The organism is Cupriavidus sp. Met-2 (genome assembly GCF_049843575.1).
Classification (GTDB): Bacteria; Pseudomonadota; Gammaproteobacteria; order Burkholderiales; family Burkholderiaceae; genus Cupriavidus; species Cupriavidus metallidurans.
The window spans coordinates 56,742-114,412 of the sequence record NZ_JBBHZL010000003.1 but is presented as its reverse complement, the minus strand read 5'-3'; the positions used below and the strand labels follow the sequence as shown (position 1 = coordinate 114,412).

At 64.3% G+C, this 57,671-nt stretch carries 51 protein-coding genes and 2 pseudogenes (2 of these 53 cut by a window edge); 12 read left to right on the top strand and 41 right to left on the bottom strand.

Translation table 11 applies throughout. From position 1 onward, the window contains the following. Both WD006_RS08975 and WD006_RS08970 read right to left on the bottom strand, forming a co-directional pair. Nucleotides 1–1,080, bottom strand: partial view of a nucleobase:cation symporter-2 family protein gene (locus tag WD006_RS08975; RefSeq protein WP_011518245.1) — the 5' portion only. It extends 258 nt beyond the left edge of the window; 1,080 of the gene's 1,338 nt are visible here — the first part of the coding sequence; it begins with the start codon at nt 1,078–1,080; its stop codon lies off the left edge, out of view. A gap of 56 nt (nt 1,081–1,136) precedes the next feature. Next, complete coding sequence (locus WD006_RS08970) at nt 1,137–2,666, bottom strand: EAL domain-containing protein (protein ID WP_227874020.1); 1,530 nt, start codon at nt 2,664–2,666, stop codon at nt 1,137–1,139. A gap of 343 nt (nt 2,667–3,009) precedes the next feature. Here WD006_RS08970 and WD006_RS08965 point away from each other — a divergent pair, with 343 nt between their 5' ends. Next, a complete protein-coding gene (locus tag WD006_RS08965; protein WP_011518243.1) occupies nt 3,010–4,896 on the top strand; it encodes a methyl-accepting chemotaxis protein in 1,887 nt (628 codons plus the stop codon). Here WD006_RS08965 and WD006_RS08960 read toward each other — a convergent pair whose 3' ends face one another. Continuing rightward, complete coding sequence (locus tag WD006_RS08960) at nt 4,897–5,367, bottom strand: nucleoside deaminase (protein ID WP_011518242.1); 471 nt, start codon at nt 5,365–5,367, stop codon at nt 4,897–4,899. Between the two features lie 237 nt (nt 5,368–5,604). Here WD006_RS08960 and WD006_RS08955 point away from each other — a divergent pair, with 237 nt between their 5' ends. Next, nucleotides 5,605–6,591 carry a Bug family tripartite tricarboxylate transporter substrate binding protein gene (locus tag WD006_RS08955; protein ID WP_008641121.1) on the top strand — a complete coding sequence of 329 codons (987 nt, stop codon included), beginning with the start codon at nt 5,605–5,607 and terminating at the stop codon, nt 6,589–6,591. A 102-nt stretch (nt 6,592–6,693) separates the two neighbouring features. On the opposite strand, the gene WD006_RS08950 is transcribed toward WD006_RS08955, so the two are convergent. Further along, on the bottom strand, nt 6,694–8,454 hold the full coding sequence (locus WD006_RS08950) for a SulP family inorganic anion transporter (RefSeq protein WP_011518239.1): 1,761 nt from the start codon (nt 8,452–8,454) through the stop codon (nt 6,694–6,696). A gap of 83 nt (nt 8,455–8,537) precedes the next feature. Continuing rightward, nucleotides 8,538–9,446, bottom strand: coding sequence for a LysR family transcriptional regulator (locus WD006_RS08945; RefSeq protein WP_029306944.1), 909 nt, complete (start codon nt 9,444–9,446; stop codon nt 8,538–8,540). Nucleotides 9,447–9,579: 133 nt separating this feature from the next. Here WD006_RS08945 and WD006_RS08940 point away from each other — a divergent pair, with 133 nt between their 5' ends. Both WD006_RS08940 and nfsB read left to right on the top strand, forming a co-directional pair. Continuing rightward, nucleotides 9,580–10,044, top strand: a complete 465-nt coding sequence (locus WD006_RS08940; RefSeq protein WP_011518237.1) for a hypothetical protein — start codon at nt 9,580–9,582, stop codon at nt 10,042–10,044. 81 nt (nt 10,045–10,125) lie between these two features. Beyond that, entirely contained in the window at nt 10,126–10,779 is a 654-nt protein-coding gene (gene nfsB / locus WD006_RS08935) for an oxygen-insensitive NAD(P)H nitroreductase (protein WP_029306943.1), read from the top strand. Nucleotides 10,780–10,879: 100 nt separating this feature from the next. Here the strand turns inward: nfsB and WD006_RS08930 are convergent, their stop codons facing one another. Further along, nucleotides 10,880–11,410 (bottom strand): flavodoxin family protein, encoded by a 531-nt coding sequence (locus tag WD006_RS08930; protein WP_017512007.1) that lies wholly within the window; start codon nt 11,408–11,410, stop codon nt 10,880–10,882. Between the two features lie 154 nt (nt 11,411–11,564). Here WD006_RS08930 and WD006_RS08925 point away from each other — a divergent pair, with 154 nt between their 5' ends. Beyond that, the gene (locus tag WD006_RS08925) at nt 11,565–11,882 is read left to right on the top strand and encodes a hypothetical protein (RefSeq protein ID WP_029306942.1); all 318 of its coding nucleotides are present in this window, start codon (nt 11,565–11,567) and stop codon (nt 11,880–11,882) included. Between the two features lie 53 nt (nt 11,883–11,935). After that, nucleotides 11,936–12,136, top strand: a complete 201-nt coding sequence (locus tag WD006_RS08920; protein WP_029306941.1) for a YgaP family membrane protein — start codon at nt 11,936–11,938, stop codon at nt 12,134–12,136. Here WD006_RS08920 and WD006_RS08915 read toward each other — a convergent pair. Next, nucleotides 12,117–13,079, bottom strand: coding sequence for a LysR family transcriptional regulator (locus WD006_RS08915; protein ID WP_011518233.1), 963 nt, complete (start codon nt 13,077–13,079; stop codon nt 12,117–12,119). The two genes, WD006_RS08920 and WD006_RS08915, sit on opposite strands and share 20 nt — an antisense overlap. Before the next feature lie 322 nt (nt 13,080–13,401). Between WD006_RS08915 and WD006_RS08910 the strand changes: the two genes are divergently transcribed. After that, on the top strand, nt 13,402–13,878 hold the full coding sequence (locus tag WD006_RS08910) for an aromatic-ring-hydroxylating dioxygenase subunit beta (protein ID WP_011518232.1): 477 nt from the start codon (nt 13,402–13,404) through the stop codon (nt 13,876–13,878). Nucleotides 13,879–13,912: 34 nt separating this feature from the next. On the opposite strand, the gene WD006_RS08905 is transcribed toward WD006_RS08910, so the two are convergent. The 5 genes from WD006_RS08905 to WD006_RS08885 all read right to left on the bottom strand — a co-directional run bounded on the left by WD006_RS08905 (nt 13,913) and on the right by WD006_RS08885 (nt 19,328). Further along, a complete protein-coding gene (locus WD006_RS08905) occupies nt 13,913–14,500 on the bottom strand; it encodes a GNAT family N-acetyltransferase (protein WP_011518231.1) in 588 nt (195 codons plus the stop codon). Nucleotides 14,501–14,789: 289 nt separating this feature from the next. Then, the gene (locus WD006_RS08900; protein ID WP_080711365.1) at nt 14,790–15,221 is read right to left on the bottom strand and encodes a rubredoxin; all 432 of its coding nucleotides are present in this window, start codon (nt 15,219–15,221) and stop codon (nt 14,790–14,792) included. An 89-nt stretch (nt 15,222–15,310) separates the two neighbouring features. Next, nucleotides 15,311–16,603, bottom strand: coding sequence for a gallate dioxygenase (locus WD006_RS08895; protein WP_029306938.1), 1,293 nt, complete (start codon nt 16,601–16,603; stop codon nt 15,311–15,313). Nucleotides 16,604–16,612: 9 nt separating this feature from the next. Continuing rightward, nucleotides 16,613–17,938 carry an MFS transporter gene (locus WD006_RS08890; RefSeq protein WP_029306937.1) on the bottom strand — a complete coding sequence of 442 codons (1,326 nt, stop codon included), beginning with the start codon at nt 17,936–17,938 and terminating at the stop codon, nt 16,613–16,615. 169 nt (nt 17,939–18,107) lie between these two features. Further along, complete coding sequence (locus WD006_RS08885; protein WP_011518227.1) at nt 18,108–19,328, bottom strand: LysR family transcriptional regulator; 1,221 nt, start codon at nt 19,326–19,328, stop codon at nt 18,108–18,110. Between the two features lie 171 nt (nt 19,329–19,499). On the opposite strand from WD006_RS08885, the gene WD006_RS08880 reads away from it, so the two are divergent. The 3 genes and pseudogenes from WD006_RS08880 (at nt 19,500) to WD006_RS08870 (ending at nt 22,826) form a co-directional block, all read left to right on the top strand. Continuing rightward, nucleotides 19,500–20,648 carry a 4-oxalomesaconate tautomerase gene (locus tag WD006_RS08880; protein ID WP_029306936.1) on the top strand — a complete coding sequence of 383 codons (1,149 nt, stop codon included), beginning with the start codon at nt 19,500–19,502 and terminating at the stop codon, nt 20,646–20,648. Continuing rightward, a pseudogene (locus WD006_RS08875) lies at nt 20,645–21,664 on the top strand (amidohydrolase family protein); the annotation flags it as partial. The gene WD006_RS08880 and the pseudogene WD006_RS08875, both read left to right, overlap by 4 nt. A 69-nt stretch (nt 21,665–21,733) precedes the next feature. Then, nucleotides 21,734–22,826, top strand: a pseudogene (locus WD006_RS08870) (porin). Between the two features lie 185 nt (nt 22,827–23,011). Here the strand turns inward: WD006_RS08870 and WD006_RS08865 are convergent. The 26 genes from WD006_RS08865 to WD006_RS08740 form a co-directional block, all read right to left on the bottom strand. Continuing rightward, nucleotides 23,012–23,458 (bottom strand): flagellar protein FlhE, encoded by a 447-nt coding sequence (locus WD006_RS08865; RefSeq protein ID WP_029306935.1) that lies wholly within the window; start codon nt 23,456–23,458, stop codon nt 23,012–23,014. Beyond that, nucleotides 23,458–24,174 carry an RNA polymerase sigma factor FliA gene (locus tag WD006_RS08860; protein WP_008641079.1) on the bottom strand — a complete coding sequence of 239 codons (717 nt, stop codon included), beginning with the start codon at nt 24,172–24,174 and terminating at the stop codon, nt 23,458–23,460. Before WD006_RS08860 ends, WD006_RS08865 begins: the two co-directional genes overlap by 1 nt. A gap of 107 nt (nt 24,175–24,281) precedes the next feature. Continuing rightward, entirely contained in the window at nt 24,282–25,097 is an 816-nt protein-coding gene (locus tag WD006_RS08855; protein ID WP_029306934.1) for a MinD/ParA family ATP-binding protein, read from the bottom strand. Between the two features lie 12 nt (nt 25,098–25,109). Continuing rightward, the gene (gene flhF, locus WD006_RS08850) at nt 25,110–27,587 is read right to left on the bottom strand and encodes a flagellar biosynthesis protein FlhF (RefSeq protein ID WP_029306933.1); all 2,478 of its coding nucleotides are present in this window, start codon (nt 27,585–27,587) and stop codon (nt 25,110–25,112) included. A gap of 9 nt (nt 27,588–27,596) precedes the next feature. Further along, the gene (flhA, locus tag WD006_RS08845) at nt 27,597–29,684 is read right to left on the bottom strand and encodes a flagellar biosynthesis protein FlhA (RefSeq protein WP_011518220.1); all 2,088 of its coding nucleotides are present in this window, start codon (nt 29,682–29,684) and stop codon (nt 27,597–27,599) included. Then, on the bottom strand, nt 29,681–30,823 hold the full coding sequence (gene flhB, locus WD006_RS08840; RefSeq protein WP_029306932.1) for a flagellar biosynthesis protein FlhB: 1,143 nt from the start codon (nt 30,821–30,823) through the stop codon (nt 29,681–29,683). Before flhB ends, flhA begins: the two co-directional genes overlap by 4 nt. Nucleotides 30,824–31,100: 277 nt before the next feature. Further along, a complete protein-coding gene (locus tag WD006_RS08835) occupies nt 31,101–31,841 on the bottom strand; it encodes a YceH family protein (protein ID WP_375198934.1) in 741 nt (246 codons plus the stop codon). A 115-nt stretch (nt 31,842–31,956) separates the two neighbouring features. Next, the gene (locus tag WD006_RS08830) at nt 31,957–33,303 is read right to left on the bottom strand and encodes a M20/M25/M40 family metallo-hydrolase (protein WP_035832296.1); all 1,347 of its coding nucleotides are present in this window, start codon (nt 33,301–33,303) and stop codon (nt 31,957–31,959) included. Between the two features lie 129 nt (nt 33,304–33,432). Further along, nucleotides 33,433–34,068 (bottom strand): protein phosphatase CheZ, encoded by a 636-nt coding sequence (cheZ, locus tag WD006_RS08825; RefSeq protein WP_011518216.1) that lies wholly within the window; start codon nt 34,066–34,068, stop codon nt 33,433–33,435. Between the two features lie 12 nt (nt 34,069–34,080). Then, nucleotides 34,081–34,467, bottom strand: a complete 387-nt coding sequence (gene cheY / locus WD006_RS08820; protein ID WP_008641058.1) for a chemotaxis response regulator CheY — start codon at nt 34,465–34,467, stop codon at nt 34,081–34,083. A 72-nt stretch (nt 34,468–34,539) separates the two neighbouring features. After that, nucleotides 34,540–35,613: a protein-glutamate methylesterase/protein-glutamine glutaminase gene (locus WD006_RS08815; protein ID WP_011518214.1), complete on the bottom strand. Its 1,074-nt coding sequence runs from the start codon at nt 35,611–35,613 to the stop codon at nt 34,540–34,542. 67 nt (nt 35,614–35,680) lie between these two features. Beyond that, nucleotides 35,681–36,343, bottom strand: coding sequence for a chemoreceptor glutamine deamidase CheD (cheD, locus tag WD006_RS08810; protein WP_011518213.1), 663 nt, complete (start codon nt 36,341–36,343; stop codon nt 35,681–35,683). Further along, entirely contained in the window at nt 36,340–37,251 is a 912-nt protein-coding gene (locus WD006_RS08805; RefSeq protein WP_029306928.1) for a CheR family methyltransferase, read from the bottom strand. The genes cheD and WD006_RS08805 overlap by 4 nt, the downstream gene beginning before the upstream one ends. 63 nt (nt 37,252–37,314) lie before the next feature. Then, the gene (locus tag WD006_RS08800; protein WP_008641041.1) at nt 37,315–37,809 is read right to left on the bottom strand and encodes a chemotaxis protein CheW; all 495 of its coding nucleotides are present in this window, start codon (nt 37,807–37,809) and stop codon (nt 37,315–37,317) included. 24 nt (nt 37,810–37,833) lie between these two features. Then, on the bottom strand, nt 37,834–39,849 hold the full coding sequence (cheA, locus tag WD006_RS08795; RefSeq protein ID WP_029306927.1) for a chemotaxis protein CheA: 2,016 nt from the start codon (nt 39,847–39,849) through the stop codon (nt 37,834–37,836). Nucleotides 39,850–39,909: 60 nt separating this feature from the next. Further along, nucleotides 39,910–40,887, bottom strand: coding sequence for a flagellar motor protein MotB (gene motB, locus WD006_RS08790; RefSeq protein ID WP_011518210.1), 978 nt, complete (start codon nt 40,885–40,887; stop codon nt 39,910–39,912). 13 nt (nt 40,888–40,900) lie between these two features. Further along, entirely contained in the window at nt 40,901–41,764 is an 864-nt protein-coding gene (gene motA, locus WD006_RS08785; RefSeq protein ID WP_008647547.1) for a flagellar motor stator protein MotA, read from the bottom strand. A gap of 122 nt (nt 41,765–41,886) precedes the next feature. Then, complete coding sequence (flhC, locus tag WD006_RS08780) at nt 41,887–42,492, bottom strand: flagellar transcriptional regulator FlhC (protein ID WP_011518208.1); 606 nt, start codon at nt 42,490–42,492, stop codon at nt 41,887–41,889. After that, nucleotides 42,489–42,806, bottom strand: coding sequence for a flagellar transcriptional regulator FlhD (gene flhD / locus WD006_RS08775; protein WP_008647543.1), 318 nt, complete (start codon nt 42,804–42,806; stop codon nt 42,489–42,491). The genes flhC and flhD overlap by 4 nt, the downstream gene beginning before the upstream one ends. Nucleotides 42,807–43,204: 398 nt before the next feature. Further along, nucleotides 43,205–43,957 (bottom strand): DUF4088 domain-containing protein, encoded by a 753-nt coding sequence (locus WD006_RS08770; protein ID WP_011518207.1) that lies wholly within the window; start codon nt 43,955–43,957, stop codon nt 43,205–43,207. A 108-nt stretch (nt 43,958–44,065) separates the two neighbouring features. Beyond that, nucleotides 44,066–45,907, bottom strand: coding sequence for a methyl-accepting chemotaxis protein (locus tag WD006_RS08765; RefSeq protein ID WP_029306926.1), 1,842 nt, complete (start codon nt 45,905–45,907; stop codon nt 44,066–44,068). 38 nt (nt 45,908–45,945) lie between these two features. Further along, nucleotides 45,946–47,604 (bottom strand): methyl-accepting chemotaxis protein, encoded by a 1,659-nt coding sequence (locus WD006_RS08760; RefSeq protein WP_060784770.1) that lies wholly within the window; start codon nt 47,602–47,604, stop codon nt 45,946–45,948. Between the two features lie 100 nt (nt 47,605–47,704). Further along, the gene (locus tag WD006_RS08755; protein ID WP_017513142.1) at nt 47,705–48,193 is read right to left on the bottom strand and encodes a chemotaxis protein CheW; all 489 of its coding nucleotides are present in this window, start codon (nt 48,191–48,193) and stop codon (nt 47,705–47,707) included. A 150-nt stretch (nt 48,194–48,343) separates the two neighbouring features. After that, a complete protein-coding gene (locus tag WD006_RS08750) occupies nt 48,344–48,727 on the bottom strand; it encodes a response regulator (protein WP_029306923.1) in 384 nt (127 codons plus the stop codon). Nucleotides 48,728–48,886: 159 nt separating this feature from the next. Further along, nucleotides 48,887–50,869: a putative bifunctional diguanylate cyclase/phosphodiesterase gene (locus WD006_RS08745; protein WP_029306922.1), complete on the bottom strand. Its 1,983-nt coding sequence runs from the start codon at nt 50,867–50,869 to the stop codon at nt 48,887–48,889. A gap of 136 nt (nt 50,870–51,005) precedes the next feature. Next, the gene (locus tag WD006_RS08740; protein WP_029306921.1) at nt 51,006–52,823 is read right to left on the bottom strand and encodes a methyl-accepting chemotaxis protein; all 1,818 of its coding nucleotides are present in this window, start codon (nt 52,821–52,823) and stop codon (nt 51,006–51,008) included. A gap of 551 nt (nt 52,824–53,374) precedes the next feature. On the opposite strand from WD006_RS08740, the gene WD006_RS08735 reads away from it, so the two are divergent. Next, on the top strand, nt 53,375–53,683 hold the full coding sequence (locus WD006_RS08735; RefSeq protein ID WP_011518200.1) for an H-NS family nucleoid-associated regulatory protein: 309 nt from the start codon (nt 53,375–53,377) through the stop codon (nt 53,681–53,683). Between the two features lie 201 nt (nt 53,684–53,884). On the opposite strand, the gene galE is transcribed toward WD006_RS08735, so the two are convergent. Then, nucleotides 53,885–54,904 carry a UDP-glucose 4-epimerase GalE gene (galE, locus tag WD006_RS08730; RefSeq protein ID WP_029306920.1) on the bottom strand — a complete coding sequence of 340 codons (1,020 nt, stop codon included), beginning with the start codon at nt 54,902–54,904 and terminating at the stop codon, nt 53,885–53,887. Between the two features lie 92 nt (nt 54,905–54,996). After that, nucleotides 54,997–56,073, bottom strand: coding sequence for a tyrosine-type recombinase/integrase (locus tag WD006_RS08725; protein ID WP_011518198.1), 1,077 nt, complete (start codon nt 56,071–56,073; stop codon nt 54,997–54,999). Between the two features lie 180 nt (nt 56,074–56,253). On the opposite strand from WD006_RS08725, the gene WD006_RS08720 reads away from it, so the two are divergent. Next, a complete protein-coding gene (locus WD006_RS08720; RefSeq protein WP_008645355.1) occupies nt 56,254–57,243 on the top strand; it encodes an NAD(P)H-dependent flavin oxidoreductase in 990 nt (329 codons plus the stop codon). 33 nt (nt 57,244–57,276) lie between these two features. On the opposite strand, the gene WD006_RS08715 is transcribed toward WD006_RS08720, so the two are convergent. Further along, a protein-coding gene (locus WD006_RS08715) for a PadR family transcriptional regulator (protein ID WP_011518197.1) crosses the window boundary here: on the bottom strand, nt 57,277–57,671 show its 3' portion. Its footprint extends 175 nt past the window's final position; only the last 395 of its 570 coding nucleotides appear in the window; its start codon lies beyond the right edge, outside the window — the gene reads right to left on this strand; its stop codon occupies nt 57,277–57,279.

The following is a 57,671-nucleotide window of genomic DNA, read 5'->3' as shown; positions in this document are numbered from 1 at the left end:
GCCGGCCGACACGATCATCGCGAACATCATCAGGCCCGCGCCACCAAGCACGGGCTGCGGAATCGTCACCACCAGCGCGCCGAGCACCGGGAACAGCCCCGCAAGCACCAGCATCCCGCCCGTCAACGCCACCACATGGCGGCTGGCGACACCGGTCAGCGAGACCACGCCCACGTTCTGCGCGAACGTCGAGACGGGGGGGCTAGACAGCAGCGCCGCGAAAGCGGAGCCGACACCATCGCAAAGAATGCCGCGCGCCAGCGTCTTGCCAGGCATCGGCGTGCGCGTCGCCGAACCTAGCGCCATGAACGTGCCGGTCGTTTCAACGATGGTGACCAGGAACGCCAGGGACATCGCGGCGATACCGGAAATCGGGAACTTCATGCCGAAGCTCGCGGGCTGCGGCAGCGCGAAGACCGGCGCATCATGAAGCTGCGAGAAGTCCACCATGCCAAGCGCCAGGCAGATGAGGTAGCCGATCATGATGCCGAGCACCACGGCCGACGCCGACACGATGCCCTTGCCCCATTGCACGAAGCCGATCACGAGCAACAGCACGATGCCTGCAATCGCCAGTGAGCCGGGCGCCGCGTAGTTGGCGCTACCCGCGCCACCCGCTGCCCAATCGATTGCAACCGGTGTCAACGACAGACCGATCATTGTGACGACGACACCTGTCACCGTGTGCGGAAACAGCTTGCGAATTGTCGGCATGAAGAAGCTGCCCACAATCATCACCAACGATCCGGCCAGCGATGCGCCGAGAATGCCTGGCACACCATGCTCGAGGCCAACACTGATGCCGGCGCCAACAAACGTGAAGCTGGTGCCCATGACGCAGGGCAGTCGAATGCCGACGGGACCGACACCCTTGCACTGGATGATCGTGACGATGCCGGAGCCAAGCAACGCGGCATTCACAAGCGCGACGATCTGATCTGGGGGAAGTTTGAGCGCGCCGCCCAGAACGAGCGGTACGGCGATGATGCCGCCAAGCGCGGCGAGCAGATGTTGTGCGGCAAGCAGCACGGTCGTCAGGATCGGTGGACGATCCTCGACCTTATAAAGCAACGTCTCCATGCTTCAGGGTCTCCTCGGTTGATCCGGTCATAGCCGAATTTGTCCTCGGGTTTTTATCACAGAACCTGTCGCTTTTGCATACAATTTTTGTAATACAAATTATGCATCCTAATAGCGGAAACGAAATCCTGCATCGGCATCGCCTTGCCAAACAACCACCCTTGCGCGTATCGCACGCCGCGCGCCATGAGATAGTCCGCCTGTTCCTGGGTCTCCACACCTTCGGCAATCACCGCGACGCCGACGTCCTTCGCCATGTCGATGATGTGCGCCACGACATGCCCCCTGACCGAGTTCGTGCCGATGGCCGACACGAACGATTTGTCGATCTTGATGTAGTCCACGTCCAGTGAGCCAAGGTACGAGAGTGACGAGTAGCCCGTGCCGAAATCATCGATCGCCACGCGGATGCCAAGCTTGCGTAACCGCTCGATGTTCGGGATGACGCGGCTGGCTTCGAGCAGCACACCTTCGGTGGCTTCGACCATCACGCCGTCAACGCCACACGCTTGCCTGACATCGGCAACGCGTTGCGCGATCGCGCAAGCGGCCAGATCCTCCGCAGACAGATTGACCGAGAAGTACATCGCACGGGCAAGGTCCCGCGGTAACGCCTGTGCGTCGGCGACGAGCAGATCGAGCATTCTGTTCGTGAGCTTCCTGATGCGGTGATGCCGCTCCGCCAGCGGGATGAACTTGTCGGGCGCGATCCACTGCCCGTCGTGGCACCAGCGCATCAACGCTTCGGCGCCGATCCATTTCCCGCTTTCCAGTTCGACAATCGGCATGTACGCGAGGGACAGTTCATCGTCACGTAGTGCGCGATCAAGCTGCCGCAGCAACCCATGCCGCCGACGCAGCCCCAGGCGCGCGAGCACCACGAGCGCACCGCCGAGCAACGCGCCGAACGGTACCAGCCACGTCGCGACATTCCGCCAGTTGGTGTGGAGCGCGCTGGCCGGGGACATCACGACAGCTGCATAGTCACGCGAGGGAGAGAGGCTGACCGACCCCGTGGCGCCACGGTGCTGCCACGTGATTGTGCCGCGTTCCCGAATCAGTGGCGGCATGCCGCCAAGGTCTATCGGGTCGCGTTGCACGACGATCTGTCTGTTGGAAATGGCGACCAGCGCGATCGCGAAGCCGCGACCGCCGCCGCCGGTGTCGAGAAGCATGTCCGGCAGCGCCAAGCTCGAATAGCCGGTGACCGAGTCAGTCAGCGCAATGTATCGCCGGCTCTCATCGAACGGCAACTTCACGGACGTCCGCACCCAATTGCCAAGACGGCTTCGGTAGGCTGGCGGACCGATCGGGATACCCGCGTCCCCGTCTCCGTACCCGTAGGACGAGCATTGCAGCACGTTGCCTTCGACATAGCCCACCACCTGCAGATAGCTTGCGCCGACGGCGAGGTTGCGCATCAGCGCAAGGTTGTCCGGGGAACATGGAGATGTGGCGCCATGCCGCCTCAGGGCCGCATTGATACGCAAGTTCTGCTCGCTGAAGACGTGGACCCGGTACAGGACCTCCGCAGCAAGGATGCCGGTGTGCAGCTGCTGCTCGCTCAGCGCGAGGCGGTAACTCATCCAGACAGAGGCACAGACGGGAAGCATGAAGGCTAGTGCAAGCGCCGCATAGGTCACGATCCTTGTTATCAGCCCCCTCATCCGCACCTCGATTCGTTTTTTTTGAGCCGATCAATCTATGCACTACGGCGGTTCGACGCTTAACCACTGGGGACAATAGCTTGACGGCTCGGGACATGACACCGCTGCATTTGAGAAATGACATATTGATGCTCAATAAAGTCCGCCCGGCATCCGTTAGCGCTTCGGATCGGGATATGGGGCGTTCCCCCGGGGCTGCTTCTTCGCCCGCTCCCGACAGTCAATGACAACAATCGAAGACCACACAGGAGGACCACAATTCATGCGCCTGCTTCGCGGTATGACAATTCAACGCAAGCTCATCCTGAGCACAATCACCTGCCTCCTGCTCGTTGTGACAATGACCGCGATGCTCATCCTGTGGCAGATCAGCAAGGGGCTGCAGGAGCGCGTGGTCGATCTGGAATTGCCGGCGATCGTCGGCGAGATTCGCAATGACATGCTGCATCAGATCGCACGCCCGTTGGCCGCCGCGCAGGCAATGGCCGGCAACACGATGCTGCGTGACTGGGAGAGCAACGGACTCGCGGACGACTACGTGCCGACGTGGCGTCGCTACGCTGCGGAGATCAAGTCACGCAATCAGGCGGACGCGGTCTTCTGGGTATCGGCCAGCCAGGGCAAGTACCTCACGGAGAAAGGCGTGGACCGCACCGTGCAGGCGGATTCCGCCGGGGACAAATGGCTCTTCGACTTTCTCTCACGCGGCAAACCCTACGAGCTGTCGCTGGACAAGGATCGCAATTCGGACAGCTACATGCTGTTCATCAATGCGCGCGCGGAAGCCGGTAATGGCAAGCTCGCCGTGGCGGGTCTGGGGCTTTCCATCAATCATCTGGCCGAGACGATCAACGGATATCGCCTGGGCAGGACCGGCTCGATCTTCCTGGCTCGCGCCGATGGCAACGTACTGATGCATCGCGATGCGAGACTGGCGGAGGCCGGCACGCCGCTGGCGGACCTGCCAGGCTTCACCACTGATGCCGCGCGGACGCTGCTCGCGCGGCAGCCGTTCGCGCACACGGAGGTTGATGCCCCGGAAGGCAAGCGAATCGTTGCGGCATCCTATGTGCCCGAGCTGGACTTGTACGTGGTAGCGCAGGTGCCCAAGTCCGAGGTTCTCGAAGAGATTCGCCACTCGTCGATCATCGCGGCCGTGACCGCGGGCCTGTCGGGCAGCCTGCTCGGCGTCATCGTGCTCTATTTCGTGATCCGTGCGCTGGTGGCGCCGATCGGTCGCGTGGCCAGCGCGCTCGACGCGATCGCCACGGGCAACGGTGACCTGACCCAGCGGCTGCCGGTGGACTCGCAGGATGAGGTTGGCCGGCTTGCGGATGCCTTCAACCGCTTCGTCGCATCACTGAATCGCACGATCGGAGATGTTCGACAAGGCGTGGTGGCCATCGCGGATGCGACACGCGAAATCGCGCAGGGCAATCACGACCTGTCCACCCGCACGGAGAATCAGGCGGCGGGCGTGGAGGAAACCGCCTCCGCCACCGAACAGCTCACGGCCACCGTGGCCACCAACGCGGACACCGCGCGCCGCGCGAGCGCGCTGGCAGCCTCGGTATCCATGGACGTGCGCCGCAGCGGCGAGATGATGACCAACGCGGTATCGACCATGGAAACGATCACGCATAGCGCGGGCCAGATGTCGAGCATCATCGACGCCATCGAGGGCATCGCATTCCAGACGAACATCCTGGCGCTCAATGCAGCCGTGGAGGCCGCGCGTGCCGGCGAGCATGGTCGCGGCTTTGCCGTGGTGGCGGGAGAAGTACGGGGACTGGCACAGCGCTCGGCAAACGCCGCCAAGGACATCAAGACGCTGATCGTCGGCACCGAGGAAGCCGTTCGTACCGGACGCTCGCTCGTCAATGAAGCCGGCGATGCCATGCAGCAGATCGTGCCGGCGATGCAGCAGGTCAGCACGCTGGTGGAAGAGATCGCGGAGGCCAGCGGCGAACAGAGCCGCGGCCTGGGCGAAATCAATCTTGCGATTACCGAGATGGACAGCACCAACCAGCAGAATGCCTCGCTGGTGGAGCAGGCGGCCGCCGCCGCGAAATCGCTCGAGGATCAGGCGACCGTGCTCAATCGCGTGGTCGCCGTGTTCAAGCTGGACGAACGCCTGCTGCAGGCCTGATCAGCCGGCCCTGCGCTTCCATTCCGCGTAAAGATCCGGGCACGATGCCGGCCGCACCGGCATGTACCGGATCTTCATCGACTGCTCGGCGAACGGCTTCGCCAGGTCAGCATAGATGGCCGCGGTGGAAAGACCGTATGGCTCGCCATCGTCGTTCGAATAGGCGTAGGTCACTTCCTTCACGCCCGCCATCCGCATCGCCGCCATGCACATTGGGCAAGGATGTCCGCTGGCATACACGGCACAGCCATCCAGGCTGGGGCTGCCGAGCTTCTGGCTGGCGGCGCGGATGGCCGTCAGTTCCGCATGAGCGGTGGGGTCGTTGGTGCTCAGGATCTGATTGACGCCGGTGGCGATCACTTCACCGTCCTTCACGATGACGGCCCCGAACGGCCGGCCGCCCTGTTCCAGGTTGGTGCGAGCCAGCTCAATGGCTTCGCCCAGATATCGTTCCGCGTGATTCGTGTTCATGTTGCTTCCTGCTCTTTATGGATTGCCGCTCTGGCGGCGGGCCAATGGTAACCGCGGACGACGCATCCTCGCTTCGTTCGCTTATCGCACATTTGCATTGCAGCGCATCCGTTTTTGACCGTCGTTGACACGCCATTGCGTGGATGCGTCCCCGATAATGACCCGCGCCGATCCCATCGGCTGCATATGTTCCGCCATGCGGACGCAATAAAGAGAATCAAAGTAGGAGATGACGTCTTGCGTATCAAGCATCAAGCCTCGCGCATTGCGCGCGTTGTAGCCATTGCCGTTGCCGGCCTTTCCATCCACCACGGCGCCATCGCCGCCGACGCATGGCCGGCCAAGCCGATCAAGGTGATCGTGCCCTATACCCCGGGTGGCTCCACCGATACCGTTGCGCGCGTGGTGTTCGAGAAGGTTTCACAAAGCCTTGGCCAGCCGATCGTGATCGAGAACAAGCCGGGCGCCAACAGCACGCTGGGCGTCGGCGTGGTGGCCCGTTCGGCGCCCGATGGCTACACCTTCGTGTCCGTGCTGGCCGCGTACAGCGCGAACATGTCGCTGTATTCGAAGCTGAGCTACAAGCCCACCGACCTGGCGCCGGTCGCCGAGATGGCTGAACTGCCGCTGTTCCTGTTCTCCAGCAAGAAGCTGCCGGTCAAGACCGTGGCCGAACTGGTCGACTACGGCAAGAAGCATCCGGATACGCTGACGTTCGGCTCCAGCGGCATCGGCAGTTCGGCGCACCTGACGGGCGAGCGGCTGGCGATGGAATCGAAGGTCAAGATGACCCACATTCCGTACAACGGCAGCGCCCCGATCCTGCCCGCGCTGGTCTCGGGCGAGATCTCGATGGCGTTCGATCCGCTGCTGGTGCCGATGCCCCACGTGAAGTCGGGCAAGATCAACGTGCTGGCCGTGGCATCGGCCAAGCGCTGGCCGAGCGAGCCGAACATCCCGACGATGGAAGAGTCCGGTTTCCCGGGCTTTGTGATGAGCTCCTGGACGGGCCTGCTGGCACCGGCAGGCACGCCGCAGCCCATCATCGACCGGATGGCGAAAGAGATCGCCGCCGCCACGCGTAACCCCGACGTGACGAAGAAGCTGACGGAGCTGGGCTTTATTCCAGTCGGCGGCACGCCCGAGGAGTTCCGCAAGCTGATCGAACGCGATACGTCGCGCTACGGGCAAATCGTGAAGGCTGGCAAGATCACGCTGGACTGACGACTGACAGGTACGGGCGCCGCCACGGCGCCTGTGCTTGTGCCTGTATCCGCGCAGCGTGGGCAGTCTCTCCGCGTCGCGCGCTGTTTCAATCACCCCACCCTACTCGTTCCGGCCCCACGCTTCCGGCCAGTCTCCCTGCCGGCCGACATAGTCATCCACCGCGCTGCCCACCGTCGGGTGAAAGCGGTCCTCGCCGATCACGTCCATCAGTTCGAAGCGCCGCAGCTTGTCACGGACCGGGTCCTTCATCTCCGCGAAATGCAGGGCGATACCGTGCTCGCCCAGTGTGCGACTCAGCTCGCGCAGCATGTCGGCGGACGTCACATCCACACTGGTCACCGGCTCCGCGGCCACCACCACGCGATACACGGGGGCTGGAGACTCGTCGATCGCCTCCTGCAGGCGTTCCTGGAACAGCTCGGCATTGGCAAAGAATAACGGGGCATCCCAACGGAACAGCACAAGCCCGGGAATCCGCTTGCCGTGCGGATAGCGCTCCAGGTCATGGTAGCCGCGCAGGCCCTCGACTTGTCCGAGTATCGCGTAGTGGGGTCGCCAGCCGTCCCAAAGGAATTCGATAATGGCGAGCACCACCGCAAGGCCGATGCCGGGAATCGCACCGAACACGGCAACCGCCACGAAGCAGACCATCGAGAGCCAGAACTCCCATTGCTGGATGCGATAGATCCGCTTCAGATCCGCGAACTCGAACAACCCCAGCGCGGCGGCAATCACCACTGCCGCGAGCGCGCTGTTTGGCAGATAGCGCATCAGGTCAGGCGCCACCACCAGCAGCGCCGCGACAGCCAGCGCGCCCACCACGCCAGTCAACTGGGTCCGCGCGCCGGCCGCCTCGGCCACCGGCGTGCGTGACGCGCTGCTGCTGATCGGGAAGCCCTGGAAAAAGCCCGCGGCGAGATTGGCGGCGCCAAGGCCAACCATCTCCTGGTTCGGGTCCACGCGGTGATGGTGCCGGGCCGCGAAGCTGCGGGACAGCACACTGGTATCCGCGAAGGCGATCATTGCCACGGCGCAGCCACCCGCCACGATCTTGACGAAGTCGAGACCGCTGGCCCAGGGCACCGCGAAGGCCGGCAAACCCTGCGGGATCGAACCCAGCACCTTCACACCCATCTGGTCCAGGTCGAACATGATCACGCACAGCGTTGCCACGATCACCGCTATCAGGATGCCCGGCACGCGTTCGAAACGCTTGAGCGCGAGGATCAGCACCAGGCTACCTGCCCCAACCGCGGCGCTATACCAGTTGACCTGGCCAGCAACCAGCGCCTGGCCCAACAGCACCAGTTCCCGCAACGGCCCGGTGTCCTCCACACGGATGGCGAAGATCTTCGGCAACTGGCTGACCAGCACCGTGAACGCAATCCCGTTCATGTAGCCGTAGCGGATCGGCTTGGACAGCAGCTCGGTGATAAAGCCCAGCCGCAGCAGACCCATGACGATGCAGAACAGCCCCGAGACGATCGCCATCATGCTGGCCACCGCGATCGCGCGCGCCGGATCACCACCGGACATCTGGACGACCACTGCAAGCACCGGCGCCGCCAGCGCCGAATCGGGGCCGAGCACGAGAATCCTGCTGGGGCCGAATACCGCATAGGCAAGCAGCGGCACGATGGTCGCGTAGAGGCCGTAGACGCCTGGCACACCTGACGCTTCCGCATAGGCAATGCCAACCGGCACGAGCATCGTCGTCAGGACCAGCCCCGCCGTCAGGTCCCGTGGCAGCCAGCTTGCCTGGTAGTCCCGGGCCATCGCCACGCCCGGCAGCCATCGCAGCCAGGAATTGGGGATCCGCGCTTTACGCGAGGCGCCTGGGTTGCGGCCGTCGGATAGCATGGTCGGTCCTCTTTTCTAGTTGCGATGCACCGTGGGGATTCGGCAAGACATGGCCATACATCCCTAAGCATAGATGTGGATCATCAATACCGCGCGACTAGTCGCTCCACCCGTTCGGCCACGAAATCGCGCAACCCGCGCAGCAGCGGCGTCAGTTGCGAACGCCCCGCCACGACCATGTACAGCGGCGATGCTTCGGCCGTCCACTCGGTGCACAACGCACGCAGGCGACCCGCCGCGAGATCGTCGGCCACATCGAACCAGGCCTTGTAGGCGATGCCCTTGCCGGCCAGCGCCCACCGACGCACGGCGTCCCCATCGTTCGAAACATTGGCCGGCTTGACGCGCACGGTCAGTGTCTCGCCGTCTTCGCGCGCGAAGCGCCAGCGATCATGCACGTCATCGCCAAACATGTAGCAGAGACAGCGATGCGCGGACAGGTCATATGGCGTTTGCGGCATGTCGTGACTGGCGAGATAGCCCGGCGAAGCGCATAGCACCCTGTGGATGCCCGTTGCCACCGGCACCGCCACGAGATTCGAATCCGGCGGCTCACCATAACGGAAGGCCACGTCGACGGGATCGCTGTAGATATTCGCCATGCGATCCGTCAACTGCAGCCGGAATTCGACCAGGGGATGGCGGTCCTGGAACGCATCGAGCCAGGGCAGCAGCAGGTTGCGTCCGAAGTCAGACGGGGCCGACAACCTGACCACGCCCTGGAACGCCTGGTTGCCGGTAGCCAGATCCCGGCTTGCCTGCTGCAGCACCTCGAGCGCGGGCCGGCATTGCGCCAGGTACTGCTCGCCCTCGCGGGTCAGCCGCATCGTGCGTGTGGAGCGCACGAACAACTGGACGCCCAGTTCGCCTTCCAGCCGCTTGAGCGCCGCGCTGGTGGCCGCCGGCGTCAGGTCCAGCGCCCGCGCGGTGGCGGACAGGCTGCCGTTATCGGCGGTGCGCACGAAAATATCGAGTTCCTGAAGCAATCTCATGGGCGTCGAGGCACAGGGCCGATCTGAGGTGATCTTCAAATTTTATTTGAATACGGGTACAAGTGAAGCCCAGTTTTTCAATCGACTGCGTAGTGGGATCATTCGCCATCCCCATCACTTCGAAGGACGCGCCATGGAACCCGCACATCCCGCCAGCCCGCGCGACGCCTGGCAGTTCGACCACCTCAACGTGTCGATCGGTGCCGATCATGCGTTGCGCGCCCTGTTCGAAGGCGTGATGGACATGCATCCCGGGTATCGGCCGCCGTTCCCTTTCCCGGGCTTGTGGCTCTATGAGGGCGACCAGGCCATGGTGCACGCGGTGGACGACGACTCGCTGTCAGCCAGCAGCGGCGAAGTCCGCATGGGCCATATCGCGTTCCGCAGCCAGGCCAGGGCGACAGACGTCATCGCCCGCCTGCAGGCAGCCGGCCTGCGTTTCCGGGTGGCCCATGTTCCCGCCGACGGCACCATCCAGATTTTTGTGCCACTGCCCGGCGGACTGGTGGTCGAGCTCGATGTGCCGGGCGATCCGGACATCGCCACCAGTCACCAGTACAGCGCCGAGCGGCGCGCGCCGGACGCTAGCGACATCTGAATTCGCTAGCCGCGCCAGGTACCCGTTATCCCCCCTTCCCCAACATCGCATCCACCTGAACGAGGAAACACCATGAAAGCCATGAAGCTGTCGGAGATGATCGCCACCCGCCATACCGTGAAGGCGTATGAGCCGGGCCGCGCCATTCCGCAAGACGTCATCGACGAACTGCTGGCCGTGCTGCACAAGAGCCCGTCATCCGTGAATTCGCAACCGTGGCACTTCGTGGTGGCGTCCACGCCGGAGGCCCGGGCACGCGTGGCGCGTGCCGCCAGCGGTGGCTACAGCGCCAACGCGCCGAGGATCGAGAATGCCTCGCATGTGATCGCGCTGGCCGTGCGCGCCGACATGGACAACGCCCACCTGAACAAGCTGCTGGAAGCCGAGGAGCGTGATGGCCGCTTTACCGCGGAAGGCGCGAAGGCGGGGCAGGACAAGGGACGTCGATATTTCGTCGACCTGCACCGCTTCGCGTTTCGCGACGTGCAGCAGTGGATGGCGAACCAGGTTTACCTGGCGCTCGGCAGCCTGCTGACGGGCGCCGCGGTACTTGGCGTGGATGCCACGCCGATGGAAGGCTTCGATCGCAACATCCTCGATGCGGAACTCGGCCTGCGCGAGCGTGGCTATACCAGTCTCGTGCTGGTGTCGCTCGGTTACGGCAGCGAGCAGGACTTCAACGCTGACCTCCCCAAGTCGCGGCTCGGCAAGGAAGAGGTCTTCACGTTCCTGTAACGGGCGCCACTGAGAACGTCATTTGGGGCGTCATTAAGGGACGCCAGCACGACGATGCTGGCGTCCTTGCGTGGGGATACGCGCGCGGATGGGTTCCTGCTCATGCCTCGTTCGGCGACAGCCACGCCGAGCGCGGCGCGGCGTCTCCGGCGCGCGGGTCGCGCTGCAGGATGCGAGCAAATTCGTCGAGATCGGCCTTGGCCTCACCGGTGGTCACCTGCTGTTGCAGCAGCACCATGACCGGATGCGGCGGACGGCCCATCGCCGTGGCCACCTCTTCGGCCGCACGGAATCCGCCGCGCGCGGCCATCACCGCGATTGCCGCCAGCGGCCCCTTGTAGCTGCTTTGGTCCTGCAGGAAGCTCCGCATCGGCGCCGCCAGATGCTCCACCCAGACCGGCGCCATCACCACCACGCTGCCGCAGGTATCGAGCGGCGGACCGTCATAGCGATAGCCAACCTTGCGGCCCAGCCGATTGTCCAGGACACAACGCAAATCTCCCCACCAGCCCGCCCGGCTGACCGCGTCACGCAGTTCGACTACGCGCCAGCCCAGGCGCGAGCCGAGCATTTCGGCAGCTTGTCGCGTGGTGCCGGTGCGGGAGTAAAAGATCACGAGGTTTTCAGCCATGTTGTCTCCTGATTGCCGAATGGATGGCGCTGACAGATTTCATCTGTCAGCCTAGCGGCAGACGTTGTCACGTGTTTGACGTGCGTCAATCTGCGATCAGGCCTAGTGTCTAGACTCGAGACACAATCTTGCAGCTCAGACACAAGAGGCCGTCATGCATCGCAACACATACTTCCTGGCCATTGCCGCCGCAGCCGTGGCATTGACCTCGCTTCCAGCCAGCGCGCAGAAGAACTACACCGATGGCGGCGACCTCTACGGCGGCGCGCACGCGCCGGTGACAAAGGACGCACAGGCACCCGCCAAGTCTGGCAAACAAAAGAATAGTGCTTCCCGCAGCGGCAAGTTCGATCCCTATTCGGAAGGTGCGCAGACGAAGTCCAATCTGACTCCGCAGAAAAAGGGCGCTGACGACGCGGCGCACGCCGGGAAATTCGACCCATACACCGAAGGCCAGGCTGCCAAGCAGTAACCCGCGCCAAAGCCACGCATATCCGTCACCCCTCCCACCTGACTGGAACGCTCATGCAAAAAAACGCTGGAACCCTTGACCGCCTCGTGCGCGTCGTCATCGGAGTCGTGCTGATTGCCTTGACCCTGACGGATCAGATCGGCGTCTGGGGATGGATCGGCGCGGTGCCGCTCGTGACCGGTCTACTCGGATACTGCCCGCTCTATCGCGTGTTCGGCTTCAACACCTGCCCCATCACTCGCCGCGGCAGTTGACCACCAAACCCTGAGGCGACATCGTCGCCTCAGGAATCGGGCAAACCGCGAACCTGTCGGATATCACGTTCCGCAGCCACTGGTTGCCCACCTCCCGGTGACGGGTAGCGTGCCAGAACACGTTGACACTGATCTCGGATATCTTCACCGGACACGGCGCGGAAACCAGGTTGAACAACACCAGCGCGCGCTCCGCATAGGCCTGTGGCACCACCGCGATCAGATCGGTCGATTGAAGGATATGACCCAGCGCCGCGAAATGCGGCACGCTCAGCCGCGAGCGCCGCGTCACACCCGCCTGCTGGATTGCCGCATCCACCCTGGTGTGGCCCGTGCCTTCCGCGCTGATCGACACACGATCCGCCATGGCGAACGCTTCCAGCGTCATATCCCTTCGGCCAAGCGGGTGCCCTTTCCGAAAGATGCACACGTACTGCTGCGACAATAGCCGGCGCTGGAAGAAGCCCGCCGTCAGGCCTGGCAGGAATCCGATCGCCAGATCGATACAACCACTTTCCATTGCGCCCTTGAGTGAGTCGCCGTGTATGCACACCGTGCTGATTTTCACCCCTGGCGCCAGTTTGCCAAGCCGCTCCATCAGGCCTGGCAAGAGATAGATCTCGCCGATATCGGTCATGGCCACGGTGAACGCTCGCGTGCTCGTCAAGGGGTCGAACGTGGCGCGTGCGTTGAGCGAGTGGTGGATGACATCGAGCGCTTCGGTGATAGGCCCGGCTAGCGTGCCAGCAAGCTGCGTGGGGATCATGCCCTTCGACGTCCGCAGAAACAGGTCATCGTCCAGTAATTTGCGCAGGCGATTCAGCGCATTGCTGACAGCTGGCTGGGAGATCCCAAGCGTCCGCGCCACGGCGGACATTTTGCGTTGACGCAATAATTCATTGAATACGACAAGCAGGTTCAGATCGATGTCCTGCAGTTCCATTACTACGTCTCCACCCCGATTTATCAGGCACTACCGCTGCATTATCACTAACGGTGATAGTGCAATTCAACCGGGCCCCTATTGTCAACGCCGTAGTTAACGGCACTATGGTGCCCGGACAAAAAACCAGCAAAAACAGTGCTGTGGACGTTCGATCCAATCACCGTATTTCGCGACGCCGGCACACGACCGACGCAAGGCGATACGACAGGCCCCAAACCGCATCACCGCCGAAACTGGCAACGCCAGTCTCGCGGAACCTGAAGCAAACGTCCGTGGCAACTCCCCACCATCAGGGTGGGCCACGACCTGGAGATTGAGGATGACTACCGTCGAAACCTGGCAGCAAGTACTGTTGCTTTACGCCGATTACACTGCCGCGCTCGATAACAAGCAATGGGAGAAATGGCCCGAATTCTTCCTGGAACAATGTGTGTGCAATGCGCAGTCGCATGAGGCTCATATATGCGGCTTGCCGATGGCAACACCCGCTTTCGAGAGCTGTGGACTGCTCATGGAAAAGGCATGTGCGAACGGAATAGGCGCCCAGGATCTCCATTACAGGCAGCAGGTCGGCATCCCGCGCATTCTGGAGGACAGCGGTAGCCAGATCCGCACCGAGACCAGCTACGCGGTCTTCCGCACCACGCCCGACGATACGTCGGCCATCCACAGCGTCGGACGCTACCTGGACACCATTGCGCGCACCGACGCAGGCTTGAAGTTCGCGTCGCGCGTCTGCATTCTTGAAAGGAGGGCGATCCCGGATTTGCTCGCAGGCCGATGCATGAGCCGTTGAGCCAGCGCATCAGCCGCACGAAACACGGATCGAATCATTTGCCCGGGTCAGGGATCCTGCTGCCCGTGCCAGTGCTTCCATCCCATTGGGCGCCGGACAGGCGGTAGAGCACATGCCTGGCGAGGCGATCCCCCGAAGGCAGTGCCGGATGATCGAAATCGTCGCTGGCCGCGTGATGCATGCCAAGCCGCTGCATCAGCTGTTCCGAACGCTGATTGATCGCCGCAGTGAAGGACACGATCTCGGCAAGCCGCAACGCGCCGAATCCGAAATCCAGCGTCGCGCGAGCCGCCTCCGTGGCATAGCCGCGTCCCCAATGCTCTCGCGCGAGACGCCAGCCAATCTCCACGCATGGCCCAAATGGGGGAGCCCACGACGGTATCGCCAGTCCGGTGAATCCGATGAAGGTCGACGTTTCGCGCAACTCGAGGGCCCACAGCCCGAAGCCATGCTGCGCGTGATGCTGACGGATACGGTCCATAAGCGCATCGCTCTGGGCATCAGACAGCGTCGACGGAAAGAACGCCATGATCTCTTCGTCCGCATTGATGGCGCGAAACGGTACGCGGTCTTCCTCGCGCCACTGACGCAGGCGCAGGCGAGCGGTGGGGACAGGTTCCATGTTCAGCAGGCTCCGTCTCTTCGGATCTTCGGGTTCCAGAGGGTTCCCGGTCACACGACCAATCGACCAGTCACCGATGCCCCATCACCCAGCGTCAAGGCCCTCGAACCGCCTTGCCGCATGGCACGACGGCAGGCCGATCATGCCACCATTGTCAGGCCGCGTGGAATTGTTCTCCACGTCACCCGGTGGCAACGAATGGGTAGCGCAGAGTAGCGCACATGAATCGGCCGCTGAAACAAGGATGCCCTGTTCTGAAGGTCTCCCCGAATGATCTTGATGGCGCCGCCTAGAACTCCACCATGGCAAAGTCTTCCTTGCCGACGTCGCACTCGGGGCAGCGCCAGTCGGCAGGAATGTCCTCCCAGCGCGTGCCGGGTGCGATGCCGTCCTCGGGCAACCCGGCCGCTTCGTCATAGACCCAGCCGCAGATGATGCAGACCCACTGCTTGAATTCGCTCTCGGCGTTTGCGGCAGGCTCTTCTTCGGCGTTTGCCTTCGTGCGGGCGGGCGCGATGTCAGCCTGCACGGGCGGCCCTTCGAGACTGAACACCAGCGGCGCGGTGGTACCCGACGCGGCCAGTGCCAGATGTGCCTGAAGCTGCGCCAGTAGAGCCTGGGCCTCGTCGATGGTCAGGTCCACCCAGTACGGATCGCCTGCGGCGTCGTTCAGCCGTTGCGGAGAGAACTGGATTTCGACGGAAGTGCCTTTCTTGTACATACGGAAACCGAGCGGGGGCTGGTGCGAGTCAAAAATAGCCTCGCACATGGCGGCATTGCGCCGGAATTCAAGCCCCCGACATCGTCCGGTCAGGACTTCGCACTCCATGAAGCGCTGCCGCTACCGGCCACCGAGTACAGCGCACCCGGCGCATTGCGCGTCTTCTGGAAGTCTTCAAGGGACTGGCCACGCATCGCCGCGTAGATATGCAGGTTCGAGACACCGCAGACCGCGCCAAGCTTCTCCAGCAGGAAGAAAATCACGCCGTAGTGGATCATGCCGCGCCAGTCGCGGCGCGTGATCATGTCGCGCTCTTCCGGCGTCAGGGCCGCCTCGTCGTAGGTTGCCAGCGGATCGGCGCGGAATCGCTCGCGGAATGCCGGATCGATAAGTTGATGCAGATAGCGGTTGATCCGGTATGCGCGCACGCTGGTTTCCAGCGTGAACGGGTACGTCCCGTCCAGTTGCTCGATCCCGTGCAACTGATGACCAATGTGCTCGCGCTGGCGTTCGGCACGCGCCTCTCGCAGCGCGGGGGCGTCGGCGGATTCGTTCTCGTAGACCGCCACTGCGATGCCGGTCATCGACGGCAGATAGTAATCACGATGCAGGCAGCGGACACGGCTCGACATCGCGCCACGCATCACCATCCACATGACCACTTCCGCGCTCTCGAAACCGCCTCGCTTCGCGTACTCGGCATGGGTGATGTCTAGCAGCGACTCGGGATCGGATTCGAACAGGTCGAGGAACTGGTGATCCCACGCGGTATTGTTGAAGCCAGCACGCTCGCCATGCACCTGGTGCGACAGACCACCGGTGGCGACGATCGCCACCTTGAGGTCTTCCGGGTAGCTCTCCACCGCGCGGCGGATCGCCTGTCCGAGCTTGTAGCAACGACGCGCCGACGGTGCCGGGAACTGCAGCACGCCCACCTGCAGCGGCAGGATCTTCACGGGCCACTCGCCCTCGTGCGGCAGCATGACCGACATCGGCGAGAAGCAACCATGATCGAGCGGCTTGTCCTGGAAGAACGACATGTCGAACTCATCGGCCACCAGCGATGCTCCGACGTGCCGCGCCAGTTCGACGTGGCCGCGCGCAGGCGGCAGGTTGCGCGGGCCGCCGCCCTCATCGGCAGCATGGTAGTTATCGCCGATACCCAGCGCAAAGGCCGAATAGTGATCGAAGAAGAACGACGTGACGTGATCGTTGTAGACGACGAGCAGCACGTCGGGCTTTTTCCTGGCGAGCCACTCGCTCACCGGCGCATAGGCCGCGAAGATCGGCGCCCAGGCGGGGTCCTGTTGCTTGCCCGCGTCGAGCGCGAATCCGATGGTTGGCGTATGGGATGAGGCGATTGCGCCGATGATGGTGGCCATGGCAATACGTCAAGCGGTTACGGCGCGAGGCTGCGCCTTCGTGGAAACAATGGAGATCGCCGCCATGGTCGCCGGAACGGCCAGGATGGCAATCACCGCGCTGAAACTCCAGCCCATCGACAGCAGCACACCGCCCGCCATGGAGCCGGTGATGCTGCCGAAGCGGCCGATGCCGAGCATCCAGCTTACGCCAGTGGCACGCACCGGCGTGGGATAGCACTGCGGCGCGAAAGCGTTGAGCCCGGTCTGCGCGCCGCTCATGCAGAAGCCGGCCAGCAGCACGTAGAGTGCGAACATCGACGACGTGACGCTGCCCGAAGCCAGCATCAGGATGAACACCGCACCCAGCACATATGACACGCCGATCACGCGATGGGGCGCGAAGCGGTCCATGCAGTAGCCCACCACCAGCGCGCCGACGGTACCGCCGAGCTGGAACAGTGCCGTCAGGTTGGCGGCGCGCTCGATCGGCAGGCCGGCGTCCTTGATCAGCGTGGGCAGCCAGCCGCTCAGCAGGTAGATCACGAGCAGCCCCATGAAGTACGTAATCCACAGCGCCAGCGTCATACCGCGATAACCCGACGACAACAGGGTGCGCACGGGTTGCTTGCCGGAAACCGGCGGCTCGCTGATCGTGAACACGGTGTCATCGGCCACCACGCTGCCGATCACGCGGCGCAGCGTGCGGGCGATTCGCGCCGGCGCGACATTGCGGACCACCATGAAGCGCGCCGATTCTGGAATCAGCATGATGTAGAACGGCAGGCAGATCAGCGGAATCGCGCCACCGGCAATCAGCACCGCGCGCCAGCCATGATGCGGCAGAAGCGCGGCGGCACCGAAGCCCACCAATGCGGAGCCGAGGTTGAAGCCCGTGAACATCGTCGCCAGCAACATGCTGCGCGAACGTTCCGGCACATACTCGGAGAGCAACGTGGTCGTGCTCGGCATGGCCGCGCCCAGACCAAGGCCGGTCAGGAAGCGCAGCAGCGACAAGGTTGCCGTGCCATCGGCAAATGCGCTCAGCAGATTGAATACGCCGAACAGCGCGATGGAACCGACCAGCAATTTCTTGCGGCCGAAGCGGTCGGACAGCGGCCCGACCACCAGCGCGCCGATAGCCAGGCCAATCGGCGCGGCGCTCATCACCACGCCAAAGGCGGCCTTCGAGATGCCCCATTCGCGTGTGATGTCCGGCGCGAGGAAGCCCATGATGGCCACATCCATCCCGTCCGTGGCGACGATCAGGAAACACAGCACCAGCAGCAGCCACTGGTAGCCGGACATCTTGCGTTCGTTGATATGGGCCCGAATGTCGAGCCGTTGCGTTGTCATGTTGCCGTCTCCTGGCGTGATCCGCCGTGCGGGAGTCAGCGGATTCTAGTTATCGACATGGCTAATCGCCGCGGAAGCGGCCGGCCGCGCATCCCCCATGCACGGCAACGGCAGTCTACGTTCAGCAGGGGATAGCAGTATTGCTTTGTGGCGCGGGCTGCGTTGCCATCTACTTATCGACGGCCTGTTCCATTGACCCGCTGGCGTGCCGCAGCGCGGCGATCAGCGCATCGGCGCCGGGCGAGAGACGCGCGCCCACGCGAGTGGTGATGCCGATGCTGCGCGCCGTGTCGGGCAGCGGGAGCCCCAGTTCGCGCAGCCAGCCCGCGTCGATCTCATGGCGAAGCTGATGGGCGGACAAGGCGGTCACCATGTCCCCCTGCAGCAACATGCCGCGCACCAGCGCGAGGTCTCCGGTTTCAACCAGCGGCTGTGGCAACGGCAGGCCACGTGACGCAAACACGCCGTCCAGGGCCTGGCGCGACGGCGATGCGGCGCGAGACAGCACCCACGGATACGGTTCGAGATCGGCCAGCGTCACGCGCTTTCTGGCCGCCAGCGGATGCGCGGCGCGAACGATCAGCGAGATCCGGTCCTGGAAAAGCCTCTCGGTGGCAAGCCCTTGCGAGGCCAGCGGACGTACCGCGCCAAGAATGAAATCGATCCGCCCGGCCAGCAGGCCCGCGGTCAGTTCCTCATACGGGCTTTCGAGCGTCCGGAAACGCAGATGCGGATGGCGCCGGTGCACGTCGGCAATCGCCATCGGCAACAGCAGCGTGCGGCCCAGCGGCAGCGCGCCAACCGTCACCACACCTTCCAGCACCCCCTTCAGCGCGGCGATATCGGCGCGGATATTGCGCAGTTCTGCCAGCACGCGCTCGAAGCGAACCACCCAGCGGCTGCCTGCGTCGGTGGGCACCATGCCCCGCGCCGTGCGCGCGAAGATGGGCTGGCCCAATGCATCCTCCAGCCGGGCGATTGCCTGACTGACCGCCGGCTGCGACACGCCGATCGACGCCGCCACGCTGGGCATGTGATGCACCTCGGCCAGCATCGCCGCCACTTCGAGCCGCCGTTCGTTGTGCAGCGCGTCGATACTAGCGACGGCGGCGCCCGATTGCGCCCGCATCCGTACCGCTTCCTCCCGCACCTCGCGCAAGGCGCCTTCGATATGCCGCGCGCGCTCAAGCACGATCTCGCCGGCACGTGTCAGCAGCATCCCCCTGCCCTTGCGCTCGAACAACACCACCCCGAGCGTCTCCTCGAGCGCGGCCACCGAGCGGGCAATCGCAGACGACGCCCGATGCAGCGACTCAGAGGATCGCCGTACCCCTCCGGCAGCGGCGACACCGGCAAAAACGTGAAGGTGATGCAGGCTGATGGTCTCCATGGCGTCGTCCGACCCGATGTTGTATTTGTGCTGTCGATAAGCAGATTAGAACAACTGTCCCGCGACATGGCAACCAAGGGATTCCACGGTACGCCGATACTTCGGCCACCCGATGGACAACCTGATGGACCACCGATCGGACCCCTGATCGGGTCCGACTACGCACCCGCCATGACGCCCTGCCTCGCCTCCGATCTCCGCGCGATTCCTTGCACGCTGATGCGCGGCGGCACGTCACGCGGACCGTTTTTTCTCGCGAGCGATCTGCCGGAAGACGTGCCAGCACGCGATCGCGTGCTGCTGGCGGCGATGGGCAGCCCGGACCCGCGCCAGATCGACGGCCTCGGCGGAGCCCATCCACTGACCAGCAAGGCCTGCATTGTGTCGCGCGGCACGCCGGGTCATGCCGACCTGGACTTCACATTCGCGCAACTACAGCCGAACGCCGACACCGTCGATACCACCCCGAACTGCGGCAACATGCTGGCGGCGGTGCTTCCCTTCGCGATCGAACGCGGACTGATTGCGCCGCAGGGCGACATCACCCGGGCACGTGTGCTGACGCGCAACACCGGGATGCTCTGCGACATCACGATCCAGACGCCCGGCGGCGTGCCACGGTTCGCGGGCAACGCGCGCATCGACGGCGTTCCCGGCACCGCGGCCCCGATCGTGATCGATTTTCTCGACACCGCTGGCTCCGTCTGCCATGCAATGCTGCCCACCGGCAACGCCATCGACGTCTTGACGATCAACGATCCGGTGCGTGGCGGCTCACGCTTGATCGCCGCCACCTTGATCGACAACGGCATGCCGATGGTGCTGATGCGCGCGGAGGATCTCGACCGCACCGGCTACGAAAGCGTGGCCGCGCTCAATGCCGATCACGAACTCAAGCAACGCATCGAAGCCGCGCGGCTCGTCGCCGGCGAACTCATGGGGCTTGGCGACGTCTCCGACAAGAGCTATCCGAAGATGTGCCTGCTGGCCCGGCCACGCCAGGGCGGCAGCATCGCCACGCGTTGCTTCATCCCGCGCGTCTGCCACGATGCGATCGGCGTGCTGGCCGCCATCACGGTGGGCACTGCCTGCGTGTTGCCAGGCACCGTGGCAAGCGGCATCGCAGTCACCAGCGTCGGGCCGCTCCACGCCATCAGCGTCGAGCACCCGACCGGCGAGTTCACCGTTGAACTGGAAACCGATCCTGCCAAGCCGGGATCGATCGTACGTAGCGCGCTGATCCGCACCGCGCGTCCCATCATGCGCGGCGAGGTACTGGTGCCGACCAGCGCATGGCCTCTGTCTGACGAACTCCCATGATCATCGATTGCCACGGGCACTTCACCACCGCCCCCAAGGCCCTGGAAGACTGGCGCCAACGCCAGATCGCCAGCCTGAACATCCCTGCGCTCGCGCCTTCCGTCAGTGAACTGCGCATCAGTGATGACGAACTGCGTGACGCCATCGCCAGCAATCAGCTTCGCCTGATGCGCGAGCGTGGGATGGACCTGACGATCTTCTCGCCGCGCGCGTCGTTCATGGCGCACCACATCGGCAGCTTCGAAACCAGCGCCACGTGGGCCGCCATCTGCAACACGCTCTGCCACCGTGTCAGCGAGCTGTTCCCCGACCAGTTCGTCGGCGCCGCCATGCTGCCGCAATCGCCGGGTGTCGATACCAAGAGCTGTATCGACGAACTCGAACGTTGCGTGCTCGAGTATGGCTTTGTCGGCGTGAACCTGAATCCAGATCCGTCTGGCGGACACTGGACATCGCCACCGCTATTCGATCCGTACTGGTATCCGATCTACGAGAAGCTCGTCGAACTCGACGTGCCGGCCATGATTCACGTCAGCACGAGCTGCAACGCGTGCTTCCACACCACTGGCGCGCACTACCTGAACGCCGACACCACCGCATTCATGCAGGTGCTGACCAGCGACCTGTTTCAGCGCTTTCCGACGCTGAAGTTCGTGATTCCGCACGGTGGCGGCGCGGTGCCCTACCACTGGGGCCGGTTCCGTGGGTTGGCGCAGGAGATGAAGCTGCCGCCGCTTGGCGAACACCTGCTCAATAACGTCTTCTTCGATACATGCGTCTATCACCAGCCTGGCATCGACCTGCTGACGCGCGTGATACCGGTCAAGAACGTGCTGTTCGCCTCGGAGATGATCGGCGCGGTACGTGGCATCGACCCCGAGACCGGCCACTACTACGACGATACGCGGCGCTACATCGATCAGGCCGCGCTCTCTGACGAGGAACGTCACCAGATTTACGAAGGCAACGCGCGGCGCGTTTACAGCCGACTTGACGCGCGACTCAAGGCACGTGGCCGCCAGGCAGCGCCATCGAAGCCAGGCATCAACGTTGTTCCAGAAAAATATCTAACGGAGGAGAAGAAGATGAAACTGCGCCACCTGGCGCTGGCGGCCGCGCTCGGCCTGCCCGCCATCGCCAACGCCCAATCCGTGACGCTCTACGGCGTCATCGACACCGGCATCGAGTACCTCAACCACGTCGGCACCGCCAGCAACTCCGTCGTCAAGATGGCCAACCTCAGCGGCACCGTACCCTCCCGCTGGGGCCTGCGCGGCACCGAGGACCTCGGCAGCGGCATGAAGGCTAACTTCGTGCTCGAATCCGGATTCGCCCCCGACAGCGGCGTCTCCAACCAGGGCGGTCGCCTCTTCGGCCGCCAGGCATGGGTCGGCCTCTCCGGCAACTGGGGCCAGGTCAGCCTCGGCCGCCAGTACACCATGCTGTTCTGGGCCACGCTCGACTCCGACATTCTCGGCCCTAACGCCTACGGTTCCAGCTCGCTCGACAACTACCTGCCCAACGCGCGGGCCGACAACGCCATCGCCTACAAGGGCAAATTCGGCGGCTTCACCATTGGCGCTACCTACAGCTTCGGGCGCGACACCGTCAACGCTGGTCCCAGCCCCTCCGGCACCAACTGCGGCGGCGAGAACCCCGCCGACAAGACCGCCTGCCGCGAATGGTCGGCCATGCTCGGGTATGAAACCAACTGGTGGGGCATCCTGGGCGCCTATGACTCGCAGCGCGGCGGGCCCGGCGCCTTCGGCGGCCTGACCTCGAGTTCGCTCAAGGATGATCGCGCCACTCTCGGTGGCTACATGCTCGTGGACCGCGCCAAGATCGGCGCCGGCTGGATCGGGCGTCGCAACGGCGCCATCGCCACGCCGCGCAGCGACATGTTCTACGCCGGTGTCGCCTACGACATCACTCCTGCGGTGACGCTCTCCGGCGAGGCGTTCTACCTCAAGTACCACAACAGCGCCGACAAGGCGTGGCTGGGCGCGTTACGTGCCAGCTACGCCTTCTCCAAGCGCACGTCCGTCTACACCACGCTTGGCTATATCGACAACGGCGGCAAGCTGGCGCTGTCCGTGGACAAGCGCTTCCACCGGCGCATCGCCCGCGCCTGGCGGCTCGCAGTTCGGCGCAATGCTTGGCATGAAGCACGTCTTCTGACGGCACTTCATTCGTCGGCTTGAGACTGGGCTCCACCTGCCCGCTTCTGGTCATGACTGGCTGGGAGCGGGCTTTTTTTGCGACTGCAGTCCTGTGCCGAGCGGCCCGTAGTGCCAGTGACGTGCAGATAGGTGCAGATTGAACCCGTCCACGGGCCGTTTCATTGCCGCGCCGGGCCCGGCGCGCTATCGGTAGCTCACCGTCACCTCGTTACTGCGGCCTTGCAGGGTGGGAGACAGCCCCCCACGGCCAGCAACCCGGTAGGCAAACACGAACCCGCCGGTCGCATCGTCGCCCGCGAACGCATCGGTCTTCCCCTGCGCGCCAGACAGCAGCACGCAGCGTCGCGCGTTACACAGGTATGCTTCCAGATCGATAGGCGGGGTACTGGCGAAGCTGTAGCGCCAGCGTACCGATGTAACGATGCCACTTGCCTGAGGCATCGTGCCGGGGGGCAGCACCGGCGACGAAATCGTGCGCTGGCCGCGACTGGCAATCAGCGGTCCCTGCGCGGAGCTGGTCCAGGCATAACGCGACCCACTGAGCTCGTAGGTGGCGCGCACGTATGTCTGCGCGTCGACCCATGTGGGGGCCAGACAAAGACACAACGCGAATGCCAGAAGATGACGCATCACAACATGCCGCGAAGCTGGTTGCGCAGCCGCGTAATGGCCTGGCTACGGATCTGGCAGACGCGCGATTCGGTCACTTCCAGCACGGCCCCGATCTCACGCAGGTTCAACTCCTGGTCGTAGCAAAGCGAGAGCACCAGCTTCTCGCGCTCGGGCAGCTTCTCGATGGCGCGGATCAGCGCGTCACGCATTCCCGATTCCATCAGCACCGTGAGCGGATTCGCTTCGTCGGTCACCCCAAGGTGCCGATCCAGGAAGTCTTCTTCCCCGGAACGTTCGAAGTCCTCATAGTGCAGCAACTGGCAGCCATGGACTTCGTTGAGCAGTTCCTGATACTCCTCCAGCCCCATTTCGAGTTCTTTCGCCACTTCGGAGTCGATGGGGCTCCGGCCGAGTTTCTGCTCGAGCTGGCGCTGCGTGCGTTCGATCTTGCGTGTGAACTGGCGCAGACTGCGCGATTGCCAATCGTTGGCGCGCACCTCGTCGAGCATAGCGCCGCGAATGCGCTGGCTCGCATAGGTCTCGAATCGCGCGCCATGGTTGTCCTCGTAGCGCTTGGCGGCGTCGAGCAGGCCGATCATGCCGGCCTGGATCAGGTCGTCGATCTGCACGCTGGCCGGAAGCTTCGCCGCCAGCTGCAACGCGATGCGTCGCACCAGCGGCGCGTGCGACTTGACCACGTCTGCCTGTTCGAGCTTTCCCTGAATCGTGTACATGGTGGAACTCTCGGTAAATGCTTTCTATCGGTGCCAGCGCCGCGCAAGCATGGCCGCGGCTGACTGTCTGGCTCGGTGTCCGGTCTTGTCGACTTCTTGTTCTGGCTTCATGCGGGAACGGCCACAGCCGCTCCCTGGGGCGTTGTATCGTGTCGCAACGGCCATGCGCCGATACCGCTGGCGATGTGGCGCAGCGCGCTGGTGGATGCCGCTGCGGGATATGCCTCCACCACGCAACGGCTAAGCTGGAATGCGCGGGCCACCAGCGGGTCGATCGGCAGGTATCCGGTCAGACCAGCCTCGACGCCGAGGTACTGGCTCGCGGTACGTGCAAGATTGCGCGCCAGCGCGGCAACGGTCGCTTCGGTGGCCGCCATATTGACGACCAGATGGAAGCGGCGGCATGCGTACTCGTGATGCAGACGCTTGATGCGCGCGTAGGCCGCGGTAATCGACGTTACCTCCGGGCGCATGACAATCACCACGTTGTGGGCGGTTGCCGCCAGAGGCGACAGCGCGCCGGTCGCATCCGTGCGCGCGTCGATCAGCACCGACCGCATGTCGGGAATCAGATCGGATAGCGCGCGGTCCATGTTCCCGGCATCGACTGGGATGTCACCTGCCGGCAGTACCGCGATGCCACTGGCGGGACGCGTGCCAATCGCGGCGGCCGCAGACACTCGGCTGGCCAGCACATCGGCGAGCGTTGCCACAGGCGCGGCGCCCGACAGACGCGTGGCACGCACGCCATGGCGATCCTCGTCGACGAGCAGCACGCGTTCGCCCTGCATGGCCAACGCATTGGCCAGACCCAGTGTCACCGTGGTGGCGCCCGCCCCCGCATCGGCGGCAACCACCGCGATGCGCCGGGTGACGCGCGGCGCCAGCAGACGGCGCAGGCTTTCTGCCTGATCGGAACCCATGACGTTCAAGGCTTATTCCCCCGCGACTGCCAACTGCGGCAGTCCGACTGTCGCCTGCATTGCCACGTCGGCAGTGATATCACCGACGAGCGCAGGCGAGGCGGCACGTCCGGGATAGTTCTCCAGCACATCCAGTAGCGCCAGCAGGCGACCCATGCCCTCGTTGAGCACGGAGCCTGGCACCGGCACATTCGCACGCGTCGCGGCACGGCCGGCCAGGCGTGACAGGAACGCCGGTGCGGTTGCGGTGGGGGTGTGCTGCAGGCGCAGCGTGGTCAGCCCGAGCTGGAGCGACACCATGCTGGTCCCCTGACTGTCCGACGCATCGCCGTCCTGCGCGAAGTGTTCGGCGGCATGACGCAGCGTGCGGAACTGCTCGTCCGCGGCGTTCGCCCATTGCATCCAGCGAGCGACCTGCGCGGCGTCATCGGTCAGCGCCACGTCGCACAGCACGTACTCGACCGCCAGCGTTTCGCCGGTATCACGATCCGCCATGCGGGAGACAACGAGGCACGCTTCGGTGCCGGCCTCGGCCGTGTTATCGCGAGCGCGTCCAACCGCACGAACCGTCCCTTCCGGAATCCGCACGGTACAGTGACCAACCCAGTGCACAGCGTCGCGGTCGCGCCAGGTCGTGTCGCCAATCGCATGAAACGTCAGCGTGTCGGCGATCGCATCGAGCTTGCTGGCGGCGCCACCAGTGATCACGCGCGCGGTTTTACGCGTACCCGCCACCCAGCGCTCACCGAGCTGATGCCAGCGCGCAATCACGGCGGCCGATGGCACCGAAGCATTCAGGTTGACGACGGTACGTGCCGCAGAAAGCGTGGCGCGCACGGTCTCGGCTTCGGCATCGGCGTCCGCTTCTGACATCGACTGCCGCGTACGGCCAACGGGCGCGGTGGTACCGGCCAGCGGCATCCCGTCCCGATCGGCAAGCCACAGGATGCATTGCATCAACTGCGGCGCGCGACGACCTTGCACCGGCTGGGTGAAATTCTGCGATACGGCGAGCACATAGCGCTCGCAGGCCCGGCTGGCGTCGCGGCACATCGCCATGCGTGCCTGCTGGCCCATCTGGCGCAATCCCACGGTACCGGCGCCGCGCTGTTGCCAGAGCTGGCGCGCGACATCGAAGCCGTAGCCCGCGGCGTTCAACTCTTCCACGCACGTGCCCACGGCATTAGCGCTGTCAGTCAACGAACGCAGCATGTCATCGGCGCCATTGCGCTCGGCCGGGCGCGGCGTTGCAGCGTCCGCTGCAACGGCATGGCGGCGTGCCATGTCGGCGTCATTGAACAGCGAGCCACGACGCGGCGTCATGAACGCGCGTTCCACCAGTGTGCTGGCCTGCGCGAGTTCCAGATGTTCCGGCACGCGCTGGCCAGTGGAAGCATAGAAAACCGGCAGGCGATGGCGGATCACCACATCGAGCACCGAGCCCAGATGGGTCGCTTCATCGAGCTTGCTGATGATGCACCCGTCGATGCCACCAGCGTCGCCGGCTGCGTCGTGCCGATAGGCGTGCACGACTTCATTGAGCGTATCGCCATGCGCGGCGCCGTTGAGCAGCAGCACGCGCTGCATCGGCGCCTGCACGCCAGCCAGCATCGCGATCTGGTCGGACAAGCTGCGATCGCGCTGGCTCATGCCAACGGTGTCGATGATGACCAGATGCTTGTCCTTCATCGCCGATAGCGCGAAACGCAGGTCAGCGGCGTCTTTCACCGCATGCACGGGCACGCCCAGAATGTCGCCGTAGATGCGAAGCTGCTCGTGCGCGCCGATCCGGAAGCGGTCGGTCGTCAGCAAGGCCAGGCGATCGGCGCCGTGGCGCAGCACGTAGCGCGCGGCCAGCTTGGCCGTGGTGGTGGTCTTGCCCACGCCGGTGGGTCCGATCAGCGCCAGCACGCCGCCCTGATCGAACAGTGCGTCCTCGTTGGACAGCACAGGCACCTTCTTCGCGATTTCCTGCCGAATCCACGACATGGCGGCCGGACGATCGGTACCCACTGGCAGACGGGAGATCAACGTACGTGACAACTGGCCAGAGAAGCCCGCGTTCACCATCCACTCGAACAGCGACTCGCGCAGCGGATCGCCCACGGCCACATTGCCGGCGCCGCTGGACAGGCCAGCAAACTGGCGCTCGAGCATCGAACGCATCGACGCAAGCTCGCCACGCAGATCGCCAATGGCACCGTCGTCGGTCCGGGTAGCCTGCCCGTCGACGGCATTGGCCGCCGCGATGGCAATCGGGCCGATCTGCGCCAGGGCGGTCTCAAGAATCTGGGATGCGGCCGGCGTGGGCGACACATAAGGCTGCGCATTGGCGTTCACCGCGCCGAGATCGGTGTCGCGCATGGCGACGATCTCCACGCCACCATCGATGGTCCGGTTCGACAGCACCACGGCATCCGGGCCCATCGCCTCGCGCACCTTGCGCATCGCTTCACGGCCGTTGGCCGCCACAAACTTTGCCACGCTCATGTTCAGTCCTTACGCTGCGCCGCCGATCATGGCGGTGATGCGGATATTGCGGTTGTCCGGTACTTCGGCATGCGACAGCACTTTCAACTGCGGCAGGGTGCGGCGCAGGAAGCGCGCCATCAGCGGCCGCAGCGGCGACGGCACCAGCAGGACCGGATCGAGACCCAGTTGCTCCTGGCGCACCACCGCGCCCTGCGCCTGCTGCAGCACCGCATCGGCCAGGCCCGGCTCAATGCCGCCGCCATTGGCCAGCGCCTGCGACAGCACGCGCTCCAGGCCGGCGTCGAGGCCGATGACCTGCAGGTCGGCGTTGTTGGGGAAAAGCTGCTGCGTGATCGCGCGGCCCAGCGCCACGCGCACGAGCGTGGTCAACTCGGCCGGATCGCTGACCTTCGGCGCGTGTTCGGCGATGACATCGAGAATCGTGCGCATGTCGCGGATCGCCACACCTTCGTCCAGCAGGCTCTGCAGCACCTTCTGCAGGCCAGTCAGCGTGATCGTCTTCGGCACCAGGTCCTCGGTAAGCTTGGGCGATTCCTTGGCGATGCGGTCCAGCAGCGACTGCACTTCCTGGCGACCCAGCAGCTCGGATGCGTGCATCTGGATCAGGTGGTTCAGGTGGGTGGCCACCACGGTGCTGGCGTCGACCACGGTGTAGCCATACGCCTGCGCCTGCTCCTTGAGGGCGGCGTCGATCCACACGGCCGGCAGCCCAAAGGCCGGGTCGCGCGTGGCCGCGCCGGGCAGCGTGCCGGTGACCTGGCCTGGGTTGATCGCCATCCACTGGCCCGGGTTGGCTTCGCCACTGCCGACCTCTACGCCCTTGAGCGTGATGCGATAGGCGGTCGGCTTCAGTTCCAGGTTGTCGCGGATATGGACCACCGGCACCAGAAAGCCGATGTCCTGCGCGATCTTCTTGCGGATGCTCTTGATGCGGCCCAGCAACTCGCCGTTCTGGGCGCGGTCCACCAGCGTGATCAGGCGATAGCCCACCTCCATGCCAAGCGGATCAACCATCGTGACGTCTTCCCACGACGCTTCGGCGGCCTCGGCCGGCGCGGCAGGCGCGCGCGCCTCGTTCGACTTCGTTTCTTCTGCCGTGGCCTCGCGGCGCATCATGTGCCGACCAAGCCAGATCAGCCCGGCAGCCAGCAGCAAGAACGCAAAATGCGGCATTCCCGGGATGATGCCCATCATGCCGATAATGGCGGCCGTGATGAACAACACGCGCGGATTCGAGAAGAGCTGGCCGGTCAGTTGCTGGCCGACGTCCTGCTCGTTCGACACCCGCGAGACGATGACACCGGCGGCCGTGGAGATCACCAGTGCCGGAATCTGCGCCACGAGGCCGTCGCCAATCGTCAGCAGCGTGTAGTTATGCACCGCCGTGCCAAAGTCCAGGTCGTGCTGCACCATGCCCACGACCATGCCGGCCACGACGTTGATGAACATGACCAGCAGGCCCGCGATGGCATCGCCACGCACGAACTTCGACGCACCATCCATCGCGCCGTAGAAATCGGACTCCTGCGCCACCTCGGCACGACGCTTGCGCGCGCCCTCTTCATTGATCAGGCCGGCGTTCAGGTCCGCGTCGATCGCCATCTGCTTGCCCGGCATCGCGTCCAGCATGAAGCGCGCGCCCACCTCGGCGATACGGCCCGCGCCCTTGGTGATCACCATGAAGTTGATCACCACGAGGATCGCGAACACCACGATACCGACCGCGAAGTTGCCGCCCACCAGGAAGTGGCCGAAGGCTTCGATCACCTTGCCGGCGGCGTCCGGGCCGGTATGCCCTTCCAGCAGCACCACGCGCGTGGAGGCAACGTTCAGCGACAGGCGCAGCAGCGTGGAGAACAGCAGGACCGCCGGGAACGCCGCGAAGTCGAGCGGACGCTGCGTGTACATGCCGACCAGCAGCACCATGATCGACAGCGCAATGTTGAACGTGAACAGCAGGTCCAGCACAAACGCGGGCAACGGCAGGATCATCATGCCGAGGATCATGATGATCAGCACCGGCCCCGCGAGCGCCTTCATCTGGGCACCAGAGCGCAGGCCCGGCATGTTGAGGATGTTCGTCAGTGCGTTCATGCGCGGCTTTCCGGTACGGCAAGTTCATCCGGCACCACCAGATCCGCGGGCCCATTGGGCTGTGGACCGTAGCTGTAGTGCCAGTTCTTCAGTTGATAGACCCAGGCCAGGACCTCGGCCACGGCGGTGTACAGACCGGCCGGGATCTCGTGACCCAGCTCGACGTGGCGATGCAGCGCACGTGCCAGCGGCGGCGCCGACAGCATCGGCACGCGGTGTTCCGCGGCCAGTTCGCGAATCCGCGCGGCCACTTCATCGGCGCCCTTTGCCACCACGCGCGGCGCGCCCATGCGGCCTTCCTCGTAGCGCAGCGCCACGGCGTAGTGCGTGGGGTTGGTCACCACCACGTCGGCCTTGGGCACTTCGGCCATCATGCGGCGGCGCGCAATGGCACGCTGCTGCTGGCGGATACGCGCCTTGATGTGCGGATCGCCATCGGTTTCCTTCATCTCCTGCTTGATCTCTTCCTTGGTCATGCGGAGCTTCTTGTGGAACGTATAGAGCTGCCAGGGCACGTCCAGCGCGGCCACCAGGATCAGCGATCCCGCCACCACACCGCTGACATACAGCACCAGTTCCATCATGTGCAGCAGTGCCTCCTGGATCGGCGCGTCCATCAGCGCGATCGCCTCCGGCAGCTTGCGCCAGATCATCCAGGCACCCACGCCCCCCACCAGCAACGACTTGGCGATGGCCTTGGCCAGTTCCACCAGCGAATGCGCCGAGAACAACCGGCCGAGGCCGGAGATCGGCGACATGCGCGAGAAATCGGGCGAAAACGACTTGGTCGAGAACATCCAGCCGCCCAGAGCCAGCGGCGTCACCAGTGCCGCGACGCCGAACATCAGCAGAAGCGGCAGGAATGCCAGCAGGGCGTCCCAGACAATGGCGGCAAACTGGGACAACATGCGATTCGTGTCGAAGGCCGTGGCCGGCTCGAACGCGAGGCCGGCATGCATTACGGCATCGAGCTTGCGGCCCAGCACGCCGCCCGTGGTCCAAAGACCGATCACGCCGGTCATCAGCATCGCGAACGTGCCGAGCTCGCGCGAACGCACCACCTGCCCCTCTTCACGCGCCTTTTCAAGGCGCCGGGCTGTGGCGGGTTCGGTTTTCTCGAGATCGCTTTCCTCGGACATGGACGCTCCAGGCGCGAAGCGCGGACGGCACTTCGTCACCGAGGATTATCAAATCCCCGGGCGGGAAGCATTGGGAGGAAAAGGCGGGGAAACAGGTCCCTGTTTCAGGAATGGAGGGGCAGCGGCGTTAACGGTCCCCTGGGTGCCGATCTTTAGGGGGAACGCCCGAAAATGCCGGGATCGCGCACTGTCCGGCTGGCATCCGGCGGCATGATGTCGCCTTTACGATGCAGCGCGATGCCGCGTCAGGCGCCGCCGCATCGCAGGGCGCGCGGGCTCAGGACAGGCGATCCGGATCGATGGAGATGCCCAGCTGTTCGGCCATCTCCTCGACCAGCGCTTGCAGGCGCGCCACCTTGTCTTCCAGCTCGCGATGGCTGATCCGGAGCGCCTCCAGCTCCGACGGCGCGATCTCGATGCTCGCGCTCGTGCGAAGGCCCGGCGCTTCGGCCAGACTGACTTCGCCGCATAGCAGGTGCGTCCAGCGGTGTTCACGCTCCCCCGGGCCACGGGGCAGCTTCACGACCAGGGCGGGATCGCGTTCGGCCAGCTCGTCCAGGAACGCCTCGACCGACGAGATATCGGCAAATGCATGCAGCCGCGCCGTGTTCAGGCGCAGTTCCGCCGCCGTCTGCGGCCCACGCAACAGCAGCGTGGACAGCAGCGCCGCGGACTGGCTTGGCACGCCAAGCACGCGCGCAAGGTTTTGCTCGAAGCGGGGCACCCGGCTGCTGCTGCCTTCGAACACGAGGCTCAGCGATTTGAGGCCATCGATGGCGGTCAGGATCTCGTCCTCGCCGACGCTCATCACCGGCGATCGCGCGGTCTTCTGGTTGCAGCCTGCGGCCAGCGCGTTGAGCGACAACGGATAGGTATCGGGAACAGTGAACTGCTTTTCAAGCAGCACCGCCACCACGCGGCCCTCAAGCGGCGTCAGCGCACGCAGTGGCGGGCGGGACGAAGCCCCGGTTGCCATGGGGGTGTCAGGAGTGTCGGGGATTTCGGGGGTTTCGGTCATTTCGGGCTACGGCATCGGTCGGCAAGGCGACCATTGAAGCGCAAGCGGGCGGCTGGCGCAACCTCGCCTGGAGATGGCGGAGCCCGCGCCGCCCCCCGTGGCCCCCCGTAGCCCCTTACCGTGTGATCGGCGGATTGCCCCGGCGCCGTGCCAGCAGCGGCGCTTCCACACCGTCCACGCCGACCAGACCCAGCACAGTGGTCAGGCCCCACTGCGCGCCTTCCCAGGCATTGGTGGGGTCAAACCACTCGTCACGCGAGTGTGCGCCACCCGATTTGCCGCCGCTGCCGATGATAATGGCCGGAATGCCCAGCGCCATCGGGACGTTGGCGTCGGTGCTGCCGCCCCGCAGGGTTGGCGCCTCCTTGCCGTTGGCGCGAATCACGCGGACAGCCGATTGCACGATCACCGAGTCGGTCGGCGTCTGCCCGGCCGGGCGATCGCCGATCAGCTTTGTCTGGAACGTGATTTCCTGACTCTTGGCTGGCGCCCAACGACGATTCTCGTCCGCAACCCCGGCTGCAATCGCATCCATGATGTGCTTTTCGGTTTCCAGCAGGGCCGGCGTGCCGTTCGAACGGATATCGACCGCCATGCGCGCATCGCCCGCGATCGCATTGACCGACGTGCCGCCAGAAACCGTGCCGACCGTGAACGTGGTCTTGGGATCGGATGGCGTGCGCACATCGCTGATCTTGCTGATGGCGCGCCCCATGGCGTGGATAGCGCTGGGCAGGCCAAACGCGCCAAAGCTGTGGCCGCCGGGACCGCGGAAGGTCACTTCGTAGCGATGGCTGCCGGTGCCTTGCGTCAGCACGCGATCGCCGGTGCCAGGTTCGATGCCGACCATGCCGTCGATGTCGGGATGCTCGCGGAACACCGCCTTCATGCCGCGCAGGTTGCCAAGCTCTTCCTCGCCGACGTTGCCCACGAAGACCAGATCGCCAGCCGTCCGCACATTGTTGTCGTTGAGCACCTTCAACCACGACAACAGCACGGCTAGTCCGCGCGTGTCGTCGCCAATACCGGGGGCGTAAAGCTTGCCGTCGCGCGCCTTGACGGTGACGTCGGTGCCTTCGGGGAAGACCGTATCGAGGTGGGCGGATATCAACAATTTCGGGCCATTGCCAACGCCCTTGCGGATCCCGATCGCATTGCCTTCGGCATCAATGTGGGCATCGGCCAGGCCAAGCGCCTTGAGCCGCGAGACGAAGTACTCGGCGCGCGAGCGCTCCTTGAAGGGCGGCGCGGGAATCTCGGTCATGGTCTTCAGCTCGGTCAGCGCGCGCGCGTCATCGGCGCGGACGTCCGTCATCAGCTTCTTGTAGGCCGGGGATGCTTCGAGTTTGGTGTAGGCAGTGTCTACCGCTGGGGAGACCTGTGGGAGGGGCAGCGTCTGCGCGTGGGCAATTCCGACAAGCGCGACGGATGCGAGGGCAACAACGGTACAGCGAGCAGGCATGGGGGCAATCCTCTGGCAGGGGGGAAACCGTGTTTGCTGCGATTGTGCCAGTGAATGCGAAGGTACGCTGAAGCGCCGCTCTCCCGCGATGCGGGTGAGCGGTAGCCTATCTACTATCTACAAACAACCTCAGAAGCCGAGGCTCGCCAGCAGATCGTCCACCTGCGACTGGTCCGACACCACATCGGCCTTGCCTTCGGGGTTGATCTGCGGACCGTTGATCAGTGAAGGGGGCGCTTCCACGCGCCGATCGGCCGGCACGTTGTCGATCAGCACCTGCAGCAGTTCCTGCTCCAGCGTGCGGATCATGTCCATCATCTTCTTGATCACCTGGCCCGTCAGGTCCTGAAAGTCCTGGGCCATCATGATCTCGAGCAGATGGCTGCCGGTGGCCTTGGTCTTCTCCGGAACCTCGGTCAGGAACTCGCGCGTGTCGAGCACCAGCGCGCGGGCATCGCCCAACTCCACGGGTTGCTCGAACCACTCGCCCCAGCGCTTGTCCAGCGCGGTGGCCTTGGCCTCGAGTTCTTCCTGCAGCGGCTGCGCCAGTTCCACGGCCGTGAGCGAACGCTCGGCAGCCTGCTCGGTCATGGCGGCGATGTAGCTCAGACGGTCGCGCGCGTCGGGAATGGCCTGGGCGGCACGCTCGATTTCCTTGTCGAGCCCCAGCTCCCGCATGTTGTCGCGCAGCATCCGGGTCAGGTTGCCGATGCGATGGATGATCTGCTCGGCCGCTTCATTGCTGAAAGTCGGAGTCGTCGACATGTCGCGTCCCTCTTATTGACCCATTTTCTCGAAGATCTTGGTGATCTTCTCGTCGAGCGTGGCGGCGGTAAACGGCTTGACCACGTAGCCATTGGCGCCTGCCTGCGCGGCGGCGATGATGTTCTCCTTCTTGGCTTCGGCCGTCACCATCAGCACCGGCGTCTTGGCGATCTCGGGCGTTGCACGGATCGTCTGCAACATGGTCAGGCCGTCCATGTTCGGCATGTTCCAGTCCGAAACCACGAACTGGAAGCTGCCATCCTTGACCTTCTCCAGGCCGGCCGCGCCGTCCTCGGCTTCGTCCACGTTGGTGAAGCCAAGCTCCTTGAGCAGGTTACGGATGATCCGGCGCATGGTCGGGAAGTCGTCGACCACGAGAATCTTGATGTTCTTGTCCACTGTTACGGCTCCAAAACGGTTGCGGATGGCCATGCCATCCGGATGATTGCTGCTTATCTGACCTCTCGCGCGCTATACGCGCTGCGCCCGCGCGCCAAACGTAGCCAGGTGCGCCATGACGCGCTGGCTCATCTGGTGCAGGGGCACCACTTCATGCACACCGCCGGCCGCGATGGCTTCCTTCGGCATACCAAACACGATGCAGGATTGCTCGTCCTGCGCCAGGTTGTAGGCGCCTGCCTCGCGCATGCGCAACATGCCGCGCGCGCCGTCCTTGCCCATGCCGGTCAGGATCACGCCAGTGACGTTCTTGCCACCGTGAATCGCGGCGGAATCGAACAGCACATCCACGGACGGTCGGTGCCGATTGACCGGCGCTTCCTGAGACAGGTGCGCCACGTAGTTCGCACCGCTACGCGCCAGCAGCAGGTGCGAATCGCCGGGCGCGATGTACGCATAGCCCGGCAGCACACGCTCGCCATGCTCGGCTTCCTTGACCGTGATGCGGCACAGGCCGTTCAGGCGGTGCGCGAACGACTTCGTGAAACCTGCCGGCATGTGCTGGACGATCATGACCGCTGGGGAATCGGGCGGTAGCGGCGTCAGGAAATCCTTGATCGCCTCGGTGCCCCCCGTGGAGGCCCCGACGATGATCAGCTTTTCCGTCGACAACAGCGGCGCGCGCAGCATCGGCGCGACGGGCGCCGCGCCAGCGCTCTGCTCCGCACGCGCACGCACGCGGGCGCGCGATGCGGCGCGGATCTTGTCCGCGATCGTCTGCGTGTAGTCCAGCAGGCCTTCGCGGATACCGAGCTTCGGCTTGGTCACGAAGTCCACGGCGCCAAGTTCCAGCGCGCGCATCGTGATCTCGGACCCACGCTCGGTCAGCGACGACACCATGAGCACCGGCATCGGCCGCAGGCGCATCAGGCGCTCAAGAAAATCCAGGCCGTCCATACGCGGCATTTCTACGTCCAGCGTCAGCACGTCCGGATTGACGCGCTTGATCAGGTCGCGCGCCACCAGCGGATCCGGGGCGGTACCCACCACCTCCATGTCCGGCTGGCTGTTGATGATTTCCGACATCAGGCTGCGTATCAGCGCGGAATCGTCCACGCACAGCACCTTGATCTTCGCGGCAGTCATGTTGGTCTCTACGTCTCTTGCGTGTATTTCGTGTATGACGCGTCTTGTACGTCCCGCGCGCCCGACATCAGGTCGGGATCCTGGCCGTGGTCTGTCGCGTGAACAGTTCCACGGCGCCTCGCGCGGGTGCCTTCGTCGACGTGGACAGCGCGCGTGCCAGGGCACGTTCCTCGCGTTCGATGCCTACGGTATCGTCCTGGCGCGTCAGCCGGCGGACCAGTGCAAGGCCGGTACGTGGAAAGTAGCTGACACGTCGCGCGTGCGGTCCGCGCAGATCCTGCGCGGCCACGCGCACTTCTTCCGTGCGCAGGTACTTCAGTACGAAATCGGCATTCCGATCCCCGATATTTAGGGTCGTCATGTTGGCCAGCACCGCGCCACCGCCAAATACTTTGGCCTCCAGCCGTTCACGACGCGCGCCCATCTTCAGCAGTTCATTGATAAGCACTTCGAGCGCGTAGCAGCCGTAGCGCATCGACGTAGAGAGCATCCGGTCGGCGCCGGCGTTCTCGTCGTCGGGCAGCATGAAATGGTTCATGCCGCCGACGCCGGCCACTTCGTCGCGAATGCACGCGGACACGCACGATCCCAGGACGGTCGTGAGTACGACGTCCTCGGCCGTCACGTAGTACTCGTTGGGCAACAGCTTGATGGCCTGCCGGTCGAATTCGCGGTCGAAATACTTCCGGGTGGCGATGGCCTCCGGCATCTGGGGCGTGCCACGCATCATGCAGCTCCGCTCTTGTTCGTCAGCTCGTATACGGTCTGCCCGCGCAACTGGAATGAGCGGGTGACGTACGAGAAATTCTCCGAGTGCCCCGCGAACAGCAGGCCGTTCGGCTTGAGCAGCGGTGCAAACCGTTCGAGAATCTGGCCCTGGGTCGGCTTGTCGAAGTAGATCATCACGTTGCGGCAGAAGATCGCGTCGAATTTCTCGCGCAAGCCCCAATCCGGCGCCAGCAGGTTCAGCGGCTCGAAGGTGACCGTCGCGGCAAGCTCCGGCTTGACCTTGACCGACCCGGCCCGCGCGCCGGTGCCCTTCAGGAAGAAACGCTTGAGCCGTTCCTGCGACAGCCGCGAAACCTGCTCGGCGGTGTAGATGCCGCTGCGCGCCTTGGCCAGCACCTGGGTGTCGATGTCCGTGGCCAGCACCGTGCCCGCGCGTTCGCCCAGCGCTTCCGCCAGCGTGATGGCGATCGAGTACGGCTCCTCGCCGGTCGACGCCGCGGCGCACCAGACGCTGTAGGGTCGCCCGATCTTCTTGGCGTGCTCGGCCAGCAGCGGAAAGTGATGGGCCTCGCGAAAGAACGACGTCAGGTTCGTTGTCAGCGCGTTGGTGAAGTACTCCCACTCCGACGAACGCTCGTCGGCTTCGAGTTGCGCGAGATAGGTGCTGAAGTCCGCAAGCTGCAGTGTGCGCAGCCGCCGGGCCAACCGGCTGTAGACCATCTCTCGCTTATGGCTGCCAAGCGAGATGCCCGCGCGCTTGTGAATCAGCGCGCGGATCTTCTCGAAGTCACGCTCGGTCAGCAGAAAGTCGCGCATCTCATCGCGCAATGGCGCCAGCACGGGCGCACCCGGCGTCATAGCCGCGCCTGGCTTCCTGATGGCGCTGGAGGAAGAACGGAGCGGCGTCATGGTGTATGTCCTTCAAGGTACCGGGGAGTCGGCGATGCGGGCTGCCGGACGTGCCGGCAAGCATCAGGCGAGCTCGGCCTCGATCAATTCCATCTCTGGGCTGGTCATCATGCGTTCGATGTCGATCAGGATCAGCATCCGGCCTTCCACCGAACCCAGCCCGGTCAGATGTTCGTTGGAGACCGACACGCCGAACTCCGGCGCGGGCTTGATGTCATCGCCAGTGAGCGTCAGCACGTCCGATACGCCGTCGACGACGATGCCAACCACGCGGCCGGCCACGTTCAGGATGATCACCACGGTCTGGTGGTCATAGCGCACGTTGCCGAGCTTGAACTTCAGGCGCAGGTCGACGATCGGCACGATCACGCCGCGCAGGTTGGTCACGCCCTTGAGAAAGTCTGGCGCGTTGGCGATGCGCGTCACCGTCTCGTAGCTGCGGATCTCCTGCACCTTGAGGATGTCGATGCCATATTCTTCCGTCCCCAGCGTGAAGACCAGGTACTCCTGACCCGAGGCTTCGCTGCCCTGGGTATCGATATGTCCGATGCCGGCCATGTCCGTTCTCCTTGCTGTCGATTACTACGCGGCCATCGGGGCCTGGCGGCGCACACCGGTGCGCTGCAGCGCGCCGACGTCCACGATCAGGGCCACGCTGCCGTCACCGAGGATGGTGGCGGCGGAAATGCACGGCACCTTGCGATAGTTGGTCTCGAGGTTCTTGAGCACCACCTGGTGCTGCCCGATCAACTGGTCCACCAGCAGCGCGAAGCGCTTGCCTTCGGCCGCCAGGATCACGGCGATACCCTGCGTGGGCTCCTGCACCGCGTTGGCCACGTTGAAGACCTTGTGCAGTTCCAGCAGCGGCAGGTATTCGCCGCGCACGTTCATCACCCGCTCGCCGTTGGCGGCGGTGTGCACGTCGTCGGCCAACGGCTGCAGGGACTCCATCACGCAGTTCAGCGGCAGGATGAAGGTTTCTTCGCCAGTGCGTACCGACATGCCGTCCAGAATCGCCAGCGTCAGCGGCAGCACGATGCGGGTGGTGGTGCCCAGCCCGGCGCGCGAGCTGATTTCCACGTGGCCGCCCATCTCCTGGATGTTCCGCTTGACCACGTCCATGCCAACGCCCCGGCCGGAGACATCGGTAATGACTTCGGCCGTGGAGAAGCCCGGCGCGAAGATGAGCTGCCAGACTTCGTCGTCGGGCATGCTCTCGGAGACCGGCAGGCCGTTCTGCATCGCCTTGGCCAGGATGCGCTCGCGGTTCAGGCCGGCGCCGTCATCGCTCACCTCGATGACGATGTTGCCACCCGCGTGCTGCGCGGAGAGGATCAGTTGTCCGGTCGGCTCCTTGCCGGCGGCGATACGCTTCTCTGGTGTTTCGATGCCGTGATCGAGACTGTTTCGTACCAGATGGGTCAGCGGATCGATGATCCGCTCGATCAGGCCCTTGTCCAGTTCCGTTGCCTTGCCGAACGTGACCAGATCGATCTGCTTGCCGAGCTTGCCCATCATGTCGCGCACCAGACGCGGGAAGCGCGAAAACACGTAGTCCATCGGCATCATGCGGATGGACATCACCGCTTCCTGCAGATCGCGCGCGTTGCGCTCGAGCTGGCCCATGCCGGAGAACAGGCGGTCGAACAGCACGGGGTCCAGCGACGACGCGGTCTGCGCCAGCATCGACTGCGTGATGACCAGTTCGCCCACGAGGTTGATGATCTGGTCGACCTTCTCGGTCGGCACGCGGATCGAACCGGCATCCGGACTGTGCGCGGCAGCGGGCTTGGCCTTTTCTTTCTCCTTGGCAGCCACCGGTGCGGCGGCGGGCGCGACAGGCGCGACGGCTGCCGGCGCGGCTACGGGCGCGGGCGTCGGCGCAGCGACAGGAGCCGCCAGTGCCTCACCTGGCGTTACCGTTTCCACGGCGATCTGCTTCTCGTCGATCACAAAGCAGCAGACCGCGATGATGTCGTCGGGGCTGCACTGGCTGTTCAGCCAGATGATCAGGTCGCCGTCCGATTCCTGTTGACCGGTGATCTCGCCCAGGTTGGCAAGCTCCTCGCGCAGCAGGGCCTGGTCGGCGGCCGATACCTTGATCAGGCTCACCTTGAGATTGCCGCCAGCCGGTGCGGCAGCGGGCGCGGATGCAGCCACTGGCGCCGGTGTGGCGGCAGGCGCGGGTGCCGCCTCGCCGCTGGCTTCCTGGGCCAGTTGCTGCAGCACGGCGCAAATGCGCGCCAGCGTTTCCGGATCGGGTTCGGTGCCGTTACGGTAGGCGTTGAGCTGATCGTGCAACACGTCCTTGGTTTCCAGAAAGGTGTCGATGATGACGCGCGAGAGAGCTAGTTCCCTCCGACGCGTGCGGTCCAGCAGATTCTCGAAGATGTGCGTGGTTTCGGTCAGCGCCGTGAAGCCGAACGTCGCGGCGCCGCCCTTGATCGAATGCGCGGCACGGAAGATCGCGTTGAGCGCTTCCGCATCGGGGGATTCGATATCCACCTCGAGCAGCAGCTGCTCCATTTGTACGAGCAGTTCCTCCGCCTCCTCGAAGAAGGTCTGGTAGAACTGCGTGATATCGATATCGACAGACATGGTCGTCCTGACTCGCTAGATTGCCCTGGAAGATGCGCCGCCCTGTTCAGGCGGCACGCGTCATTCCCCCTTGCCCTTGCCTTTGCTTTCGCCCGCGCCGGCAGCCGAGGCGCTCCCCAGCTGCGCCTGCACGTCCTGTGCCGCCTGGCCCTTCTGAGCCTGCACCGTGACATCTGCGGCGCTGGCGTTCTCGGCCTCGAACTGGGCCTGGGCGCGCTGGTTGAGCACGACGATGCTGATACGGCGATTCACCGGTGCCAGCGGATCGTTCTTCTCCAGCGGCATCGTGTCGGCCAGACCCAGCACGCGTAGCAGCTTGCCTTCCTCCATGCCGCCTGCAACCAGTTCCTGCCGTGACGCATTGGCGCGGTCAGCAGACAGTTCCCAGTTGCTGTAGGCACGCTGGCCCATCATGTATTTGGCCGAGTCGGTATGTCCGGAAAGACTGACCTTGTTCGGCAGCTCGTTGAGCACCGGGCCGATCTCACGCAGGATCGTGCGCATGTACGGCTCGACCGCCGCGCTGCCGGTGCGGAACATCGGACGGTTCTGCGTATCGAGAATCTGGATGCGCAGACCTTCGCTGGTGATGTCGAGCAGCAACTGCGGGCGGAACTGGCGCAGTACCGGGTTGTTTTCGATGATCTGTTCCAGACGCTTCTTCAGGCCGCGCAGCCGTTCGCTCTCGATCTGGTCGCGGCGGCGCTGGGCATCCGCTGCCGGATCGTTGGTCTGCGCCTTCATGATCTCGCCATCCTTGGCCGTCACGTCCTTGCCGCCGCCAGGAATCACGCTCGTCGAAAGGCTGCTCTTGTCGCCGCCGGCAATCGCCACCTTGAGCGGCGTGCGGAAATACTCGGCCACGCCGACGAGAACCTTTGGCGATGAGGAACTCAGCAGCCACAGCACCAGGAAGAGCGCCATCATGGCCGTCATGAAGTCGGCGTAGGCGATCTTCCAGCTGTGGTTGCCATGCGGCTTGGCATGTGATTTCGCCTTCTTGATGACGATCGGACGCAGGTCCTGGGCGCTGCTCATGACTGCTCTCCCGTCAGGTCAGGCTCTTGACTTCGCGGACGTGGTCGTCGAGCTCGAGGAACGACGGACGTACCGTGGAGTACAGCACCTTGCGGCCGAACTCCACCGCCACCAGCGGTGCGTAACCATTGAGCGACGCCAGCAGCGTGACCTTGATGCATTCGTACATCTTGATGCTCTCGGACACCTGGTGTTCGACACGCGACGCCAGCGGCGACACGAAGCCGTAGGCCAGCAGAATGCCCAGGAACGTGCCGACCATCGCGTTGGCGATCAGCGCGCCGAGTTCGGCCGGAGGCAGGTCCGCGGAAGCCAGCGCGTGCACCACGCCCATCACCGCGGCCACGATGCCGAAGGCGGGCAGGCCGTCGCCGACGCGCGAGAGCGCATGGGCCGGAATCTCGGCTTCATGACGGACGGTTTCGATTTCGTGGTCCATGAGCGCCTCGATCTCGAACGCGTTCATGTTGCCGTTGACCATCATGCGCAGATAGTCAGTCAGGAATTCCATCATCTTGGCGTCGGCCAGGATGCGCGGGTACTGACTGAAGACACTGCTCGATGCCGGATCGGCGATTTCCTTTTCGAGGAACAGGATGCCCTCGCGACGTGCCTTGGACAGCAGCACGTACAGCAGCGCCATCACGTCCAGGTACAGTTCCTTCTTGTACTTGGAGCCCTTCAGCAGCGAGGGCATTGCCTTCATCGTGGCCTTGATGGCCTTGCCGCTGTTGGAGCTGATGAATGCGCCAACCGCGGCACCGCCGATGATGATGAGCTCCGCCGGTTGATAAAGCGCGCCCATGTGGCCGCCGGTGAGGGCGTAACCGCCCAGCACCGCCACGACTACGACGACATAGCCAAGAACTACAAGCACGATCGGATCCCCGTCTGAAAAACACGCGTCAGGCACGCATCGGGGGCATCCCGCGCGGGCGAGAGGGGTCACCGCTCACCAACCCAGGGCCCACCTCCTGCGCGGACGTTGGGCCAGATGGATCAGGCTTCGGTCTGCGCGGCTGCGGCGTCCTTCGAGAGCTTCTTCACCTTTCCGGCGCGCGACGGCGGACGGCACAGGCTGCACACGAAGTTCGTGTGCGGCTCATAAGCGTGCGTGACGAACTGTCCACCGCAACACGTGCACGAGGAAAGCTGCAGCATGTTGCTCTCGAAAAACCTTACTAACGTCCAGGCACGGGTGAAACTTAAGACGATTTCGCCACCGAGCAACGAGACGTGCTCGAGATACAGGCGATAGGCCGCCACGACCGCGCGAATGCCAGACGTCTCGCCTTCCTGCACCATGAACTGGTACGCGGAAAAGAACAGCGACGAATGGATGTTCGGCAGCCAGGTAGTGAACCAGTCCGTGGAGAACGGGAGCATGCCCTTGGGCGGCGACGCGCCTCGGAGCTCCTTGTACAGGCGGATCAACCGGTCGCGCGAGAGCGTGGTCTCGGCTTCAAGCACCTGCAGTCGCGCGCCCAGGCCGATCAGCTCGATGGCGAGCTGCGTCTGGTTCGCGTCCTGCAGGACGCTCTTGCGGTTGGGGATGGGGGTGGCCGCAAAGCTGCGGGCTGGCGAGGCCTGGAGGAGCGCGGTCAATTGAGCGACTCCACAGGTTGCCGGGCCAGCAGGATAGCAGCGTGGATCTGCTGCATATCGTGGCTCTTGGCCGTGTGTGTGAGAGTGGAAAGCAGCGCGTGATCGTCGAAGCGGAAACGGCACAGCACCATATTCGATGCTGCCAGCTTAACGAGTTGCGCCGAGGTCAGTTTGGCGAGGATCTCAGCAATTTCCTTGCTGACGCCGAGCCTGAACATGGCTTCCACCTGGTTTTCGCGCACCAGTCGTTGCGCGAGCAGAAGATAGGCGAGATTGACCTCCCGGATCTCCTGGAGAACTTCACTGCTTTCCAATTTTTCCCCGCTACCAAAAAAACCCTCGACCGCTTGTCCGGCGCTTACCGGCAGATGCTGCTTGCCGGCGACCAGATCGATAAGGTGCGTGTGCGATGGGTACGACGTACTACGAAAGTGACTGCGCCTGGTAACACCGCTTCTCTGAAACGTTACAGATGTTACAGAGTGTAAGTGAAACTGTTACGTTTATATCGGCTTTCCGCCTCGTATGCCAATCCCTACTTGAGTTGGGGGGAGACAAATGTCGTACAGATCAGACAAAGGCCGCGAATTTTGTAACAGGCTTAAGAACTGACTTCTGATTTACATCAATATTGTTACAGCCGCGAACCGAATAGACACTCTAGTTTTGCGCAGCACACGTCACTGACTGACTGATCGACTGCCGAATTCCACTATTGACGAACAAGCGCGCCTTGACTAAAGACGCGCCGCAACCACGCTGCCAAGCGGGCAAATACATCGTCGGGCGCCTCCCTGAACAAATGCGGACACGCGCGTTCCACCTGTTCCAGCACGCGAGCAGCCTCTTCGGCGCCGATGGAGCCGTACTCCAGCGCCAGGCCCAGCAAGACGCGCAACTCTCCAACCTTGCTGCGCCCCAGCGCTTCGCTCTGCTCCGTCTGCAATCCGTACATGACGTCGTACGCGCGCTGCCGAAGACCATCGGCAACCCGCCACGCAGGCGTCTTCATGCGTTCTTCCAATGTGCGAATATCGACGGCGCTGGCCGATATCTGCGCGGCCAGCGCTTCCGTGAAGGCGGCGTCGGCGCCCGCCTCGGAGAGAATCTGCGTGGCCCACTGGCGCGCATGCTCGACGCGTTGCTGCGGCGTCCAATCGGGCTGCACGGCCAGGCCAAAGCCGAAGCGCTGCGCATCGCGCATCAACGCGGCCAGCGCATTGGGTAACTGCTTGTCGAAGACCTTCTTGGCCCATCCATATTCGCCACTGGCCAGCAGGCGCATCACGGCGCGCTCGGTCAGCGGACCATCCTGCTGCATCAGTCGTGCACGCAGGAAGTCATCGAACGCGGGTGGGATGAACTGGGCATCGAGGCCCGTGGAGACCTTTACGAAGGCATCGAAGTCCGCGCGCAGCCGCGCAGAGGCTTCGGCCGACAGGGACAGGCTGATGTCGGTGTTCATGGTGTCGTTGGACGAAAAAGCGCCCCGGCGCTGGCTGGCTCGATGCCTGGCGCCGGGACGTGCGTCACCCTTCCTTGCGGTGCCGCCAAGCGGCTACCGGAAGTCCGGTCAGAAGGCGCTCCAGTCGCCGTTGTCGGAGGCGCTGATCGTCGTGCTCGCTGAACTTGCCGGGCGCTTCAACTGGCTATCGGCAGCTTCGACCGATTCCTCAACAGCGGCGGCGGCACCCGATGTGGCGGCAAGCGCAGTGCCCGCGGCCTTGGCAGCCGTCTTCCTGACCGGGCGCGCCGGGGCAGGCAGGCGCTTCGCGCCCGACGGCCGGGCGGCCGGGCGCACTGCGGGAGCCGGGGCAGCCAGTGCCGGCACGGCGTCATCACCGTGGGACAGGCGGAAGCCCGACACCGACGCCATCAGGCGGCTGGCCTGATCCTGGAGCGAACCTGCGGCAGCGGCGGCCTGCTCGACCAGCGCCGCGTTCTGCTGGGTGACTTCGTCCATCTGCGACACGGCCTGGTTGACCTGCTCGATGCCCGAACTCTGCTCGGCCGAAGCGGCGCTGATCTCGCCCATGATGTCGGTCACGCGCTTCACGGCCTGCACGATCTCGTCCATCGTCGTGCCGGCCTGCGACACCAGTGCGGCGCCGGTGTCCACCTGCGCCACGGAGTTGTCGATCAGCGTCTTGATTTCCTTCGCGGCGTTGGCGCTGCGTTGCGCCAGGCTGCGCACCTCGCCGGCCACCACGGCAAAGCCACGGCCCTGCTCGCCCGCCCGCGCGGCTTCCACGGCGGCATTCAGCGCCAGGATGTTGGTCTGGAACGCGATGCCCTCGATCACGCCGATGATGTCGACGATCTTGCGCGACGCGTCGTTAATCTCGCCCATCGTCTGGACCACGCGGCCCACCACCTCGCCGCCACGGACAGCCGTCTCCGACGCATTGGCGGCCAGCCCGCTGGCCTGACGCGCGTTATCGGCGTTCTGGCGCACGGTGCTGGTCAGCTGCTCCATGCTCGAGGCTGTTTCCTCGAGCGATGCTGCCTGCTGTTCCGTGCGTTGCGAAAGGTCGTTGTTGCCGGCTGCGATCTCGCTCGATGCCGAGCCGATCGATTCGGCGGACACCTTGAAGTCACGCACCATCCGCGAGAGTTGCTGCTGCATCTGGTCCATGGCATGCAGCAGGCTGGTCCGGTCGCCGGCACGCAGGTTCACGGCGTCCGAAAAGTCGCCCTCCGCGATGCGGGCCGCGATGGCCGCGGCATAGCCCGGCTCGCCACCGAGCTGGCGCGAAAGCTGGCGTGCCAGGAAGCCACCCAGCAGCACCGACACCGCCAGGCCGCCCAGCACCAGCGCCAGCATCAGCACGCGCGAGTGGTTGTAGACGCTGGTCGATTCATCCATGTTGGCCTTGGCGCGCTCGTCGCGGCGCTTCACTATCTTGAGCAGAAGGTCTTCAAGTGCGCGGCTGTCCTTGATCAGTTCGGCGCTCTCAGTGAACACGATGCTTTCAAACTGCGAGGTGTCCAGCGGCTGCTTGCCGATCAGCTCGACGTACTTCTGCATCCGCTCCCGGAACGGCGGCAGCAACGTCTCGTACTGTTTGAACAGCGCCTGGCCTTGCGGTGTCGTGAAGGAATCCCTGGCCGACTTGACGCGGGTCTCCAGCGTGCTTAGCGACTTCTCGATCTGCTCCCGCTCGGTGGCGCGCTCGCCCATCGTCGACGCGGACAGCAGCGCGATCTGCGCGCGGCTGGCATAGACCAGGTTGATGTTGCCGTCCTGGACGGCCTTGAGCGCCTGCAGGTCGCTGTTGTAGATCTTGCCGGTCCATTCCGTCATGCGCCCCATGTTGACGACACCGAGCAATCCAATGATGGCGCCGATGACGGATACAACCAGGAAGCCAGCAATCAGCCTGGTTGTCACGCGTAGTTGATTGAACCACTGCATAGAACTACCCCCTCCTTCCATTTGAATAGACCCGAAGCTCAGGCGTTGACCAGCCCGGCTTCTTTCCCCGTTTCACCCATCGTCGCCACCTGTCGCTTGCGCGGCGGCCGAACCTCGGCCTGCATACTCACGCGGAACGTGGAGATCGACTCCCGCAGGCGCTCGGCCTGTTCTTCGAGCGAGCCCGCCGCGGCAGCGGCCTGCTCCACCAGCGCAGCGTTCTGCTGCGTCACATCGTCCATCTGCGTCACCGCCTCATTCACCTGCTCGATGCCTGCGCTCTGTTCCGCCGATGCCGAACTGATCTCACCCATGATGTCGGTCACGCGCTTCACGGCCTGCACGATCTCGTCCATCGTGGCGCCGGCCTGACTCACCTGTTCCGCGCCGCTTTCCACGCGCGCCACGGTATTGCCAATCAGCCCCTTGATCTCCTTGGCCGCATTGGCGCTGCGCTGCGCCAGGCTGCGCACCTCGCCGGCCACCACCGCGAAGCCGCGACCCTGCTCGGCCGCGCGCGCCGCTTCCACCGCCGCGTTCAGCGCCAGGATATTGGTCTGGAATGCGATGCCCTCGATCACGCCGATGATGTCGACGATCTTGCGCGAGGCCTCGTTGATCTCGTCCATCGTCTGGACCACGCGCCCCACCGCCTCGCCACCGCGCACGGCCGTCTCGGAGGCATCGGCTGCCAGCCGCGTGGCCTGTTGTGCGTTGTCGGCGTTCTGCCGGACCGTGCTGGTCAGCTGCTCCATGCTCGAAGCCGTTTCCTCGAGCGACGCGGCCTGCTGCTCGGTACGCTGCGAGAGATCGTTGTTGCCGGCGGCCACCTGGTGCGTGGCCGCCGAAATGCTGGCCATGCCACCCTGGATATCGTTGACCACCGACTGCAGGCTGCGCTGCATCGTGCGCATGGCACGCGACAGTTCGCCGACTTCGTCGGCTGACCGGTGTTCGAAGTTGCTCGTCAGATCGCCCGCGCCCATACGCAGCGCGAAGTCCAGCATCTCGCGCACCGGGCGCTCGACACGCGACACCAGCATCGAACCCGCCATGAACGAGGAGAGCACCGCGAATCCAAATGCGCCCCACAGCCACGGCCAGAGTTGCGCGGCCTGCTCCTCTGCCAGCCAGTGCACGCCGGCGATAGCCGCCAGGAACCACACCAGCCCCGCAAGCTGGGCCCAGAGGATGCGTCGCTTCAGGGTAATCCGCGTCACGCGGCCAACCAGACCTGCCAGGCCAGTACGCACCACGGCGCCATCGCGAATCGCCAGGCCGCCGGCGCGGTTCTCGCGGAAACGACGATATGCGGCGTCGGCCGCATCGATCTGTTCGCGGCTGGCCATCGAGCGCACCGACGTATAACCGACGACGCGGTCGCCGACGCGTGTCGGCGTGACCGTGGCCTGCACCCAGTAGTGATCGCCGTTCTTGCAGCGATTCTTCACAACGCCCACCCATGACTTGCCCGCCTGCAGCGAATCCCAGAGATCGGCAAAGGCCTCGGGCGGCATGTCGGGATGTCGCACGAGATTGTGGGCAGCGCCAAGCAGCTCGTCGGACGTGAATCCGCTCACCTCGACGAACGTCCGATTGGCGAACGTGATACGACCCTTGAGGTCGGTTCGCGAGATCAGGTAGACGTCCGGGGGAAGCGGATGCTCCCGCTGGGTGACTGGCTGGTTGTTGCGCATGGCTTTGACTGCTTTGGGGGCGTTGACCGCGGTGTGCGGTCGGCCCACGCCACGCCTGGCAGGACGCGCGTGGGGCGAGATACGAATCGGCGCGGTACGCTCAGGCGGCGCCAGCCGCGGCTTCGATGGCCGCGAGATCGTCGACGTTCATCAACTTTTCGATGTCCGCCAGGATCAGCATGCGGCCCTCGAGCGAGCCGATGCCACGGATATAGTCGGTTTCGACGCCGCCCGACAGGGTCGGTGCCTGCTTGATCTGGGCCGGGGCCAGCGTCAGCACGTCCGACACGCCATCGACCACGATGCCGGTGGTCCGCTCATGGATGTCGACGATGATCACGACGGTGTACTGGTCGTAGCTGATCTGGGCCTGATTGAACTTGATGCGCAGGTCGATGATCGGGACGATCGTGCCGCGCAGGTTGATCACGCCCTTCAGGTACGCGGGAGCATTGGCGATCTGCGTCACCGTTTCGTAGCCGCGAATCTCCTGAACTTTCAGGATGTCGATACCGTACTCTTCACGACCGAGCCGGAACGCCAGGAATTCCTCTCCCGAACCGTCCGTCCTGTTGATGCTGATGTTCATGGTTGCCCCCGCTGGCATGGTTGATCGTTGCCGGGCTGGCGTGCCCTTGCCGTTACCGCGCATGGCGGCCCCTGAAACCGGGCATCGAATATGGCCCTCTAGTAATTACGGCAGGCAGCGGGGTGAATGAAGGGCGACTTTGCGTGAAACTCACCCTACGTTGGGAGGGCCCAGCAGCGCGTCGACCGACGCCATGAATTCATCGGGGTCGAACGGCTTGGCCAGGAACCCCGATGCGCCGGCCTCACGGGCGCGTTCGAGGATGGCATCGTCATGCTCTGTCGACAGCATCAGCATCGGCACCGTGGCGTAGTCCGGCATAGCGCGCAACGCGCGGATCAGGGACAGGCCATCCATGACCGGCATGACCTGATCGGTCACCAGCATGTCGAAGTTGCCCTCCCGCGCGACCTCATACGCCTCCTTGCCGTCGGACGCCTCGGTCACCCCATAGCCGCCGGCACGCAGACAGGCGCTGGTCATCCGGCGCAGGGATGGTGAATCATCGACGACAAGAATGCTCAGGAGAGACATCGGGGACTCCGGGTTCGGGTGAGTCCGCCAATGGCACGGCCAAGACCGCCGGCGGCGGACGGGCCGGCTTGGGCGACCGCAATACGCGCGGCACGCCCTTTCATTGGCATATCGGCGCGATGGAACCGTTCTTTAGTGCCGATTCGCGAAGCGTGCCTTCTAGACCGCCAGCGGCCGTGCCGCGTGCAATACGTCGGCAAACCCGGGCGAGTCGAGCGGAACGGCCAGCAGGTAGCCCTGCACTTCGTCGCAGCCCATGCCGTGCAGGATTTCCAGTTGCGAGGCCGATTCGACACCCTCCGCCACCACCTTCATCCGCAGCTCGTGCGCCAGCGCCACCATCGAGCCGACGATGGCGCGACCCTGCGGGTCGGCATCGAGCCCGCCGATCAGCGTGCGATCGATCTTGAGGGTGCCCACGCGCAGTCGTTTCAGATAACCAAGGCTCGAGTAGCCGCTACCGAAATCGTCGAGCGCCACCTGGATGCCGAGCGATTGCAGCTCCGCCAGCGTTTCCAGCGACTTGGCGATGTCCTTCATCGCGGCGGTCTCGGTGATCTCCAGCGTGATCGCAGAAGGCGGGATGTCGTGCTGGTGGATATGTTCGAGCAGATAGCGCGGAAAGTTGCGGCTCGCGAAACGCGTCCCGGACACGTTGATCGCTACCGGCACCACCGGCAGCCCAGCGTCCTGCCAGCTCCGCACCTGCCCGCAGACCCGCGAGATCACCCAGTCGTCGAGCTTGTCGATCTGGCCCGACTGCTCGGCCACCATGATGAATTCGGCCGGACTGACCGCGCCCAGCGTGGGATGCCGCCAGCGGCAGAGCGCTTCGGCACCCACCACCTGGCGCGTCTTCACGTCGAACTTCGGCTGGAACATCAACGACAGGCCGTCGTCCTGAATGGCGGGCCAAAGGTCGCGCCGGATCACGCGCGTGCGGCGCGCGCGCTCCCCCGCGGCCGAGTTGAACACGCGCACCTGGTTCGAACCGCTTTCGCGCGCCTCCGACAGACTCACGCGCGCTGCCTGCATCAACCCTTCGGATGTAGCCGCATCGCGCGGATAAATCGCGATCCCGATGTTCACGCCGATCTGCATCTGCAGGCCGCGTGCCGCGACGAACTCGGCCAGAGACCCGAGCACGCGAGAGCCCAGGTCATGCGCGCGGCTGTGGTGCACCAGATTGGGCACGCCAACGGCGAACTCGTCGCGCGCCAGCCGTGCCAGGAAGTCGTGCGGCTCCAGCGCAGCCTGGGCGAGCGCGCCCGCGTCCTGCGCCAGGATGTCATCGGCACGCACTTCGAAAACCTCGTCGACCTCGCGATAGTCGGCAATATGGATCAGCAGCACCGCGCATCCCGTCTCTGCCAGGCGCGCATGGGCGATGCTTTGATCGAGCCAGCGGGCGAAGGCGGTGCGGTCTGGCAGGTCGGTGCTGACGCTGTATTCGCCGACCGGTGACAGGCCACTGCCGGAAGGCCGGATCGTCAGGCCGGGAATGCGGCCCGGCCCGCGGCGCGAAACGCGTCCGTCACCGGCCCGAAGCATAGGCATCGTGGCATGGTCATCGGCGACATCGTCGTGCATTGCCAGCTCGGCCTGCCCCTGGAGCCATCCGCGCGCCTGGGCGCGATGCATGGCGAACATCGCCACGCACAGCAATGCGATCCCGCAGGCCAGGAAGCTGGCTTCCGAAAAGTCGGCCGTGTCGATACAGGCGCGCGCCGTCATGACGGTGCCGCCACAGGCACGCCCCAGCCGCGCGCCGGCCACGGCGACCAGACCGGCGCCAGCCAGCATCGCGGCGGCAACCGCCACGCGCCAGCCACGCGCGCCCTGTCGCAGCCACTGAAGCGGCGGCCCGAACAGATGCGACGCAGCCAGGCTGGCCGCCAGCGTGGCGGCAAACGTGGCTGCCATCCGCGCGCCATCGTTGGCGGCGGTCAGCGTGCCGGATGCCAGTGTCACCCAAAGGGGCATACCGAGCATCCCGTGCGACATCAGCGCGGCCGGCCACGTCATCGACCACATGGCCTTGCGCCCGGGCCCGCCTTCGGTTTTGGCCGCGCGCACGCCCACTGCCGCGGCAATGCCGAGCAGGGCTGCGAGCAGCAGGAGGCTGGAACTCGTGGCGATCATGGGGGCGACAAGAATGGAAGATACTGGGGCACCGAAAGCGCCATGATGCGTGCCGGGCGCGCGCCCCGCATCATGGCACTTCGCAAATGCCTCGTAAATCTAGCGTCGATGTGTCCTTGCTGGTTGACCGCGTTGATCAGAAGGTTGCCCAGTCGTCGTCGGCCGTGGCTGCCGCGGCCGGCTGGCTCGCCGACGGGCGCAATGGCCGGCTTTCGGCTGGCATGCGCGCCACGGGCGAACGGCGGTTGGGCGGGAGCATTGCGGGCGGCGACGCGCGTTCGGCGCTGCGTGCCATTGCCGGTGCGCTTGCCGGTGCAGTTGCTGGTGCGCTTGTCGGCGACGTCGCCAGCGAATGCACGGCACGCTGCGCGCCGGCATTGGCGCGCGCGTTGCCGCCATCGGAAACCAGCGTGAACACCGACACCACACCCTTGAGCTTTTGTGCCTGCTCTTCCAGCGCACCGGCCGCTGCCGCCGCTTCTTCCACCAGAGCCGCGTTCTGCTGCGTGACCTGGTCCATCTGCGCCACGGCCTGGTTGACCTGCTCGATGCCGGTGGTCTGCTCCTGCGACGCGGCGCTGATTTCGTTCATGATGTCCGTCACGCGGCGCACGGCATGAACGATCTCGCCCATGGTCTGACCCGCTTCAGCAACAAGCCGGGTGCCGCTTTCCACGCGCTGGCCGGATTCGTTGATCAACGACTCGATCTCCTTCGCTGCATTGGCGCTGCGCTGCGCGAGGCTGCGCACCTCGCCCGCCACGACCGCGAAACCGCGTCCCTGCTCGCCGGCGCGCGCGGCTTCCACCGCCGCATTCAGCGCCAGGATGTTGGTCTGGAATGCGATGCCCTCGATCACGCCAATGATGTCGACCACCTTGCGCGAGGCGCCGTTGATCTCGTTCATGGTGTCCACCACGCGGCCGACCACGTCGCCACCTTTCATGGCGATTTCCGAAGCCTCGCCGGCCAGAGCGCCGGCCTGGCGCGCGTTGTCGGCATTCTGTCGCACGACGGTGGTCAGTTCTTCCATGCTGGCCGCGGTCTGCTCGAGCGATGCGGCCTGTTCCTCGGTACGCTGCGAGAGATCCGTGTTGCCAGCAGAGATCTGCTGCGTGGCCGACGCCATCGAATCGGTGCCGCCGCGAACTTCGGCGACGATGCCCGCGATGCTCTCCTGCATGGTGGCCAGCGCCTGCATCATGCGACCGATCTCGTTCTTCGACATGCTGGAGATACGCGATGTCAGGTCGCCGCGCGTCATGCGCTCGAACACGTCGAGCGCTTCCTGTACCGGGCGGACGATGGCGCGGTGAAGCATCACGGTAGCGAATACGGCAACCAGGATGCCGAGCGCGATCAGCGCCAGCGACATCGCGCGAGTCGTCTCATAGCGCGACTGCGCGCCTTCGAAGTTGGCCTTGCCGGTATCGAACTGGAATTTCTCGAGCTTCTCGTGCGCGGCGGACATGCCGCGCTGCAGGTCTGGCAGCACATCGCGCGCCAGACGCAGCGCCTCGTCATGGTTGCCGGCCACCATGGCCTGCTCAAGTGGCTTGACGCCGGTCTCGAAGAACGCCTGCCGCTTGGCCGCCAGTTCGCCGGCCAGCGCCTTTTCATCGTCGTTCTGAGGCAGCGACATATAGGTCTTCCAACCCTTGTCGGATGACTCGATGAAGACATTGGCGCGGTCGACGTGCTTCTTCAGATCATCGTTCTCGCTCCCCCGCATCACACCGCGATCGAGCGCCAGACGCAGGCGGGTGGTGCCGAGCATCGCCTCGGACAACGCCTGTGACGACGCCAACTGGTTGGAGTACGTCTCCTTGAGCGCGCCATTGGATTGAGAAATACCTAGCAGACCGGCGCCGCCGACCAGCAGGAGGTTCGCCGTAAGCAAGGCCATTGCGCCCCGTAAAAGGGTCTTGATCTGGATATTCTGGTGAAAAGACATGATGTGCTGATCATTGGGGGATAACCCGAAGACACCCCTGCTCCGGTCCCGGCGGAGCGATACCGCGCGTCGCCCCGCTCAGGCTTCGATAACGGCCATCCCGTGAGCTTCCTTGAGGCGCCAGCCCTGAACATCGACGAAATGCCGACTACGCCACGTGAGATCAATCAGAATTATCTCGTGACATCTTCGGCACTTACTTTCAAATAGCTTTCAAATGATAAATGTGAAATCTCGCCGCACGTGCCTGATTCAGTGCCTGCTGAATTGCCAGTCCAGGCACGATTGGCCAGGAATATCGCAGCCATTGAATAGAGCACTGCCTTTGGTGCCGTAGATTTACGGGTTTTAGTGTGGCATGTGGCTTGCGCTGGCGGCGCCGGAGATCATCGCGATGACCACATGCCAACCCGAAAGTTCAGGGATTATTCTGATTTGGGACTTTTCGCAGATTTCTCTGAAATTAAAGTCAGGGGATTTGCAGCGGCGAGATACGCCGTTATAATTCCCCTCGTCAATTCACGGACCAACACTAAAACCCGAGGATACAAATGGCGACCTATCAGGAAATCGTTCAGAAAATCAGCGAACTGCAGAAGCAGGCCGAAGAGATCAAGGCACGCGAGCAAGCCTCGGTGATCGCCGATATTCGCGAGAAAATCGAACAATATGGCCTGACCGCCGAAGACCTCGGATTTGGTGGCAAGGCCGTGGCCGGCAAGAAGGCCGTCAGCCGCAAGGTGCCGGTTCGTTACCGTGACAGCGCCGGCAATACCTGGACGGGCCGTGGCAAGCGCCCGGGCTGGCTGACCCAGGCACTGGCCAATGGCAAGTCGATGGAAGATTTCCTGATCCGCTGAACAACCCAGCCGATCGGCAGATAAAAAGAAACCGGGCGCTATGCCCGGTTTCTTTTTTGCCACGTGTCCATCAGGGCAGTCGCCGCTAAGAAGTGCTATCAAGATGAAGCGAAGCGGTTCTGGCTAGACGCGCGGCCGCAGACAGTACAAGTGGACCGGCCAAGGCCGCGCAACGACGCCAGAATCATTTTGATAGCGCCGCTAAGCCGTGAACCCCACCGGGTTCAACGACTGCCAGCGCCAGGAGTCCTCGCACATGCGGTCGAGGTCGTGGCGGGCGCTCCAGCCAAGCAGCGTGCGGGCAAGACCCGGATCGGCATAGCATTCCGCGATATCGCCGGGGCGACGCGCGACGATTTCGTAGGGTATCGGCCGCCCGCTGGCTCGTTCGTAGGCCTTCACAACTTCCAGAACACTATATCCACGGCCCGTGCCAAGATTCACGGTCATGCCGCGCGAGTTCTTGCCAAGGTAGGCCAGCGCTGCCACATGGCCATCGGCCAGATCGCTGACATGGATATAGTCGCGCACCCCGGTGCCATCGGGCGTCGGATAGTCACCGCCATACACACTCAGCTTTTCGCGCCGCCCGGCGGCCACCTGCGCCACATAGGGCATCAGATTGTTCGGAATGCCGCCCGGATCCTCGCCAATCGTTCCGCTCTCATGTGCGCCTACCGGGTTGAAATAACGCAGGAAGGCGATTTTCCATTCCGGATCGGAAATTTCCAGATCACGCAGGATCTGCTCCCCCATCAGTTTGGTCTGGCCGTACGGATTGGTGGCCGAAAGAGGGAAATTCTCGAGAATCGGCATCGCATGGGGATTGCCGTACACCGTGGCCGAGGAACTGAACACCAATTGCCTGACACCCGCCGACTGCATCGCCGAGCACAGTGTGATCAAACCCTCAAGGTTGTTTCCGTAATACTCGAGCGGTTTGCTGACCGACTCTCCCACCGCTTTCAGGGCGGCGAAATGGATGGCGCCGTTGATCTTGTGCTCGGCGAACAGCCGGTCCAGCAGTGCGCGGTCGCGCACGTCGCCTTCCACAAAATGCGGTGTCGTGCCAGTAATCTTCGCCAGCCGGTTCACGACCTCGGCGCTGCTATTGCAGAGATTATCGAGCCCGATCACGTTGTAGCCTGCTTCATGCAACGCCACCCATGTGTGGGAGGCGATATATCCGGTCGCGCCGGTCAGCAATAGGGTCTCAGCCATGGAAATCTTCAAGGATCTGGATTGGGTTCACGTCGCTCGCTCACCGAGTGGGCTGCCATCATAACCGTGCGTCTTTACGGCCGCGATATGTATCATGCGCCGCTTCCACCATTCGGGCGCGAAAGCGGCCTGCCCATGACCGGAAGCCCGGTGCGGGCCTGCCACGCTTCATAAGCTGCCCGCAGCCGCCAGCCAGACTCCATATCGCGCATCCCCAGCAACTGGGCCACCGCCGCCGGCGGCGTTCCTGCATCGAAGTGCATGGCGCCGCAGGTATTCCGCAGTGTCTGGGGCGACGCCCGTTCGCTGCGGCCCGCCAGCACGCCGGCCTCTTCGAGCAGGATCTCGACGCGGCGATACACCGATGCCGCGTGCATGGCACGGCCGTTGGTCATGGCCGGGAACACGAGATCGCCTAATGTCTCCGCTGCCGCCCGCGTCTCCAGCCAGCGGCGCAGCGGTGCATGGACAAACCCGAACAAGGGGACGGTGTACGCCCGCCCGTTGTCCGTCCGGACCATGCGAATCGCCATCGCGCCGCCACCCAAACCTTCGATCGCCTCCACGCGCAGCGCCCGCGCCTCCGCCACCTTGAGTCCGCCACCCAGCAGGACCGCGAGAAGCGCGACATCGCGGGCGCGTTTCCATTGCTTTGGCGAAATGGCCTGGCTGTCCGGGCGGGCGGCCTCGGCAACCGGCTCGGGCGCCGGTGCCAGGATGCGGGCCACCAGCAGGTCGCGCTCGCCAGGTAACAGAAAGGCGGTCGGATCGTTCTCGCCGTCGGCGAGATGCGACTTGACGGCCTGGCTGGCGGGGTTGTGCAGATTCTGCTGCAACTGGGACAGATGATGGAAAACGCGTTCGATCAGCCGCGCGTAACGGTAGCGGTGACGCTTGTGCAGATTCTGGGCATCCAGGAACGCGCCGATCTGTGCGGCCGACCACGTCAGCGGTGTTAGTCCTTGCTCACCTGACCAGCGCAGCAGCTTGCCCCACATCGCCCGATAGACCACGGCGGTGCCGTGGCGAAAACCGTGTCGCGCAAGCCAGCCGTCGAAGGCGCGGTCCGGGTGCTTTCGCCAGGCGTCGAGGTCGGCATCGAACAGATCGCCGGAGGTGGCCGGTGTCTCGCCGTCCGCCGTAACGAAATCGGCACTTGCCTGGGTCATGACCAACGCTCTCCCGCTCTGAGTATGCAAAGCAACGTCCTCATTGTAGACAAAGGGCCACTGGATCCCGCGATCGTAGCCCTCCGGCAGTTGCACATGGGAGTCATCGCGTGATACCTTGGCACCCACTATGCAACCAGTTGCATAAATTCAACTCAACCGCTGAACGAGAGATCCGTCATGGCCCTTCCCGCCCTGCTGCAGAACCTGTCGCTACCGGCTGTCTGCTCGCCGCTGTTCATCATTTCCAATCCCGATCTCGTCATCGCCCAGTGCAAGGCCGGCGTGGTCGGATCGTTCCCCGCGCTGAATGCGCGGCCGGCGGAAAAGCTGGAGGAATGGCTGGACCGGATCACCACCGAACTCGGCGAGCACAACGCCAAGCACCCCGACCGCCCGGCCGCGCCGTTCGCGGTCAACCAGATCGTGCACAAGTCCAATGACCGGCTCGAGCACGACCTGGAAATGTGCGTGCGCTACAAGGTGCCCATCGTCATCACCTCGCTGGGCGCGCGTGTCGAAGTCAACGAGGCCGTGCACTCCTACGGTGGCATCGTGCTGCACGACGTGATCAACAACACGTTCGCACGCAAGGCCATCGAGAAGGGCGCAGACGGGCTGATCGCCGTGGCGGCGGGTGCGGGCGGCCACGCCGGCACGCTGTCGCCGTTCGCGCTGCTGCATGAGATCCGCGAATGGTTCGACGGTCCCTTGCTGCTGTCGGGCGCGATTGCCAGCGGCGATGCCGTGCTGGCCGCTCAGGCTGCGGGCGCCGATCTCGGCTATATCGGCTCGGCCTTCATCGCCACGCTCGAAGCCAATGCTCAGGATGCGTACAAGCAGATGATCGTCGACAGCTCCGCCGACGATATCGTCTACTCGAACCTGTTCACGGGCGTGCACGGCAACTACCTGCGCGAGAGCATCGTCCGCGCAGGTCTGGACCCGGCAGCGCTGCCGACCTCGGATGCGTCGAAGATGAATTTCGGATCGGGCAGCGCCAAGGCCTGGAAGGACATCTGGGGCGCTGGCCAAGGTGTCGGCGCCATCAAGCGTGTGGTGCCGGCCGCCGAGCTGGTGCGCCGCTTCGTGGAAGAGTACGCGCTCGCACGCCGCCGTCTGGGCCTTGCTGCGCCGGCCGGCGCGGCACGTGCCGTGGATCTGGCCTGAAGTTTGTAGCCTGAAGACTGACGACGCCCGTCGTCAGTCCTTGACGCCACTGCCCGTGGCAGTGAGCAGCGGTAGCAGCGACCTGCCCCATGCGAGCCAGCTTTCCTGAAACTGGATGCCGCGCTGGAGCAATGCGTACTGGATCTGCTGCCGGCGATCGAGCGTGCCGGAGAAATCCTTGCGCTCGATCCCCCGGTATGTTTCCAGCCGCGCCTCGTGCAATGCAATCAGTCGCCCCATCTCCTTGTCCAGGCCTAGCGGCCCGATCGCGGCATCGGCACGCAGCTTGACCAGGATCTCCTCGCGCTGGTCCAGCCCCTGAACGGGCGCAAGCACCCATCGCACCAGTTCGTCGTGCCCGGCGGGCAACACCCGGTAGACCTTCTTGCGGCCCTTCTTCTCCGCCCCGTCTCCGTCGACGGTGACTT

Excerpts from the sequence above, each read along its gene's own strand:
- flhF (WP_029306933.1), bottom strand. The coding sequence starts at position 27,587 with ATGAGCGTGGCAAAGTTTGTGGCGGCCAACGGCCGTGAAGCGATGCGC.
- cheD (WP_011518213.1), bottom strand. The coding sequence starts at position 36,343 with ATGATGCGTGGCACGCCCCAGATGCCGGAGGCCATCGCCACCCGGAAG.
- WD006_RS08910 (WP_011518232.1), top strand. The coding sequence starts at position 13,402 with ATGACTACCGTCGAAACCTGGCAGCAAGTACTGTTGCTTTACGCCGAT.
- WD006_RS08905 (WP_011518231.1), bottom strand. The coding sequence starts at position 14,500 with ATGGAACCTGTCCCCACCGCTCGCCTGCGCCTGCGTCAGTGGCGCGAG.
- flhA (WP_011518220.1), bottom strand. The coding sequence starts at position 29,684 with ATGAACGCACTGACGAACATCCTCAACATGCCGGGCCTGCGCTCTGGT.
- WD006_RS08940 (WP_011518237.1), top strand. The coding sequence starts at position 9,580 with ATGGAACCCGCACATCCCGCCAGCCCGCGCGACGCCTGGCAGTTCGAC.
- galE (WP_029306920.1), bottom strand. The coding sequence starts at position 54,904 with ATGGCTGAGACCCTATTGCTGACCGGCGCGACCGGATATATCGCCTCC.
- WD006_RS08725 (WP_011518198.1), bottom strand. The coding sequence starts at position 56,073 with ATGACCCAGGCAAGTGCCGATTTCGTTACGGCGGACGGCGAGACACCG.
- nfsB (WP_029306943.1), top strand. The coding sequence starts at position 10,126 with ATGAAGCTGTCGGAGATGATCGCCACCCGCCATACCGTGAAGGCGTAT.
- WD006_RS08965 (WP_011518243.1), top strand. The coding sequence starts at position 3,010 with ATGCGCCTGCTTCGCGGTATGACAATTCAACGCAAGCTCATCCTGAGC.
- WD006_RS08735 (WP_011518200.1), top strand. The coding sequence starts at position 53,375 with ATGGCGACCTATCAGGAAATCGTTCAGAAAATCAGCGAACTGCAGAAG.
- WD006_RS08900 (WP_080711365.1), bottom strand. The coding sequence starts at position 15,221 with ATGTACAAGAAAGGCACTTCCGTCGAAATCCAGTTCTCTCCGCAACGG.
- WD006_RS08755 (WP_017513142.1), bottom strand. The coding sequence starts at position 48,193 with ATGAACATCAGCATCAACAGGACGGACGGTTCGGGAGAGGAATTCCTG.
- WD006_RS08945 (WP_029306944.1), bottom strand. The coding sequence starts at position 9,446 with ATGAGATTGCTTCAGGAACTCGATATTTTCGTGCGCACCGCCGATAAC.
- WD006_RS08835 (WP_375198934.1), bottom strand. The coding sequence starts at position 31,841 with ATGACCGAAACCCCCGAAATCCCCGACACTCCTGACACCCCCATGGCA.
- motB (WP_011518210.1), bottom strand. The coding sequence starts at position 40,887 with ATGAGCAGCGCCCAGGACCTGCGTCCGATCGTCATCAAGAAGGCGAAA.
- WD006_RS08970 (WP_227874020.1), bottom strand. The coding sequence starts at position 2,666 with ATGAGTTACCGCCTCGCGCTGAGCGAGCAGCAGCTGCACACCGGCATC.
- WD006_RS08720 (WP_008645355.1), top strand. The coding sequence starts at position 56,254 with ATGGCCCTTCCCGCCCTGCTGCAGAACCTGTCGCTACCGGCTGTCTGC.
- WD006_RS08885 (WP_011518227.1), bottom strand. The coding sequence starts at position 19,328 with ATGGAGACCATCAGCCTGCATCACCTTCACGTTTTTGCCGGTGTCGCC.
- WD006_RS08895 (WP_029306938.1), bottom strand. The coding sequence starts at position 16,603 with ATGGCCACCATCATCGGCGCAATCGCCTCATCCCATACGCCAACCATC.
- WD006_RS08880 (WP_029306936.1), top strand. The coding sequence starts at position 19,500 with ATGACGCCCTGCCTCGCCTCCGATCTCCGCGCGATTCCTTGCACGCTG.
- WD006_RS08920 (WP_029306941.1), top strand. The coding sequence starts at position 11,936 with ATGCAAAAAAACGCTGGAACCCTTGACCGCCTCGTGCGCGTCGTCATC.
- WD006_RS08770 (WP_011518207.1), bottom strand. The coding sequence starts at position 43,957 with ATGAACACCGACATCAGCCTGTCCCTGTCGGCCGAAGCCTCTGCGCGG.
- WD006_RS08890 (WP_029306937.1), bottom strand. The coding sequence starts at position 17,938 with ATGACAACGCAACGGCTCGACATTCGGGCCCATATCAACGAACGCAAG.
- WD006_RS08855 (WP_029306934.1), bottom strand. The coding sequence starts at position 25,097 with ATGGGTTCCGATCAGGCAGAAAGCCTGCGCCGTCTGCTGGCGCCGCGC.
- flhB (WP_029306932.1), bottom strand. The coding sequence starts at position 30,823 with ATGTCCGAGGAAAGCGATCTCGAGAAAACCGAACCCGCCACAGCCCGG.
- WD006_RS08750 (WP_029306923.1), bottom strand. The coding sequence starts at position 48,727 with ATGTCTCTCCTGAGCATTCTTGTCGTCGATGATTCACCATCCCTGCGC.
- WD006_RS08815 (WP_011518214.1), bottom strand. The coding sequence starts at position 35,613 with ATGACTGCCGCGAAGATCAAGGTGCTGTGCGTGGACGATTCCGCGCTG.
- WD006_RS08760 (WP_060784770.1), bottom strand. The coding sequence starts at position 47,604 with ATGCGCAACAACCAGCCAGTCACCCAGCGGGAGCATCCGCTTCCCCCG.
- WD006_RS08765 (WP_029306926.1), bottom strand. The coding sequence starts at position 45,907 with ATGCAGTGGTTCAATCAACTACGCGTGACAACCAGGCTGATTGCTGGC.
- WD006_RS08865 (WP_029306935.1), bottom strand. The coding sequence starts at position 23,458 with ATGCGTCATCTTCTGGCATTCGCGTTGTGTCTTTGTCTGGCCCCCACA.
- WD006_RS08960 (WP_011518242.1), bottom strand. The coding sequence starts at position 5,367 with ATGAACACGAATCACGCGGAACGATATCTGGGCGAAGCCATTGAGCTG.
- WD006_RS08830 (WP_035832296.1), bottom strand. The coding sequence starts at position 33,303 with ATGCCTGCTCGCTGTACCGTTGTTGCCCTCGCATCCGTCGCGCTTGTC.
- cheA (WP_029306927.1), bottom strand. The coding sequence starts at position 39,849 with ATGTCTGTCGATATCGATATCACGCAGTTCTACCAGACCTTCTTCGAG.
- WD006_RS08860 (WP_008641079.1), bottom strand. The coding sequence starts at position 24,174 with ATGTACACGATTCAGGGAAAGCTCGAACAGGCAGACGTGGTCAAGTCG.
- WD006_RS08740 (WP_029306921.1), bottom strand. The coding sequence starts at position 52,823 with ATGTCTTTTCACCAGAATATCCAGATCAAGACCCTTTTACGGGGCGCA.
- WD006_RS08805 (WP_029306928.1), bottom strand. The coding sequence starts at position 37,251 with ATGACGCCGCTCCGTTCTTCCTCCAGCGCCATCAGGAAGCCAGGCGCG.
- WD006_RS08925 (WP_029306942.1), top strand. The coding sequence starts at position 11,565 with ATGCATCGCAACACATACTTCCTGGCCATTGCCGCCGCAGCCGTGGCA.
- WD006_RS08915 (WP_011518233.1), bottom strand. The coding sequence starts at position 13,079 with ATGGAACTGCAGGACATCGATCTGAACCTGCTTGTCGTATTCAATGAA.
- WD006_RS08800 (WP_008641041.1), bottom strand. The coding sequence starts at position 37,809 with ATGGCCGGCATCGGACATATCGATACCCAGGGCAGCGAAGCCTCGGGT.
- WD006_RS08930 (WP_017512007.1), bottom strand. The coding sequence starts at position 11,410 with ATGGCTGAAAACCTCGTGATCTTTTACTCCCGCACCGGCACCACGCGA.
- WD006_RS08950 (WP_011518239.1), bottom strand. The coding sequence starts at position 8,454 with ATGCTATCCGACGGCCGCAACCCAGGCGCCTCGCGTAAAGCGCGGATC.
- WD006_RS08745 (WP_029306922.1), bottom strand. The coding sequence starts at position 50,869 with ATGATCGCCACGAGTTCCAGCCTCCTGCTGCTCGCAGCCCTGCTCGGC.
- cheZ (WP_011518216.1), bottom strand. The coding sequence starts at position 34,068 with ATGTCGACGACTCCGACTTTCAGCAATGAAGCGGCCGAGCAGATCATC.